At 62.9% G+C, this 55,427-nt stretch carries 61 protein-coding genes, 4 tRNA genes, 1 rRNA gene and 1 other annotated feature (1 of these 67 running past the window's edge); of the genes, 61 read left to right on the forward strand and 5 right to left on the reverse strand.

What is annotated here, in order from left to right:
- Positions 1–499: a sequence feature (23S ribosomal RNA rRNA prediction is too short), on the forward strand.
- Positions 500–729: 230 nt separating this feature from the next.
- A 5S ribosomal RNA gene (gene rrf / locus WS64_RS00010) occupies positions 730–844 on the forward strand.
- Positions 845–997: 153 nt separating this feature from the next.
- Here the strand turns inward: rrf and WS64_RS32010 are convergent.
- The gene (locus WS64_RS32010) at positions 998–1,639 is read right to left on the reverse strand and encodes an integrase core domain-containing protein (RefSeq protein WP_155720377.1); all 642 of its coding nucleotides are present in this window, start codon (positions 1,637–1,639) and stop codon (positions 998–1,000) included.
- A gap of 203 nt (positions 1,640–1,842) precedes the next feature.
- Here WS64_RS32010 and WS64_RS34090 point away from each other — a divergent pair, with 203 nt between their 5' ends.
- The 50 genes from WS64_RS34090 to dsbD all read left to right on the forward strand — a co-directional run bounded on the left by WS64_RS34090 (position 1,843) and on the right by dsbD (position 40,640).
- Entirely contained in the window at positions 1,843–2,121 is a 279-nt protein-coding gene (locus WS64_RS34090) for a hypothetical protein (RefSeq protein WP_155720378.1), read from the forward strand.
- 447 nt (positions 2,122–2,568) lie between these two features.
- Positions 2,569–2,654 (forward strand) — tRNA-Tyr (locus WS64_RS00025).
- A gap of 43 nt (positions 2,655–2,697) precedes the next feature.
- Positions 2,698–2,771, forward strand: a tRNA-Gly gene (locus WS64_RS00030).
- A gap of 22 nt (positions 2,772–2,793) precedes the next feature.
- A tRNA-Thr gene (locus WS64_RS00035) sits at positions 2,794–2,868 on the forward strand.
- Positions 2,869–2,934: 66 nt separating this feature from the next.
- Positions 2,935–4,125 (forward strand): elongation factor Tu, encoded by a 1,191-nt coding sequence (tuf, locus tag WS64_RS00040; protein ID WP_034209732.1) that lies wholly within the window; start codon positions 2,935–2,937, stop codon positions 4,123–4,125.
- Between the two features lie 59 nt (positions 4,126–4,184).
- Positions 4,185–4,260 (forward strand) — tRNA-Trp (locus tag WS64_RS00045).
- Between the two features lie 42 nt (positions 4,261–4,302).
- Positions 4,303–4,683, forward strand: a complete 381-nt coding sequence (gene secE, locus WS64_RS00050; RefSeq protein ID WP_006482892.1) for a preprotein translocase subunit SecE — start codon at positions 4,303–4,305, stop codon at positions 4,681–4,683.
- A gap of 1 nt (position 4,684) precedes the next feature.
- Positions 4,685–5,242 carry a transcription termination/antitermination protein NusG gene (gene nusG / locus WS64_RS00055; protein ID WP_006400672.1) on the forward strand — a complete coding sequence of 186 codons (558 nt, stop codon included), beginning with the start codon at positions 4,685–4,687 and terminating at the stop codon, positions 5,240–5,242.
- Between the two features lie 141 nt (positions 5,243–5,383).
- On the forward strand, positions 5,384–5,815 hold the full coding sequence (rplK, locus tag WS64_RS00060) for a 50S ribosomal protein L11 (protein ID WP_006477201.1): 432 nt from the start codon (positions 5,384–5,386) through the stop codon (positions 5,813–5,815).
- Positions 5,816–6,514 carry a 50S ribosomal protein L1 gene (rplA, locus tag WS64_RS00065; protein ID WP_006482906.1) on the forward strand — a complete coding sequence of 233 codons (699 nt, stop codon included), beginning with the start codon at positions 5,816–5,818 and terminating at the stop codon, positions 6,512–6,514. It abuts the gene before it with no gap.
- Positions 6,515–6,822: 308 nt separating this feature from the next.
- Entirely contained in the window at positions 6,823–7,320 is a 498-nt protein-coding gene (rplJ, locus tag WS64_RS00070; RefSeq protein ID WP_006482916.1) for a 50S ribosomal protein L10, read from the forward strand.
- A 63-nt stretch (positions 7,321–7,383) separates the two neighbouring features.
- Positions 7,384–7,758 (forward strand): 50S ribosomal protein L7/L12, encoded by a 375-nt coding sequence (gene rplL / locus WS64_RS00075; RefSeq protein ID WP_006482911.1) that lies wholly within the window; start codon positions 7,384–7,386, stop codon positions 7,756–7,758.
- 381 nt (positions 7,759–8,139) lie between these two features.
- Complete coding sequence (gene rpoB / locus WS64_RS00080) at positions 8,140–12,246, forward strand: DNA-directed RNA polymerase subunit beta (RefSeq protein ID WP_034209726.1); 4,107 nt, start codon at positions 8,140–8,142, stop codon at positions 12,244–12,246.
- Between the two features lie 21 nt (positions 12,247–12,267).
- Entirely contained in the window at positions 12,268–16,509 is a 4,242-nt protein-coding gene (gene rpoC / locus WS64_RS00085) for a DNA-directed RNA polymerase subunit beta' (protein WP_006482896.1), read from the forward strand.
- A gap of 277 nt (positions 16,510–16,786) precedes the next feature.
- Positions 16,787–18,634, forward strand: coding sequence for a DNA helicase RecQ (gene recQ / locus WS64_RS00090; RefSeq protein WP_208606838.1), 1,848 nt, complete (start codon positions 16,787–16,789; stop codon positions 18,632–18,634).
- A gap of 225 nt (positions 18,635–18,859) precedes the next feature.
- Positions 18,860–19,240, forward strand: coding sequence for a 30S ribosomal protein S12 (rpsL, locus tag WS64_RS00095; protein WP_006400662.1), 381 nt, complete (start codon positions 18,860–18,862; stop codon positions 19,238–19,240).
- Between the two features lie 172 nt (positions 19,241–19,412).
- Positions 19,413–19,883, forward strand: a complete 471-nt coding sequence (gene rpsG, locus WS64_RS00100) for a 30S ribosomal protein S7 (RefSeq protein ID WP_006477195.1) — start codon at positions 19,413–19,415, stop codon at positions 19,881–19,883.
- A gap of 123 nt (positions 19,884–20,006) precedes the next feature.
- The gene (gene fusA, locus WS64_RS00105) at positions 20,007–22,109 is read left to right on the forward strand and encodes an elongation factor G (protein WP_060965476.1); all 2,103 of its coding nucleotides are present in this window, start codon (positions 20,007–20,009) and stop codon (positions 22,107–22,109) included.
- 42 nt (positions 22,110–22,151) lie between these two features.
- Positions 22,152–23,342: an elongation factor Tu gene (gene tuf, locus WS64_RS00110; RefSeq protein ID WP_034209732.1), complete on the forward strand. Its 1,191-nt coding sequence runs from the start codon at positions 22,152–22,154 to the stop codon at positions 23,340–23,342.
- A 287-nt stretch (positions 23,343–23,629) separates the two neighbouring features.
- Entirely contained in the window at positions 23,630–23,941 is a 312-nt protein-coding gene (rpsJ, locus tag WS64_RS00115; RefSeq protein WP_004199280.1) for a 30S ribosomal protein S10, read from the forward strand.
- Positions 23,942–24,119: 178 nt separating this feature from the next.
- On the forward strand, positions 24,120–24,770 hold the full coding sequence (gene rplC, locus WS64_RS00120; RefSeq protein WP_006482922.1) for a 50S ribosomal protein L3: 651 nt from the start codon (positions 24,120–24,122) through the stop codon (positions 24,768–24,770).
- Positions 24,770–25,390: a 50S ribosomal protein L4 gene (gene rplD / locus WS64_RS00125; RefSeq protein ID WP_006477192.1), complete on the forward strand. Its 621-nt coding sequence runs from the start codon at positions 24,770–24,772 to the stop codon at positions 25,388–25,390. Before rplC ends, rplD begins: the two co-directional genes overlap by 1 nt.
- Positions 25,387–25,701 carry a 50S ribosomal protein L23 gene (rplW, locus tag WS64_RS00130; protein WP_004199275.1) on the forward strand — a complete coding sequence of 105 codons (315 nt, stop codon included), beginning with the start codon at positions 25,387–25,389 and terminating at the stop codon, positions 25,699–25,701. The genes rplD and rplW overlap by 4 nt, the downstream gene beginning before the upstream one ends.
- Positions 25,702–25,703: 2 nt before the next feature.
- Positions 25,704–26,531, forward strand: coding sequence for a 50S ribosomal protein L2 (gene rplB / locus WS64_RS00135; RefSeq protein ID WP_034209733.1), 828 nt, complete (start codon positions 25,704–25,706; stop codon positions 26,529–26,531).
- Between the two features lie 10 nt (positions 26,532–26,541).
- Positions 26,542–26,817 (forward strand): 30S ribosomal protein S19, encoded by a 276-nt coding sequence (rpsS, locus tag WS64_RS00140; RefSeq protein WP_004199273.1) that lies wholly within the window; start codon positions 26,542–26,544, stop codon positions 26,815–26,817.
- 12 nt (positions 26,818–26,829) lie between these two features.
- Positions 26,830–27,159 carry a 50S ribosomal protein L22 gene (gene rplV, locus WS64_RS00145; protein ID WP_004199272.1) on the forward strand — a complete coding sequence of 110 codons (330 nt, stop codon included), beginning with the start codon at positions 26,830–26,832 and terminating at the stop codon, positions 27,157–27,159.
- An 11-nt stretch (positions 27,160–27,170) separates the two neighbouring features.
- On the forward strand, positions 27,171–27,971 hold the full coding sequence (gene rpsC, locus WS64_RS00150; protein ID WP_006482899.1) for a 30S ribosomal protein S3: 801 nt from the start codon (positions 27,171–27,173) through the stop codon (positions 27,969–27,971).
- Between the two features lie 2 nt (positions 27,972–27,973).
- The gene (gene rplP / locus WS64_RS00155; RefSeq protein WP_006482873.1) at positions 27,974–28,390 is read left to right on the forward strand and encodes a 50S ribosomal protein L16; all 417 of its coding nucleotides are present in this window, start codon (positions 27,974–27,976) and stop codon (positions 28,388–28,390) included.
- Between the two features lie 9 nt (positions 28,391–28,399).
- The gene (gene rpmC / locus WS64_RS00160; protein WP_006400652.1) at positions 28,400–28,594 is read left to right on the forward strand and encodes a 50S ribosomal protein L29; all 195 of its coding nucleotides are present in this window, start codon (positions 28,400–28,402) and stop codon (positions 28,592–28,594) included.
- The gene (gene rpsQ, locus WS64_RS00165; protein ID WP_006477189.1) at positions 28,591–28,863 is read left to right on the forward strand and encodes a 30S ribosomal protein S17; all 273 of its coding nucleotides are present in this window, start codon (positions 28,591–28,593) and stop codon (positions 28,861–28,863) included. Before rpmC ends, rpsQ begins: the two co-directional genes overlap by 4 nt.
- A gap of 309 nt (positions 28,864–29,172) precedes the next feature.
- Entirely contained in the window at positions 29,173–29,541 is a 369-nt protein-coding gene (gene rplN, locus WS64_RS00170; RefSeq protein ID WP_006482918.1) for a 50S ribosomal protein L14, read from the forward strand.
- A 9-nt stretch (positions 29,542–29,550) separates the two neighbouring features.
- Positions 29,551–29,859 (forward strand): 50S ribosomal protein L24, encoded by a 309-nt coding sequence (rplX, locus tag WS64_RS00175; RefSeq protein ID WP_006477187.1) that lies wholly within the window; start codon positions 29,551–29,553, stop codon positions 29,857–29,859.
- 16 nt (positions 29,860–29,875) lie between these two features.
- Positions 29,876–30,415 carry a 50S ribosomal protein L5 gene (rplE, locus tag WS64_RS00180; RefSeq protein WP_006482882.1) on the forward strand — a complete coding sequence of 180 codons (540 nt, stop codon included), beginning with the start codon at positions 29,876–29,878 and terminating at the stop codon, positions 30,413–30,415.
- A 7-nt stretch (positions 30,416–30,422) separates the two neighbouring features.
- A complete protein-coding gene (rpsN, locus tag WS64_RS00185; protein ID WP_006482884.1) occupies positions 30,423–30,728 on the forward strand; it encodes a 30S ribosomal protein S14 in 306 nt (101 codons plus the stop codon).
- Positions 30,729–30,742: 14 nt separating this feature from the next.
- Positions 30,743–31,138: a 30S ribosomal protein S8 gene (rpsH, locus tag WS64_RS00190; RefSeq protein WP_006477185.1), complete on the forward strand. Its 396-nt coding sequence runs from the start codon at positions 30,743–30,745 to the stop codon at positions 31,136–31,138.
- 18 nt (positions 31,139–31,156) lie between these two features.
- Positions 31,157–31,687 carry a 50S ribosomal protein L6 gene (gene rplF, locus WS64_RS00195; protein WP_006477184.1) on the forward strand — a complete coding sequence of 177 codons (531 nt, stop codon included), beginning with the start codon at positions 31,157–31,159 and terminating at the stop codon, positions 31,685–31,687.
- Positions 31,688–31,699: 12 nt separating this feature from the next.
- Complete coding sequence (gene rplR / locus WS64_RS00200) at positions 31,700–32,065, forward strand: 50S ribosomal protein L18 (RefSeq protein ID WP_006477183.1); 366 nt, start codon at positions 31,700–31,702, stop codon at positions 32,063–32,065.
- Positions 32,066–32,079: 14 nt separating this feature from the next.
- Entirely contained in the window at positions 32,080–32,598 is a 519-nt protein-coding gene (gene rpsE / locus WS64_RS00205) for a 30S ribosomal protein S5 (RefSeq protein ID WP_006482895.1), read from the forward strand.
- A 15-nt stretch (positions 32,599–32,613) separates the two neighbouring features.
- On the forward strand, positions 32,614–32,796 hold the full coding sequence (gene rpmD, locus WS64_RS00210) for a 50S ribosomal protein L30 (protein WP_006400644.1): 183 nt from the start codon (positions 32,614–32,616) through the stop codon (positions 32,794–32,796).
- 26 nt (positions 32,797–32,822) lie between these two features.
- On the forward strand, positions 32,823–33,257 hold the full coding sequence (gene rplO, locus WS64_RS00215) for a 50S ribosomal protein L15 (RefSeq protein WP_006482880.1): 435 nt from the start codon (positions 32,823–32,825) through the stop codon (positions 33,255–33,257).
- A gap of 42 nt (positions 33,258–33,299) precedes the next feature.
- Complete coding sequence (gene secY / locus WS64_RS00220) at positions 33,300–34,649, forward strand: preprotein translocase subunit SecY (protein WP_006482915.1); 1,350 nt, start codon at positions 33,300–33,302, stop codon at positions 34,647–34,649.
- Positions 34,650–34,656: 7 nt separating this feature from the next.
- On the forward strand, positions 34,657–34,875 hold the full coding sequence (gene infA, locus WS64_RS00225; protein ID WP_004521905.1) for a translation initiation factor IF-1: 219 nt from the start codon (positions 34,657–34,659) through the stop codon (positions 34,873–34,875).
- Positions 34,876–34,895: 20 nt separating this feature from the next.
- The gene (gene rpmJ, locus WS64_RS00230; RefSeq protein WP_004199844.1) at positions 34,896–35,012 is read left to right on the forward strand and encodes a 50S ribosomal protein L36; all 117 of its coding nucleotides are present in this window, start codon (positions 34,896–34,898) and stop codon (positions 35,010–35,012) included.
- Between the two features lie 38 nt (positions 35,013–35,050).
- Positions 35,051–35,416, forward strand: a complete 366-nt coding sequence (gene rpsM, locus WS64_RS00235; protein WP_006400641.1) for a 30S ribosomal protein S13 — start codon at positions 35,051–35,053, stop codon at positions 35,414–35,416.
- A 28-nt stretch (positions 35,417–35,444) separates the two neighbouring features.
- Positions 35,445–35,846, forward strand: coding sequence for a 30S ribosomal protein S11 (rpsK, locus tag WS64_RS00240; RefSeq protein WP_004197937.1), 402 nt, complete (start codon positions 35,445–35,447; stop codon positions 35,844–35,846).
- 154 nt (positions 35,847–36,000) lie between these two features.
- A complete protein-coding gene (gene rpsD / locus WS64_RS00245; protein ID WP_059577365.1) occupies positions 36,001–36,624 on the forward strand; it encodes a 30S ribosomal protein S4 in 624 nt (207 codons plus the stop codon).
- Between the two features lie 124 nt (positions 36,625–36,748).
- The gene (locus tag WS64_RS00250) at positions 36,749–37,726 is read left to right on the forward strand and encodes a DNA-directed RNA polymerase subunit alpha (RefSeq protein ID WP_006477176.1); all 978 of its coding nucleotides are present in this window, start codon (positions 36,749–36,751) and stop codon (positions 37,724–37,726) included.
- A 149-nt stretch (positions 37,727–37,875) separates the two neighbouring features.
- Positions 37,876–38,271 (forward strand): 50S ribosomal protein L17, encoded by a 396-nt coding sequence (gene rplQ / locus WS64_RS00255; RefSeq protein ID WP_006477175.1) that lies wholly within the window; start codon positions 37,876–37,878, stop codon positions 38,269–38,271.
- Positions 38,272–38,473: 202 nt separating this feature from the next.
- Positions 38,474–38,800 (forward strand): divalent-cation tolerance protein CutA, encoded by a 327-nt coding sequence (gene cutA / locus WS64_RS00260; RefSeq protein ID WP_059640232.1) that lies wholly within the window; start codon positions 38,474–38,476, stop codon positions 38,798–38,800.
- Positions 38,793–40,640, forward strand: a complete 1,848-nt coding sequence (gene dsbD, locus WS64_RS00265) for a protein-disulfide reductase DsbD (protein WP_060965477.1) — start codon at positions 38,793–38,795, stop codon at positions 40,638–40,640. The genes cutA and dsbD overlap by 8 nt, the downstream gene beginning before the upstream one ends.
- A 131-nt stretch (positions 40,641–40,771) precedes the next feature.
- Here dsbD and hemB read toward each other — a convergent pair whose 3' ends face one another.
- Both hemB and yihA read right to left on the reverse strand, forming a co-directional pair.
- Positions 40,772–41,770: a porphobilinogen synthase gene (gene hemB / locus WS64_RS00270; protein WP_059640228.1), complete on the reverse strand. Its 999-nt coding sequence runs from the start codon at positions 41,768–41,770 to the stop codon at positions 40,772–40,774.
- A 253-nt stretch (positions 41,771–42,023) separates the two neighbouring features.
- Positions 42,024–42,683 carry a ribosome biogenesis GTP-binding protein YihA/YsxC gene (yihA, locus tag WS64_RS00275; RefSeq protein ID WP_059640226.1) on the reverse strand — a complete coding sequence of 220 codons (660 nt, stop codon included), beginning with the start codon at positions 42,681–42,683 and terminating at the stop codon, positions 42,024–42,026.
- 214 nt (positions 42,684–42,897) lie between these two features.
- Between yihA and WS64_RS00280 the strand changes: the two genes are divergently transcribed.
- The 5 genes from WS64_RS00280 to msrQ all read left to right on the forward strand — a co-directional run bounded on the left by WS64_RS00280 (position 42,898) and on the right by msrQ (position 49,040).
- Positions 42,898–43,551 (forward strand): c-type cytochrome, encoded by a 654-nt coding sequence (locus WS64_RS00280; protein WP_059640224.1) that lies wholly within the window; start codon positions 42,898–42,900, stop codon positions 43,549–43,551.
- A 218-nt stretch (positions 43,552–43,769) separates the two neighbouring features.
- Positions 43,770–45,983 carry a cytochrome c biogenesis protein ResB gene (locus WS64_RS00285; protein ID WP_059577348.1) on the forward strand — a complete coding sequence of 738 codons (2,214 nt, stop codon included), beginning with the start codon at positions 43,770–43,772 and terminating at the stop codon, positions 45,981–45,983.
- Between the two features lie 4 nt (positions 45,984–45,987).
- Complete coding sequence (gene ccsB, locus WS64_RS00290) at positions 45,988–47,178, forward strand: c-type cytochrome biogenesis protein CcsB (RefSeq protein ID WP_060965478.1); 1,191 nt, start codon at positions 45,988–45,990, stop codon at positions 47,176–47,178.
- Positions 47,179–47,337: 159 nt separating this feature from the next.
- Positions 47,338–48,333, forward strand: coding sequence for a protein-methionine-sulfoxide reductase catalytic subunit MsrP (msrP, locus tag WS64_RS00295; protein WP_060966861.1), 996 nt, complete (start codon positions 47,338–47,340; stop codon positions 48,331–48,333).
- Positions 48,334–48,353: 20 nt separating this feature from the next.
- Positions 48,354–49,040 carry a protein-methionine-sulfoxide reductase heme-binding subunit MsrQ gene (gene msrQ / locus WS64_RS00300; RefSeq protein WP_060965479.1) on the forward strand — a complete coding sequence of 229 codons (687 nt, stop codon included), beginning with the start codon at positions 48,354–48,356 and terminating at the stop codon, positions 49,038–49,040.
- An 81-nt stretch (positions 49,041–49,121) separates the two neighbouring features.
- Here msrQ and lptM read toward each other — a convergent pair whose 3' ends face one another.
- A complete protein-coding gene (gene lptM / locus WS64_RS32020) occupies positions 49,122–49,400 on the reverse strand; it encodes an LPS translocon maturation chaperone LptM (RefSeq protein WP_081066463.1) in 279 nt (92 codons plus the stop codon).
- A 36-nt stretch (positions 49,401–49,436) separates the two neighbouring features.
- On the opposite strand from lptM, the gene cyaY reads away from it, so the two are divergent.
- Positions 49,437–49,763, forward strand: coding sequence for an iron donor protein CyaY (cyaY, locus tag WS64_RS00305; RefSeq protein WP_060965480.1), 327 nt, complete (start codon positions 49,437–49,439; stop codon positions 49,761–49,763).
- An 81-nt stretch (positions 49,764–49,844) separates the two neighbouring features.
- Here cyaY and WS64_RS00310 read toward each other — a convergent pair whose 3' ends face one another.
- A complete protein-coding gene (locus WS64_RS00310) occupies positions 49,845–52,232 on the reverse strand; it encodes a penicillin-binding protein 1A (RefSeq protein WP_099315995.1) in 2,388 nt (795 codons plus the stop codon).
- A gap of 226 nt (positions 52,233–52,458) precedes the next feature.
- On the opposite strand from WS64_RS00310, the gene WS64_RS00315 reads away from it, so the two are divergent.
- The 4 genes in view from WS64_RS00315 to WS64_RS00330 are tightly spaced (each overlapping or abutting the next) and all read left to right on the forward strand, a layout consistent with a single transcriptional unit that may run on beyond the window.
- Positions 52,459–53,382 carry a type IV pilus biogenesis protein PilM gene (locus tag WS64_RS00315; protein ID WP_060965481.1) on the forward strand — a complete coding sequence of 308 codons (924 nt, stop codon included), beginning with the start codon at positions 52,459–52,461 and terminating at the stop codon, positions 53,380–53,382.
- Positions 53,382–54,035, forward strand: a complete 654-nt coding sequence (locus tag WS64_RS00320) for a hypothetical protein (protein ID WP_060965482.1) — start codon at positions 53,382–53,384, stop codon at positions 54,033–54,035. The genes WS64_RS00315 and WS64_RS00320 overlap by 1 nt, the downstream gene beginning before the upstream one ends.
- A complete protein-coding gene (locus WS64_RS00325) occupies positions 54,032–54,898 on the forward strand; it encodes a hypothetical protein (protein WP_060965483.1) in 867 nt (288 codons plus the stop codon). Before WS64_RS00320 ends, WS64_RS00325 begins: the two co-directional genes overlap by 4 nt.
- Positions 54,895–55,427 carry the 5' end (the start) of a type IV pilus secretin PilQ gene (locus WS64_RS00330; protein WP_060965484.1) on the forward strand. Its footprint extends 1,093 nt past the window's final position, so 533 of the gene's 1,626 nt are visible here — the first part of the coding sequence; the start codon lies at positions 54,895–54,897; the stop codon falls past the right edge of the window. The genes WS64_RS00325 and WS64_RS00330 overlap by 4 nt, the downstream gene beginning before the upstream one ends.

Raw genomic sequence — 55,427 nt, forward strand, 5'->3', positions numbered from 1 at the left:
TATGGAAGGGCCATCGCTCAACGGATAAAAGGTACTCTGGGGATAACAGGCTGATACCGCCCAAGAGTTCATATCGACGGCGGTGTTTGGCACCTCGATGTCGGCTCATCTCATCCTGGGGCTGTAGCCGGTCCCAAGGGTATGGCTGTTCGCCATTTAAAGAGGTACGTGAGCTGGGTTTAAAACGTCGTGAGACAGTTTGGTCCCTATCTGCCGTGGGCGTTGGATATTTGAAGGGGGCTGCTCCTAGTACGAGAGGACCGGAGTGGACGAACCTCTGGTGTACCGGTTGTCACGCCAGTGGCATCGCCGGGTAGCTATGTTCGGAAGAGATAACCGCTGAAAGCATCTAAGCGGGAAACTCGCCTTAAGATGAGATATCCCTGGAGGCTTGACCTCCTTGAAGGGTCGTTCGAGACCAGGACGTTGATAGGTCGGGTGTGTAAGCGCAGTAATGCGTTCAGCTAACCGATACTAATTGCCCGTAAGGCTTGATCCTCATAACAAGTCTGCCTTGTGTCGATGATCGTTAGTGCTTCAGCACTTACGAGCATCCCACGCAGAGCGTCGAGCAGCGAAGCTGATCGATGCGGCGCGCCGGTTGAAGTGGCCGGTGACCTGCGTAGCAAGACGAGACATGTTGGATTCTCGTGTGTGATACACACAACCTAATTACTGCTTCTTCCAAGATTGGTTCTGTTGGCCACGCCAGCAGAACAACCCCCTTTGCCTGATGACCATAGCGAGTCGGTCCCACCCCTTCCCATCCCGAACAGGACCCGTGAAACGACTCCACGCCGATGATAGTGCGGATTCCCGTGTGGAAAGTAGGTAATCGTCAGGCTCCCTAAGCCAAGAACCCCCGCCCGAAAGGCGGGGTTTTTGCATTTCGGCATCCCGAAAGGCATGCTTCGGGCCGCACCCGTTCCATCTGCGCTCCTGCGCTCCTGCGCTCCTGCGCTCCTGCGCTCCTGCGCTCCTGCGGACCTGTCCGGTTTCAGTCCGGACTGCAGTTAGAGTCCGAGGTTAAAAACTGCTGCTTTTCGTCGTGCGCCCGGGCGAACTGCGCCGGCGTGAGATAGCCGAGCGAGCTATGAGCCAGCTCGGTGCTGTACTCGATACACAATTCCTCAATCAGCCGCTTGGCGTGGCGCATTGAGGCGAACCGGTGTTCGCTCAGGCATTCATTTCGGAACCGCCTGTTGAAGCTCTCGATGTCGGCATTCTCCACCGGCTTGCCAGGTCGAATGAACGACGGCGTAACGCCCGCTTCGTAGGCCCATGCACCCAGAACCTTATCAGCGGACTCCGGTCCGTTGTCGACCGTGGATGGGTGTGGGCACGCGTCGCATCTCCTTGGGCCGCTCGAGCACTTGCTGCGCTCGTAAGCCCGGGAGCAAAGTATCAACTTCGATGGCCAGGCACTCGCGCGTATAGTCGTCAACCACGTTCTGGCATCGAAACCGGGGCCATAGACCAGCCTGCCGGAAACGCGGTCCATCGACCAACTCTGATCCGGGCCTGTTGGTAACGGCAGCGGCGTGCGCTCGACGGCCGCAATACGCTTGCGTCGCCGCTTGCGCACGCCCAGTCCCGCCTTGCTGTACGGGCGCCGGATGGCTTGTGGCTGGCGAAGCACGCGTGCACGTTTATTCGCCTGAATCGCCGGACGTTGCGGCGGCCGGCCCCGCCACACCGACCAGCAAGTGCGGCAACGACAATGCGAACTGGCGCAGCAGCGGCCACGGTTTGGCTCGCCTCGCCCGCACGTCTTGCTGCGCCGAGAGGGTCTATCGCTTCGCCTGAAACGGCGAAAGAAGCGTCCGAGTCATTGGCGCGGTCATGCCGACACCCAATGGCATCGACAAAAGCCGGGCGGTGGACTTCGTTGCTGACGCGCTGGTGCGTGGTCGACGTATTCGAATGTTGGCCATTATCGATACGTGGAACCGGCGGTTTCCGCACATCGAGGTCGACTTCTCGCTGGTGGATGTTCACGTGGCGCGTCTGCTCGAGCAATTGCGACAACGAGGACGGCGCCCCAATCTGGTTCTGGTGGATGGCCGCGCACGAGCGGTTGCGATTTCGCGTAATACCGACGATTCGCAGCGGTCAGCATGACCAGATGCTGACGTTGGCCTGCTGCCTCCTAGAGGAGGCGAAAAGCTCTGTCCCACAGGCCGCCCCTGACGAGGAAGCCAGAGCGGCCCAAGGTCGCCTGTAAGTCCCTATTTTCCGCTGAACGCCCCTCCGGGCCTCCGCGAACAGCGGGCGACCGCGCCGGGTACCCCGCCCGGCACGAAATTTGCCGAAATTTTGTGCTTACCCGCTTGGCATTGTGCGAAAGAGGCCGTATGATGGCGGTCTTTCGTTTTTAGCGCAGATGCAGATCGGCGCTGAAGGCGGAGTCTGACGAAGATGTGGTGCCGGTCGGCAACATCTCGCGCTTGCCTTAGCCGGGCAAGGGCGGCGATCGGCGGGAAGCAGAGGTCGGGAAGAACGTGAAAATAATCTTCCGGATATGCTTGACAGGAGTGCGATGCACCCCCATAATCGTCAGTTCTCTACGGAGGGGTGCCCGAGTGGCTAAAGGGGGCAGACTGTAAATCTGTTGGCTTACGCCTACGTTGGTTCGAATCCAACCTCCTCCACCAAGATATCAGCGCAGTGAGCGGCAAGGAATCGTTAGTGGCCCGTGCGGGTGTAGCTCAATGGTAGAGCAGAAGCCTTCCAAGCTTACGACGAGGGTTCGATTCCCTTCACCCGCTCCAGACCGCTAAGTTGAAGCGTAGCGCCCATGTGGCTCAGTGGTAGAGCACTCCCTTGGTAAGGGAGAGGTCGGCAGTTCGATCCTGCCCATGGGCACCAGCAGTAAAAAGTCAGTGTCTTGTTTGCGCGCGGCGCAACCTGTGAAATTCCTTTTGGGAGTTGAAAATGGCCAAGGAAAAGTTTGAGCGGACCAAGCCGCACGTGAACGTTGGTACGATTGGTCACGTTGACCATGGCAAGACGACGCTGACGGCAGCGATCACGACGGTTCTGACGAAGAAGTTCGGCGGCGAAGCGAAGGCGTACGACCAGATCGACGCGGCACCGGAAGAAAAGGCGCGCGGCATCACGATCAACACGGCACACGTCGAGTACGAAACGGCTAACCGCCACTACGCACACGTCGACTGCCCGGGCCACGCTGACTACGTGAAGAACATGATCACGGGCGCGGCGCAGATGGACGGCGCGATCCTGGTTTGCTCGGCAGCAGACGGCCCGATGCCGCAAACGCGTGAGCACATCCTGCTGGCGCGTCAGGTTGGCGTTCCGTACATCATCGTGTTCCTGAACAAGTGCGACATGGTGGACGACGCGGAACTGCTCGAGCTGGTCGAAATGGAAGTTCGCGAACTGCTGTCGAAGTACGACTTCCCGGGCGACGACACGCCGATCGTGAAGGGTTCGGCGAAGCTGGCGCTGGAAGGCGACACGGGCGAGCTGGGCGAAGTGGCGATCATGAACCTGGCAGACGCACTGGACACGTACATCCCGACGCCGGAGCGTGCGGTTGACGGCGCGTTCCTGATGCCGGTGGAAGACGTGTTCTCGATCTCGGGCCGTGGTACGGTGGTGACGGGTCGTGTCGAGCGCGGCATCATCAAGGTCGGAGAGGAAATCGAAATCGTCGGTATCAAGCCGACGGTGAAGACGACCTGCACGGGCGTGGAAATGTTCCGCAAGCTGCTGGACCAAGGTCAGGCAGGCGACAACGTGGGTATCCTGCTGCGCGGCACGAAGCGTGAAGACGTGGAGCGTGGCCAGGTTCTGGCGAAGCCGGGTTCGATCACGCCGCACACGCACTTCACGGCTGAAGTGTACGTGCTGAGCAAGGACGAAGGCGGCCGTCACACGCCGTTCTTCAACAACTACCGTCCGCAGTTCTACTTCCGTACGACGGACGTGACGGGCTCGATCGAGCTGCCGAAGGACAAGGAAATGGTGATGCCGGGCGACAACGTGTCGATCACGGTGAAGCTGATCGCTCCGATCGCGATGGAAGAAGGTCTGCGCTTCGCGATCCGCGAAGGCGGCCGTACCGTCGGCGCCGGCGTCGTCGCCAAGATCATCGAGTAAGCCAGTTATTCGTTGATCGACAGTTTTGGGGCTGGCAGCAGCCGGCCCCAACATGGTTTAGGGGTATAGCTCAACTGGCAGAGCGTCGGTCTCCAAAACCGAAGGTTGGGGGTTCGATTCCCTCTGCCCCTGCCAAAAATCGCCACGTGTCCCACGTGGCATTTGTTTTAAGGTGTTATGGCGAATCCATCCGTCGAAACTGTAAATACCTCCGGCGATAAGCTGATGCTGGCCCTGGGCGTATTGCTGGTGTTGGCCGGATTCGTGGGCTTCTTCTGGCTGGCCAATCAGCAGTGGTATGTCCGCGGTGCCGCGTTGGCGGTAGGTATCATCGCCGGCGTGGCCGTCGGGCTGATGTCCGCCCCTGGCAAGAGCCTCATCGCGTTTGCCAAGGATTCGTACAAGGAAGTCCGGAAGGTCGTATGGCCCACCCGCAAGGAAGCAACGCAAACCACACTCGTCGTGTTCGGTTTCGTGCTCGTGATGGCGATTTTCCTCTGGTTGAGCGACAAATCGATCGAATGGGTGATTTTCTCGGCGATTCTGGGTTGGAAATGATATGAGCGATACTCCGGCATCCCCGAGCGGAAAGCGTTGGTACGTCGTGCACGCCTACTCCGGTATGGAGAAGAGCGTGCAACGCGCGCTTCAAGAGCGCATCGAACGTGCTGGCATGCAGGACAAATTCGGTCAGATCCTGGTTCCGACCGAAGAAGTGGTCGAAGTCAAAGGCGGCCACAAGGCTGTGACCGAACGTCGTTTCTTCCCTGGCTACGTGCTGGTGGAAATGGAAATGACGGACGAAACGTGGCACCTCGTGAAGAACACCGCGAAGGTCACTGGTTTCGTCGGCGGTGCGCGTAACCGCCCGACCCCGATTTCCCCGAAGGAAGTCGAGAAGATCATGTCGCAGATGCAGGAAGGCGTCGAAAAGCCGCGCCCGAAGACCCTGTTCGAAGTCGGCGAGATGGTGCGTGTCAAGGAAGGCCCGTTCACGGACTTCAACGGCACCGTCGAAGAAGTCAACTACGAGAAATCGCGCGTGCGTGTGTCGGTCACCATCTTTGGCCGCTCGACCCCCGTCGAACTCGAGTTCGGTCAGGTCGAAAAAGTTTGATCCCGATTCGGTGGGCAGCCTCGGCTGCCCACCTTCGCGCTTACGGCCCGCGTCATGGCCGTTGAGGAGCGTCAGTAGCCAGCGGCGAAAGCGCGTTATCACTCACCGAACGCCTTCTCCGGCGTTCCAATGAGGTTTCAAATGGCAAAGAAGATTATCGGCTTTATCAAGCTGCAGATCCCTGCAGGTAAAGCCAACCCGTCGCCGCCGGTTGGTCCGGCACTGGGCCAGCGCGGCCTGAACATCATGGAGTTCTGCAAGGCGTTCAACGCGCAGACTCAAGGCATGGAGCCGGGTCTGCCGGTGCCGGTGGTCATCACGGCATTCGCTGACAAGAGCTTCACGTTCGTGATGAAGACGCCGCCGGCGACCGTCCTGATCAAGAAGGCGGCGAAGGTGGACAAGGGCTCGAGCAAGCCGCACACCGACAAGGTCGGTTCGATCACGCGCGCTCAAGCCGAAGAAATCGCGAAGACCAAGATGCCGGACCTTACGGCAGCTGATCTGGACGCAGCCGTTCGCACCATCGCTGGTAGCGCACGCTCGATGGGTATCACTGTGGAGGGCGTGTAAATGGCTAAGATCTCCAAGCGCCGTCAGGCATTTGCCGCCAAGGTCGACCGTCAGAAGCTGTACGCGATCGAAGACGCGCTGAGCCTCGTGAAGGAATGCGCGAGCGCGAAGTTCGACGAGTCGATCGACGTCGCAGTCCAGCTCGGCATCGATGCGAAGAAGTCGGACCAGGTCGTTCGTGGTTCGGTCGTTCTCCCGGCAGGTACGGGCAAGTCGGTTCGCGTTGCCGTGTTCGCGCAAGGCGAAAAGGCCGAGCAAGCTCGTGCAGCTGGCGCGGAAATCGTCGGTATGGAAGACCTGGCCGAGCAGATCAAGGCTGGCCAGATGGACTTCGACATCGTGATCGCTTCGCCGGACACGATGCGTATCGTCGGTACGCTCGGCCAGATCCTCGGGCCGCGCGGCCTGATGCCGAACCCGAAGGTCGGTACGGTCACGCCGGACGTCGCAACCGCCGTCAAGAACGCGAAGGCTGGTCAGGTGCAATTCCGTGTCGACAAGGCCGGTATCATCCATGCGACCATCGGCCGTGCATCGTTCGAGCCGACCGCGCTGCGTTCGAACCTGTCGGCGCTGATCGAAGCGCTGCAGAAGGCAAAGCCGGCAACGAGCAAGGGCGTGTACCTGCGCAAGATCGCACTGTCGAGCACGATGGGCGTCGGCGTGCGCGTCGACCAGGCTACGCTGGCAGCACAGTAAGCAAGTATTCGGGCCGCTTCGCTCGCGAAGCGGTCCACATGGGCTTTGGGCGGTTGTTCGTGCAGCAGGGCGGGCAACCGGTTATCAAAGACCGTTGGTGGGGCGCAGCAGTCAGGTGATCCCCTTAATTCAAGCCAACGCAGATGGCGAACCCGAAAAAGTTTTGCAGTGGTGAAGCCGCAGGCCGCGAAGCGATTCGCGGCATGAGGTGGAAATACTCCTAACGAGGTCGGACGCCGTTGTTGAACGAGGTACGTGAGGTTTCGCCATACCGGCAAGGCCGAACGTATCGTTTCTGGAGGCTAACCGTGCCGCTTAATAGAGAAGACAAGCAAGCCGTCGTCGCTGAGGTTTCCGCGCAAGTCGCGAAGGCCCAGACCGTTGTGCTGGCTGAGTATCGTGGAATTGCGGTTGGCGATCTGACCAAGCTGCGCGCGCAAGCGCGTGAGCAAAAGGTTTACCTGCGCGTGTTGAAGAACACGCTGGCGCGTCGCGCTGTCGAAGGTACGCCGTTTGCTCCGCTGGCAGAGCAGATGACTGGTCCGCTGATCTACGGCATCTCGGAAGATGCAATTGCCGCTGCTAAGGTCGTCAACGACTTCAGCAAGAGCAATGACAAGTTGGTCATCAAGGCTGGTTCGTTCGATGGCAAGGTGATGGACAAGGCTGGCGTGCAAGCGCTGGCAAGCATCCCGAGCCGCGAAGAACTGCTCTCGAAGCTGCTGTTCGTTATGCAAGCGCCTGTTTCGGGCTTCGCGCGTGCTCTGGCCGCGCTGGCCGAGAAGAAGCAAGCGGAAGCTGCGTAAGCGAACGTGCATCAGCGTCATTGATCGCTGGCTGTATCCGAATTCAATTTAGGAGTATTTCAAATGGCAATCGCAAAAGAAGACATCCTGGCAGCAGTCGAAGGGATGACCGTTCTGGAACTGAACGAACTGGTCAAGGCATTCGAAGAGAAGTTTGGCGTGTCGGCAGCTGCAGTGGCAGTCGCTGGCCCGGCAGGCGGCGGCGCTGCTGCTGCTGCAGAAGAGAAGACCGAATTCACGGTCGTCCTGGCTGAAGCCGGCGCCAACAAGGTTTCGGTCATCAAGGCCGTTCGCGAACTGACGGGCCTGGGCCTGAAGGAAGCGAAGGACCTGGTTGACGGTGCACCGAAGCCCATCAAGGAAGGCGTCGACAAGGCTGCTGCTGAAGAAGCCAAGAAGAAGCTGGAAGAAGCTGGCGCGAAGGTCGAAGTCAAGTAAGTTTCGGCGCGCTGTGCGAAGGCTGGCGGTATTTTCACCGCCGGCCTTTTTGTGCTTTGTGGGGACGTTATTCTGGCACTCATTCGGGAGCCCGAATAATCGGCCCCAGAAGCCAAAGAAAACCGCCTGATCGTTGTGATGCATCACTTACGATTGGCGGTTCTCTTTGTCTTCTGAAGCGACTGCAGAAGGCAAGTTTGGTCGGGTAGCGGGCAACACAGGCATCCGCTGCCGTCAGCCAGCGGTTGGTAGCGGCCAACCACCAAGCTTCTCGGCTCGTTCAAGCCGTCGAACGGCCATCGGGTCTCAGTCGGTGAACACTCGGGTTTGAAACGTCCAGGTATTCCGCCTCGATAGCACCCGCCGTGATTCGGAGATCGTATGCAATATTCCTTCACCGAGAAGAAGCGCATTCGCAAGAGTTTCGCGAAGCGCCCCATCGTTCACCAAGTTCCGTTCTTGCTGGCTACTCAGCTTGAATCATTCAGCACGTTTCTGCAAGCCGATGTGCCCGCGACGCAACGTAAGCCCGAGGGTTTGCAGGCCGCGTTCACGTCGGTATTTCCCATTGTTTCGCACAACGGTTTCGCGCGCCTCGAGTTCGTGAGCTATGCGCTGTCGTCGCCGGCATTCAACATCAAGGAATGCCAGCAGCGCGGCCTGACGTACTGCTCCGCGCTGCGCGCGAAGGTCCGCCTCGTCATCCTCGACAAGGAATCGCCGAACAAGCCGGTCGTCAAGGAAGTGAAGGAGCAGGAAGTGTACATGGGCGAAATTCCGCTCATGACGCCGACGGGCTCGTTCGTCATCAACGGCACCGAGCGTGTCATCGTCTCGCAGCTGCACCGTTCGCCGGGCGTGTTCTTCGAACACGACAAGGGCAAGACGCACAGCTCGGGCAAGCTGCTGTTCTCGGCACGGATCATTCCGTACCGCGGCTCGTGGCTCGACTTCGAATTCGATCCGAAGGACATCCTGTACTTCCGCGTCGACCGTCGCCGCAAGATGCCGGTCACGATCCTGCTGAAGGCCATCGGTCTGACGCCGGAACAGATCCTCGCGAACTTCTTCGTGTTCGACAACTTCACGCTGATGGACGAAGGCGCGCAACTCGAGTTCGTGCCCGAGCGCCTGCGTGGCGAAGTCGCGCGCTTCGACATCACGGATCGCGACGGCAAGGTCATCGTCCAGAAGGACAAGCGGATCAACGCGAAGCACATTCGCGACCTCGAAGCCGCGAAGACCAAGTTCATCTCGGTACCGGAAGACTATCTGCTCGGCCGCGTGCTGGCGAAGAACGTCGTCGACGGCGACACCGGCGAAGTGATCGCGAGCGCGAACGACGAAGTCACGGAAAGCGTGCTCGAGAAGCTGCGCGAAGCGGGCATCAAGGACATCCAGACGCTCTACACGAACGATCTGGACCAAGGTCCGTACATCTCGTCGACGCTGCGTGTCGACGAAACGACCGACAAGACGGCCGCGCGCATCGCGATCTACCGCATGATGCGTCCGGGCGAGCCGCCGACCGAAGAAGCGGTCGAGGCGCTGTTCAACCGTCTGTTCTACAGCGAAGAAGCGTACGACCTGTCGAAGGTCGGCCGCATGAAGTTCAACCGCCGCGTCGGCCGCGACGAGATCGTCGGCCCGATGACGCTGCAGGACGACGACATCCTCGCGACGATCAAGATCCTCGTCGAGCTGCGTAACGGCAAGGGCGAAGTGGACGACATCGACCACCTCGGCAACCGTCGCGTGCGTTGCGTCGGCGAACTGGCGGAAAACCAGTTCCGCGCCGGTCTCGTGCGTGTCGAGCGCGCGGTCAAGGAACGCCTCGGCCAGGCCGAAAGCGAAAACCTGATGCCGCACGACCTGATCAACTCGAAGCCGATTTCGTCGGCGATCCGCGAGTTCTTCGGTTCGTCGCAGCTGTCGCAGTTCATGGACCAGACCAACCCGCTGTCGGAAATCACGCACAAGCGCCGTGTTTCCGCACTGGGCCCGGGCGGTCTGACGCGCGAGCGCGCAGGCTTCGAAGTCCGTGACGTGCACCCGACCCACTACGGCCGCGTGTGCCCGATCGAGACGCCGGAAGGTCCGAACATCGGCCTGATCAACTCGCTCGCACTGTATGCGCACCTGAACGAGTACGGCTTCCTCGAGACGCCGTACCGCAAGGTCGTGGACGGCAAGGTGACCGATCAGATCGACTACCTGTCGGCGATCGAGGAAGGTCGCTACATGATCGCCCAGGCGAACGCCGCGATCGACGAAGACGGCCGACTGATCGACGAACTCGTGTCGTCGCGCGAAGCCGGCGAAACGATGATGGTCACGCCGGACCGGATCCAGTACATGGACGTCGCGCCGTCGCAGATCGTGTCGGTGGCAGCGTCGCTGATCCCGTTCCTCGAGCACGATGACGCGAACCGCGCACTGATGGGTTCGAACATGCAGCGTCAGGCCGTGCCGTGTCTGCGTCCGGAAAAGCCGGTCGTCGGTACCGGCATCGAGCGCACCTGCGCGGTCGACTCGGGTACGACGGTTCAGGCGTTCCGCGGCGGTGTGGTCGACTACGTCGACGCAGGCCGTATCGTGATTCGCGTGAATGACGACGAAGCGGTCGCGGGTGAAGTCGGTGTCGACATCTACAACCTGATCAAGTACACGCGTTCGAACCAGAACACGAACATCAACCAGCGTCCGATCGTGAAGATGGGCGACAAGGTCTCGCGCGGCGACGTGCTGGCCGACGGCGCCTCGACGGACCTGGGCGAGCTCGCGCTCGGCCAGAACATGCTGATCGCGTTCATGCCGTGGAACGGCTACAACTTCGAGGATTCGATCCTGATCTCGGAGAAGGTCGTCGCGGACGATCGCTACACGTCGATCCACATCGAAGAGTTGAACGTCGTTGCACGCGACACGAAGCTCGGGCCGGAAGAAATCACGCGCGACATCTCGAACCTGGCGGAAGTCCAGCTCGGCCGTCTCGACGAATCGGGCATCGTGTACATCGGTGCGGAAGTCGAAGCAGGCGACGTGCTGGTCGGCAAGGTCACGCCGAAGGGCGAGACCCAGCTGACGCCGGAAGAGAAGCTGCTGCGCGCGATCTTCGGCGAGAAGGCTTCGGACGTGAAGGATACGTCGCTGCGCGTGCCGTCGGGCATGAGCGGTACGGTGATCGACGTCCAGGTGTTCACGCGTGAAGGCATCCAGCGCGACAAGCGTGCGCAACAGATCATCGACGACGAACTGAAGCGCTACCGTCTCGACCTGAACGACCAGCTGCGCATCGTGGAAGGCGACGCGTTCCAGCGTCTCGCGCGCATGCTCGTGGGCAAGGTCGCGAACGGCGGTCCGAAGAAGCTCGCGAAGGGCACGAAGATCGACCAGGCTTACCTGGAAGACCTCGACCATTACCACTGGTTCGACATCCGCCTCGCGGACGACGAAGCGGCGGCGCAGCTCGAAGCGATCAAGAACTCGATCGAAGAGAAGCGTCACCAGTTCGACCTCGCGTTCGAAGAGAAGCGCAAGAAGCTCACGCAAGGCGACGAACTGCCGCCGGGCGTGCTGAAGATGGTCAAGGTGTACCTCGCGGTGAAGCGCCGCCTGCAGCCTGGCGACAAGATGGCGGGCCGTCACGGTAACAAGGGTGTCGTGTCGAAGATCGTTCCGATCGAAGACATGCCGTACATGGCCGACGGCCGTCCGGCAGACGTCGTGCTGAACCCGCTCGGCGTGCCGTCGCGGATGAACGTGGGTCAGGTTCTGGAAGTGCACCTCGGCTGGGCCGCGAAGGGCCTCGGCTGGCGTATCGGCGAAATGCTGCAGCGTCAGGCGAAGATCGAGGAGCTGCGCGCGTTCCTGACGAAGATCTACAACGAGTCGGGCCGCCAGGAAGATCTGGAAAGCTTCACCGACGACGAGATCCTCGAACTCGCGAAGAACCTGCGCGAAGGCGTGCCGTTCGCGACGCCGGTGTTCGACGGTGCGACCGAGGAAGAAATGGGCAAGATGCTCGACCTCGCGTTCCCGGACGACATCGCCGAACAGCTGGGCATGAACCCGTCGAAGAACCAGGTCCGCCTGTACGACGGCCGCACGGGTGAAATGTTCGAACGTCGCGTGACGCTCGGCTACATGCACTACCTGAAGCTGCACCACCTGGTCGACGACAAGATGCACGCGCGTTCGACCGGCCCGTACTCGCTCGTCACGCAGCAGCCGCTGGGTGGTAAGGCGCAGTTCGGTGGTCAGCGTTTCGGTGAAATGGAAGTGTGGGCACTCGAAGCGTACGGCGCGTCCTACGTGCTGCAGGAAATGCTGACGGTGAAGTCGGACGACGTGACCGGCCGGACGAAGGTGTACGAAAACCTCGTCAAGGGCGATCACGTGATCGATGCAGGCATGCCGGAATCCTTCAACGTGCTCGTGAAGGAAATCCGCTCGCTCGGTATCGATATCGATCTCGACCGCAATTAATCGGACTACGGAGAGAAAGCAATGAAAGCTCTGCTCGATCTATTCAAGCAAGTCCAACAGGAAGAAGTTTTCGACGCGATCAAGATCGGTCTGGCCTCGCCCGACAAGATCCGTTCGTGGTCGTTCGGCGAAGTGAAGAAGCCGGAGACCATCAACTACCGTACGTTCAAGCCGGAACGCGATGGTCTGTTCTGCGCGAAGATCTTCGGGCCGATCAAGGACTACGAGTGCCTGTGCGGCAAGTACAAGCGTCTGAAGCACCGCGGCGTGATCTGCGAGAAGTGCGGCGTCGAAGTGACGCTGGCGAAGGTGCGTCGCGAACGGATGGGCCACATCGAGCTGGCCTCGCCGGTCGCGCACATCTGGTTCCTGAAGTCGCTGCCGTCGCGTCTGGGCATGGTGCTCGACATGACGCTGCGCGACATCGAACGCGTGCTGTACTTCGAAGCCTATGTGGTCATCGAACCGGGCATGACGCCGCTGAAGGCGCGGCAGATCATGACCGAAGAGGATTACTACAACAAGGTCGAGGAATACGGCGACGAATTCCGTGCCGAAATGGGCGCGGAAGGCGTGCGTGAACTGCTGCGCGCGATCAACATCGACGAGCAGGTCGAGACGCTGCGCACCGAGCTGAAGAACACCGGCTCGGAAGCGAAGATCAAGAAGTACGCGAAGCGCCTGAAGGTCCTCGAGGCATTCCAGCGCTCGGGCATCAAGCCCGAGTGGATGATCCTCGAAGTGCTGCCGGTGCTGCCGCCGGAACTGCGTCCGCTCGTGCCGCTGGACGGCGGCCGTTTCGCGACGTCGGACCTGAACGACCTGTATCGCCGCGTGATCAACCGGAACAACCGGTTGAAGCGTCTGCTCGAGCTGAAGGCGCCTGAAATCATCGTCCGCAACGAAAAGCGGATGCTGCAGGAAGCCGTCGACTCGCTGCTCGACAACGGTCGTCGCGGCAAGGCGATGACGGGCGCGAACAAGCGTCCGCTGAAGTCGCTCGCCGACATGATCAAGGGCAAGGGCGGCCGTTTCCGTCAGAACCTGCTGGGCAAGCGCGTCGACTACTCGGGCCGTTCGGTCATCGTGGTCGGCCCGACGCTGAAGCTGCACCAGTGCGGTCTGCCGAAGCTGATGGCGCTCGAGCTGTTCAAGCCGTTCATCTTCAACAAGCTGGAAGTGATGGGCGTCGCCACGACCATCAAGGCCGCGAAGAAGGAAGTCGAGAACCAGACGCCGGTGGTGTGGGACATCCTCGAAGAGGTGATCCGCGAGCACCCGGTGATGCTGAACCGTGCGCCGACGCTGCACCGTCTCGGTATCCAGGCGTTCGAGCCGGTGCTGATCGAAGGCAAGGCGATCCAGCTGCACCCGCTCGTCTGCGCGGCGTTCAACGCCGACTTCGACGGTGACCAGATGGCCGTTCACGTGCCGCTGTCGCTCGAAGCGCAGATGGAAGCGCGCACGCTGATGCTCGCGTCGAACAACGTGCTGTTCCCGGCCAACGGCGATCCGTCGATCGTGCCGTCGCAGGATATCGTGCTGGGTCTGTACTACGCGACCCGCGAAGCGATCAACGGCAAGGGCGAAGGCCTGTCGTTTACCGGCGTGTCGGAAGTGATCCGCGCGTACGAGAACAAGGAAGTCGAGCTGGCCTCGCGCGTCAACGTCCGGATCACCGAAATGGTCCGCAACGAGGACACGTCGGAAGGCGCGCCGGAATTCGTGCCGAAGATCACGCTGTACGCGACGACCGTCGGTCGCGCGATCCTGTCGGAGATCCTGCCGCACGGCCTGCCGTTCTCGGTGCTGAACAAGCCGCTGAAGAAGAAGGAAATCTCGCGCCTGATCAACACGGCGTTCCGCAAGTGCGGTCTGCGTGCGACGGTCGTGTTCGCCGACCAGCTGATGCAGTCGGGTTTCCGTCTCGCGACGCGTGCCGGCATCTCGATCTGCGTGGACGACATGCTCGTGCCGCCGCAGAAGGAAACGATCGTCGGCGACGCCGCGAAGAAGGTGAAGGAGTACGACCGCCAGTACATGTCGGGTCTCGTCACCGCGCAGGAACGCTACAACAACGTGGTCGACATCTGGTCGGCAACGTCGGAAGCGGTCGGCAAGGCGATGATGGAGCAGCTGTCGACGGAGCCGGTGATCGATCGCGACGGCAACGAGACGCGCCAGGAGTCGTTCAACTCGATCTACATGATGGCCGACTCGGGCGCCCGGGGTTCGGCGGTTCAGATTCGTCAGCTGGCCGGTATGCGTGGCCTGATGGCGAAGCCGGACGGCTCGATTATCGAGACGCCGATTACCGCGAACTTCCGCGAAGGTCTGAACGTGTTGCAGTACTTCATCTCGACCCACGGTGCACGTAAGGGTCTGGCTGATACGGCACTGAAGACCGCGAACTCGGGTTACCTGACGCGTCGTCTCGTCGACGTCACGCAGGATCTGGTCGTGGTGGAAGACGATTGCGGCACGTCGAACGGCGTGGCGATGAAGGCGCTCGTCGAAGGCGGTGAAGTCGTCGAAGCGCTGCGCGACCGTATCCTCGGCCGCGTCGCGGTCGCGGACGTCGTGAACCCGGAAACGCAGGAAACGCTGTACGAATCGGGCACGCTGCTCGACGAAACGGCGGTCGAGGAAATCGAACGCCTCGGCATCGACGAAGTGCGCGTGCGCACGCCGCTGACCTGCGAAACGCGTTACGGCCTGTGCGCAGCCTGCTACGGCCGCGACCTTGGCCGCGGCTCGCTCGTGAACGTCGGCGAAGCGGTCGGCGTGATCGCCGCGCAGTCGATCGGCGAGCCGGGCACGCAGCTGACGATGCGTACGTTCCACATCGGTGGCGCGGCGTCGCGTGCGGCAGTGGCTTCGTCGGTCGAAGCGAAGAGCAACGGTATCGTCCGCTTCACGGCGACGATGCGCTACGTCACGAACGCGAAGGGCGAGCAGATCGTCATTTCCCGTTCGGGCGAGGCGATGATCACCGACGACTTCGGTCGCGAGCGCGAGCGTCACAAAGTGCCGTACGGCGCGACGCTGCTGCAGCTCGACGGCGCGACCATCAAGGCCGGCACGCAGCTCGCCACGTGGGATCCGCTGACGCGCCCGATCATCACCGAGTACGGTGGTACGGTGAAGTTCGAGAACGTCGAGGAAGGCGTGACCGTCGCGAAGCAGATCGACGACGTGACGGGCCTGTCGACGCTGGTCGTGATCGACGTGAAGCGCCGCGGTTCGCAGGCTTCGAAGAGCGTGCGTCCGCAGGTGAAGCTGCTCGACGCGAACGGCGAGGAAGTGAAGATTCCGGGCACGGAGCACGCGGTGCAGATCGGCTTCCAGGTCGGCGCACTGATCACCGTGAAGGATGGCCAGCAGGTGCAGGTCGGTGAAGTGCTCGCACGTATCCCGACGGAAGCGCAGAAGACGCGTGACATTACCGGCGGTCTGCCGCGGGTGGCGGAACTGTTCGAAGCGCGTTCGCCGAAGGATGCCGGCATTCTCGCGGAAGTCACCGGTACGACGTCGTTCGGCAAGGACACGAAGGGCAAGCAGCGTCTCGTCATCACGGACCTCGAGGGCAATCAGCACGAGTTCCTGATCGCGAAGGAAAAGCAGGTTCTGGTTCACGATGCCCAGGTCGTCAACAAGGGCGAAATGATCGTGGACGGTCCGGCCGATCCGCACGACATCCTGCGTCTGCAGGGTATCGAGGCGCTGTCGCGCTACATCGTCGACGAAGTGCAGGACGTGTACCGTCTGCAGGGCGTGAAGATCAACGACAAGCACATCGAGGTGATCGTTCGCCAGATGCTGCGTCGTGTGCAGATCACCGACAACGGCGATACGCGCTTCATCCCGGGCGAACAGGTCGAGCGTTCCGACATGCTGGACGAGAACGATCGCATGATCGCCGAGGGCAAGCGCCCGGCTTCGTACGACAACGTGCTGCTCGGTATCACGAAGGCTTCGCTGTCGACCGACTCGTTCATCTCCGCGGCATCGTTCCAGGAAACGACCCGCGTGCTGACCGAAGCGGCGATCATGGGCAAGCGCGACGATCTGCGCGGCCTGAAGGAAAACGTGATCGTCGGCCGTCTGATTCCGGCCGGTACGGGTCTCGCGTTCCACAAGGCACGCAAGGCGAAGGAATCGTCGGATCGCGAGCGTTTCGACCAGATCGCCGCGGAAGAGGCATTCGACTTCGGCACGCCGAGCGCGCCGGCGGAAGAGCCGCAACACCCGGCAGCCGAGTAAGCGCGGGGCGGCGCAAGCCGCGTTGCCTTGCTATCATCGCTGTCACCGAAACCGCCCGGTTCTGCCGGGCGGTTTTTTTTGTCCTTCGTTCACGCGCATGACGCGCCTGTGCCGCGCCGGCGCATGCTCCGCGATCGCCTTCGGCATGGCGGCGACAGGCATCGTGATGCACGCGAAAGAACCCTGACCGAATGGCCAACATCCTGCGATTCGCCACGCGTCGCGCGAGCGGGTTGTTAAAATTGCGGTCATCGCTCAGCCGTCCCTGGTCTCATTCATGTCCCGCGCCCTCGAAATACTCGACGAAGTCTTTGGTTATTCCGCCTTTCGCGGCCAGCAGGGCGAGATCGTCGAGCACGTCGCCGGCGGCGGCGATTGCCTCGTGCTGATGCCCACGGGCGGCGGCAAGTCGCTGTGCTACCAGATTCCCGCGCTGCTGCGCCGCGAGGCCGGGCAGGGCGCCGGCATCGTCGTGTCGCCGCTGATCGCGCTGATGCAGGATCAGGTCGCCGCATTGAGCGAAGTCGGCGTGCGCGCGGCCTACCTGAATTCGACACTGTCGGGCGCCGAGGCGGCGGCCACCGAGCGCGCGCTGCGCGAAGGTGAAATCGACCTGCTGTACGTCGCGCCGGAGCGGTTGATGACGGGGCGCTTCCTCGACCTGCTCGAGCGCGCGAAGATCGGGCTGTTCGCGATCGACGAAGCGCACTGCGTGTCGCAATGGGGGCACGATTTCCGTCCGGAATACATCCTGCTGTCGGTGCTGCACGAGCGCTTCCCGTCGGTGCCGCGCATCGCGCTGACCGCCACGGCCGACGCGATCACGCGCGACGAGATCATCCATCGGCTCGCGCTCGACGACGCACGCGTGTTCGTGTCGAGCTTCGACCGCCCGAACATCCGCTACCGGATCGTCGAAAAGGACAACGCGCGCTCGCAACTGCTCGACTTCATCCGCGCCGAACACACGAATGCCGACGGCACGACGGATGCGGGCGTCGTCTACTGCCTGTCGCGCCGCAAGGTCGAGGAAACGGCCGAATGGCTGAAGGCGCAGGGCGTGCGCGCGCTGCCGTATCACGCGGGGATGGAGTTCGAGGTGCGGCAGAAGCACCAGGAAATGTTCCAGCGCGAGGAAGGCATCGTGATGTGCGCGACGATCGCGTTCGGCATGGGTATCGACAAGCCCGACGTGCGCTTCGTTGCCCACCTCGATTTGCCGAAGAGCGTCGAAGGCTACTATCAGGAGACCGGCCGCGCGGGCCGCGACGGGATGCCCGCGAACGCGTGGATGGCGTATGGCCTCGGCGACGTCGTCCAGCAGCGCAAGATGATCGACGAGTCGGATGCGGACGACGCCCACAAGCGCGTGCAGACGTCGAAGCTCGACGCGCTGCTCGGATTGTGCGAGACGATCTCGTGCCGCCGCGTGCGGCTGCTGAACTACTTCGGCGAGGCGAGCCAGCCGTGCGGCAACTGCGACACGTGCCTGGAGCCGCCCGATTCATGGGACGCGACGCGCGAGGCGCAGATGGCGCTGTCGTGCGTGTTCCGCGCGCAGCGCGCGAGCGGCTTCAACTTCGGCGCGAGCCATCTGATCGAGATCCTGCGCGGCGGCCGCACCGAGAAGGTGCTGCAGCGCGGCCATGACCAGTTGAGCACGTTCGGTATCGGCGCGTCGCTGTCCGAGCCCGAGTGGCGCGCGATTTTCCGGCAACTGGTCGCGTACGGCTACCTGGCGGTCGACCATGGCGGCTTCGGCGCGCTGGTGCTCACCGAGGCCGCGAAGCCGGTGCTGAAGAACGAGGAAAAGGTCACGCTGCGCCGCTACGTGAAGCCGCAGCGCACGCGCCAGTCGTCGAGCCGCAGCGGCACGCGGGTCGACCCGACGGCCGGCATGGGCGCTCGCGAGCGCGCACGCTGGGACGCGCTGCGTGCGTGGCGCGCGGAAACCGCGAAGACGGACGGCGTGCCCGCCTACGTGATCTTCCACGACGCGACGCTCGCCGAAATCGCGCGCAACGCGCCGGAGACGATCGACGACCTGCGTCACATTCCTGGCATGGGCGTGCGCAAGCTCGAGCGCTTCGGCGACGAGATCATCGACGTCGTCGAATCGGCGTGACACAGGGTTCTGACCCCTTGCATAGGCCGCGCGGTCGGCCGGCAAATCACGCAAGCCGTTGACTTAGTTGGTATTTCCGGAATATCATGTTGGGTTCCGGTATTCGGAGGCCGCGTCGCGTTCGAAAGTTCGCGCCCGATCCGCCGGTTCGGAAGTCAACTGTGCGTCGATTCTCGCTTTGCCCGAAATCGATGTGCAGATTTTGTTCAATTTCAGGAATAAACAATGCCAACCATCAACCAACTGGTTCGCAAAGGCCGTCAGTCGGAAACGACGAAGAGCAAGAGCCCGGCCCTGCAGGACTGCCCCCAGCGTCGCGGCGTGTGCACCCGTGTGTACACGACGACGCCGAAGAAGCCGAACTCGGCACTCCGTAAGGTCGCCAAGGTTCGTCTGACGAACGGCTTCGAAGTGATTTCGTACATCGGCGGTGAAGGCCACAACCTGCAGGAACACTCGGTTGTGCTGATCCGCGGCGGCCGTGTGAAGGACTTGCCGGGTGTGCGTTACCACATGGTTCGCGGCTCGCTGGATACCCAGGGCGTCAAGGACCGTAAGCAAGCGCGCTCGAAGTACGGCGCGAAGCGTGCAAAGGCTGCCAAGTAAGCAGTTTTTGATCAGGGATCGCCGCAGGGCGGTCGAGGCGGGAGTGCCGGATTGCCGGTGCTGTCGAGTAAGTGGTCACCCGGCCAAGCTGGTTAGTCGTGAAGATGTGATCGGGTTTGTTGGTGGCCGCGGAGCTGAATCCAGCTCCAACTGAACAAGTAAAGGAAGAATCATGCCGCGTCGTCGCGAAGTCCCCAAGCGGGAAGTGTTGCCGGATCCGAAGTTCGGCAACGTTGATGTTGCCAAGTTCATGAACATGCTGATGCTGTCCGGCAAGAAGTCGGTCGCAGAGCGCATCGTTTATGGCGCATTCGAACAAATCCAGACCAAGGGTGGCAAGGACCCGCTGGAAGTGTTCACGGTTGCGCTCAACAACGTGAAGCCGGTGGTCGAAGTGAAGAGCCGTCGCGTTGGTGGTGCCAACTATCAAGTTCCGGTCGAAGTGCGCCCGTCGCGTCGTATGGCATTGGCGATGCGCTGGCTGCGTGAGGCTGCGAAGAAGCGCAGCGAGAAGTCGATGGCCCTGCGCCTGGCAGGTGAACTCTCCGAAGCGGCCGAAGGCCGTGGCGGCGCGATGAAGAAGCGCGACGAAGTTCACCGCATGGCAGAAGCCAACCGCGCGTTCTCGCATTTCCGTTTCTAAGCGCCTGGCTGGGCTGTTTGCGGAAATAAATTCCGGGCGGGTGCGCTTTTCAGGCGCCTCGCCCGTTTGTGTTGAGGCGTGATGCGGCAAGGCTGCATCACGTCATCCCAGTAGAGGATCAAAGTGGCTCGCAAGACTCCTATCGAGCGCTACCGCAATATCGGTATTAGCGCTCACATCGACGCCGGCAAGACGACGACGACCGAGCGCATTCTGTTTTACACCGGTGTGAACCACAAGATCGGTGAAGTCCACGACGGCGCAGCCACGATGGACTGGATGGAGCAGGAACAGGAACGTGGCATCACGATCACGTCCGCTGCTACCACGGCCTTCTGGAAGGGCATGGGCGGCAACTATCCGGAACACCGCATCAACATCATCGACACCCCGGGCCACGTCGACTTCACGATCGAAGTGGAGCGTTCGATGCGCGTGCTCGACGGCGCGTGCATGGTGTACTGCGCAGTGGGCGGCGTGCAGCCGCAGTCGGAAACGGTGTGGCGTCAGGCGAACAAGTACAAGGTGCCGCGTCTCGCGTTCGTCAACAAGATGGACCGTACCGGCGCGAACTTCTTCAAGGTCTACGACCAGCTCCGTCTGCGCCTGAAGGCGAACCCGGTTCCGGTCGTGGTGCCGATCGGCTCGGAAGAAAACTTCAAGGGCGTGGTCGACCTGATCAAGATGAAGGCGATCATTTGGGACGAGGCGTCGCAAGGCACGAAGTTCGACTACGTCGAGATCCCGGCCGAACTCGCCGAGACCTGCAAGGAATGGCGCGAAAAGATGGTCGAAGTGGCTGCCGAAGCCAGCGAAGACCTGATGAACAAGTACCTGGAAGAAGGCGATCTGCCGGAAGCCGACATCGTCAAGGCGCTGCGTGATCGTACGATCGCATGCGAAATCCAGCCGATGCTGTGCGGTACCGCGTTCAAGAACAAGGGCGTGCAGCGTATGCTCGACGCCGTGATCGACTTCCTGCCGTCGCCGGTCGACATCCCGCCGGTCAAGGGCGAACTCGAGAACGGTGAAGAAGCAGAGCGCAAGGCGTCGGACGACGAGAAGTTCTCGTCGCTCGCGTTCAAGATCATGACCGACCCGTTCGTCGGCCAGCTGATCTTCTTCCGTGTGTACTCGGGCGTCGTCAACTCGGGCGACACACTGCTGAACTCGACCAAGGGCAAGAAGGAACGCCTCGGCCGTATTCTGCAGATGCACGCGAACCAGCGTGAAGAAATCAAGGAAGTCCGCGCAGGCGACATCGCCGCAGCGGTCGGCCTGAAGGAAGCCACCACGGGCGACACGCTGTGCGACCCGGCGAACCCGATCGTTCTCGAACGCATGGTGTTCCCGGAGCCGGTGATTTCGCAGGCGGTCGAGCCGAAGACCAAGGCCGACCAGGAAAAGATGGGCCTCGCACTGAACCGTCTGGCTCAGGAAGACCCGTCGTTCCGCGTGCAGACCGACGAAGAGTCGGGCCAGACCATCATTTCGGGCATGGGCGAGCTCCACCTCGAAATTCTGGTCGACCGGATGAAGCGTGAATTCGGCGTGGAAGCGACCGTCGGCAAGCCGCAGGTTGCGTACCGCGAAACGATCCGTTCGACGGCGAAGGATGTCGACGGCAAGTTCGTCAAGCAGTCGGGTGGTCGCGGTCAGTACGGTCACGCAGTCATCACGCTCGAGCCGAACGAACAAGGCAAGGGCTACGAGTTCTTCGACGAGATCAAGGGTGGTGTGATTCCGCGTGAATACATCCCGGCGGTCGACAAGGGTATCCAGGACACGCTGAAGTCGGGCGTGCTGGCCGGCTTCCCGGTCGTCGACGTGAAGGTTCACCTGACGTTCGGTTCGTACCACGACGTTGACTCGAACGAAAACGCGTTCCGCATGGCCGGTTCGATGGCGTTCAAGGAAGCGATGCGCAAGGCGAACCCGGTGGTCCTCGAGCCGATGATGGCTGTCGAAGTCGAGACGCCGGAAGACTACATGGGCAACGTGATGGGCGACCTGTCGGGCCGTCGCGGTATCGTCCAGGGCATGGAAGACATGGTTGGCGGCGGCAAGATCGTGCGCGCCGAAGTGCCGCTGTCGGAAATGTTCGGCTATTCGACGTCGCTGCGCTCGCTGACGCAAGGTCGTGCAACGTACACGATGGAGTTCAAGCACTACGCTGAAGCTCCGCGCAACGTTGCCGAAGCGATCATCAGCGCGAAGTCGAAGTAAATCTGTAGCTCTCAATCGATTATTTTTTGAAAGAAGAGAATCATGGCAAAAGAAAAGTTTGAGCGGACCAAGCCGCACGTGAACGTTGGTACGATTGGTCACGTTGACCATGGCAAGACGACGCTGACGGCAGCGATCACGACGGTTCTGACGAAGAAGTTCGGCGGCGAAGCGAAGGCGTACGACCAGATCGACGCGGCACCGGAAGAAAAGGCGCGCGGCATCACGATCAACACGGCACACGTCGAGTACGAAACGGCTAACCGCCACTACGCACACGTCGACTGCCCGGGCCACGCTGACTACGTGAAGAACATGATCACGGGCGCGGCGCAGATGGACGGCGCGATCCTGGTTTGCTCGGCAGCAGACGGCCCGATGCCGCAAACGCGTGAGCACATCCTGCTGGCGCGTCAGGTTGGCGTTCCGTACATCATCGTGTTCCTGAACAAGTGCGACATGGTGGACGACGCGGAACTGCTCGAGCTGGTCGAAATGGAAGTTCGCGAACTGCTGTCGAAGTACGACTTCCCGGGCGACGACACGCCGATCGTGAAGGGTTCGGCGAAGCTGGCGCTGGAAGGCGACACGGGCGAGCTGGGCGAAGTGGCGATCATGAACCTGGCAGACGCACTGGACACGTACATCCCGACGCCGGAGCGTGCGGTTGACGGCGCGTTCCTGATGCCGGTGGAAGACGTGTTCTCGATCTCGGGCCGTGGTACGGTGGTGACGGGTCGTGTCGAGCGCGGCATCATCAAGGTCGGAGAGGAAATCGAAATCGTCGGTATCAAGCCGACGGTGAAGACGACCTGCACGGGCGTGGAAATGTTCCGCAAGCTGCTGGACCAAGGTCAGGCAGGCGACAACGTGGGTATCCTGCTGCGCGGCACGAAGCGTGAAGACGTGGAGCGTGGCCAGGTTCTGGCGAAGCCGGGTTCGATCACGCCGCACACGCACTTCACGGCTGAAGTGTACGTGCTGAGCAAGGACGAAGGCGGCCGTCACACGCCGTTCTTCAACAACTACCGTCCGCAGTTCTACTTCCGTACGACGGACGTGACGGGCTCGATCGAGCTGCCGAAGGACAAGGAAATGGTGATGCCGGGCGACAACGTGTCGATCACGGTGAAGCTGATCGCTCCGATCGCGATGGAAGAAGGTCTGCGCTTCGCGATCCGCGAAGGCGGCCGTACCGTCGGCGCCGGCGTCGTCGCCAAGATCATCGAGTAATATCGACGATCCGCGGATCCCTCCGGGGTCCGCGATTCCGCGGTAAGCAGCTGCGTACCGTCGAAACCGGGTGTCCAGTTCGATCTGGCACCCGGTTTTTCCTTGTGGCGTACGAAGCGCTGCATTGACAAACGCGCACCACCACCGCGAATTTTCGTGTAGAATCGCGGGCTTAGCAGTGGAAGTACCGTCCGGAACCTGATGCTTCGCTCCCCGCTGGCGTCATGTTTCACGTTCTTTTAGTGTCCGGCGATGCAACATCGCCTCGCTCTTTTCAAGGAATTGTCATGCAGCAACAGAAAATCCGCATTCGCCTGAAGGCTTTCGACTATCGTCTGATCGATCAATCGGCCGCCGAAATCGTCGATACCGCGAAGCGGACTGGCGCAATCGTCCGTGGCCCGGTGCCGCTGCCGACGCGCATTCAGCGTTTTGACATCCTGCGTTCGCCGCACGTCAACAAGACGTCGCGCGATCAGCTCGAAATCCGTACCCACCAGCGCCTGATGGACATCGTCGATCCGACGGACAAGACCGTCGATGCGCTGATGAAGCTCGATCTGCCGGCTGGCGTCGACGTGGAAATCAAGCTGCAGTAAGGCTTCCAGCGCCGCCCGGCGTGCCGGGCGGCGCTAAGTCTTTGTATTGCTTGCGGAAATCGCAGAGTCGGGCTATACTGCTTGGCTTTTCGCGTATTCGCGTAAAAAAGCTGGGCCTTGCGTGCCCGGCATTTTGTAAATCAGCCCCGACCAATCGCAGTCGGGAATGGAGAAAATGATGAGCCTTGGACTCGTAGGTCGCAAGGTTGGCATGACCCGTATCTTCACGGCGGAAGGGGATTCGATTCCCGTCACCGTGCTGGACGTGTCGGACAACCGCGTGACGCAGATCAAGACTGTTGAAACCGACGGCTACACGGCCGTGCAGGTTGCATTCGGCTCCCGCCGCGCATCGCGCGTGACGAAGCCGCTGGCAGGTCATCTCGCCAAAGCCGGTGTCGAAGCCGGTGAAATCCTCAAGGAATTCCGCATTGACGCGGCCAAGGCAGCCGAGCTGTCGAATGGCGCCGTGGTCGGTGCAGATCTTTTCGAAGTGGGCCAGAAGGTCGACGTGCAAGGCGTGTCGATCGGTAAGGGCTACGCCGGTACGATCAAGCGTTACAACTTCTCCTCCGGCCGTGCCACGCACGGTAACTCGCGCTCGCACAACGTGCCGGGCTCGATCGGTATGGCGCAGGATCCGGGTCGTGTTTTCCCGGGTAAACGCATGACGGGTCACATGGGTGACGTGACGGTGACGGTGCAGAACCTCGAAATCGCTCGTATCGACGCAGAGCGCAAGCTGCTGCTCGTGAAGGGTGCGATTCCGGGCGCGAAGGGCGGCAAGGTCTTCGTGACGCCGGCCGTCAAGACCAAGGGGGCGAAATAATGGAACTCAAGCTCCTGAACGAAAATGGTCAGGAAGGTGCAGTGGTCAACGCATCGGACGTCGTGTTCGGTCGTGACTACAACGAAGCGCTGATCCACCAGGTCGTCGTCGCTTACCAGGCGAATGCTCGCCAGGGTAACCGCGCACAGAAGGACCGTGAGCAAGTCAAGCACACGACCAAGAAGCCGTGGCGCCAGAAGGGTACGGGCCGCGCTCGTGCCGGTATGTCGTCGAGCCCGCTGTGGCGTGGCGGTGGTCGTATCTTCCCGAATTCGCCGGAAGAAAACTTCTCGCACAAGGTCAACAAGAAGATGCATCGCGCAGGTCTCTGCTCGATCTTCTCGCAGCTGGCCCGTGAAGGCCGTCTGTCGGTCGTCGAGGACATCATCCTCGAAGCGCCGAAGACCAAGCTGCTGGCCGACAAATTCAAGACCATGGGTCTCGACTCCGTTCTGATCATCACGGACACGGTCGACGAGAACCTGTACCTGGCTTCGCGCAACCTGCCGCACGTGGCGATTGTCGAGCCGCGCTACGCTGACCCGCTGTCGCTGATCTACTTCAAGAAAGTGCTGGTCACGAAGGCTGCGGTCGCCCAGATCGAGGAGTTGCTGTCATGAGCGAGATTCGCAAGAACGATCATCGTTTGATGCAGGTCCTGCTCGCACCGGTGATCTCGGAAAAGGCGACGCTGGTTGCCGACAAGAACGAGCAAGTCGTGTTCGAAGTCGCACCGGATGCCACGAAGCAGGAAGTGAAGGCGGCTGTCGAGCTGCTGTTCAAGGTTGAAGTTGATTCGGTCAACGTGCTGGTGCAGAAGGGCAAGCAAAAGCGCTTCGGCCGTTCGATGGGCCGCCGCAAGGACGTGAAGAAGGCGTACGTTTGCCTGAAGCCCGGCCAGGAAATCAACTTTGAAGCGGAGGCCAAGTAATCATGGCAATCGTGAAAGTTAAGCCGACATCGCCGGGTCGCCGCGCGATGGTCAAGGTGGTCAACAAGAACCTGCACCAGGGCAAGCCGTACGCGGCACTGCTCGACTCGCAGAGCTCGACCGCCGGCCGTAACAACAACGGTCGTATCACCACGCGTCACAAGGGTGGTGGTCACAAGCAGCACTACCGTATCGTCGATTTCCGTCGCACGAAGGATGGCATCCCGGCAAAGGTCGAGCGTCTCGAGTACGACCCGAACCGTAGCGCGAACATCGCGCTGGTGCTCTACGCAGACGGCGAACGTCGCTACATCATCGCCCCGAAGGGCCTGACCGTCGGCCAACAGCTGATGTCGGGTTCGGAAGCGCCGATCCGTGCAGGCAACACGCTGCCGATCCGCAACATTCCGGTCGGTACGACGATCCACTGCATCGAGATGCTGCCGGGCAAGGGCGCGCAAATGGCGCGTTCGGCTGGCACGTCGGCCATGCTGCTGGCACGTGAAGGCGTCTACGCGCAGGTTCGTCTGCGTTCGGGCGAAATCCGCCGCGTGCACATCGAGTGCCGTGCAACGATCGGTGAAGTCGGCAACGAAGAGCATAGCCTGCGCCAGATCGGCAAGGCTGGCGCGAACCGCTGGCGCGGTATCCGCCCGACGGTGCGTGGCGTTGCGATGAACCCGGTCGATCACCCGCACGGTGGTGGTGAGGGCAAGACGGCTGCAGGTCGCGACCCGGTGAGCCCGTGGGGTACGCCGGCTAAGGGTTACCGCACCCGCAGCAACAAGCGCACGACGACGATGATCGTCCAGCGCCGTCACAAGCGTTAAGGAGTAGGCAATGGCACGTTCTGTAAAAAAAGGTCCGTTCTGCGACGCCCATTTGCTGAAGAAAGTTGAGGCGGCTGCAGCTTCGCGCGACAAAAAGCCGATCAAGACCTGGTCGCGTCGCTCGACGATTCTGCCGGATTTCATCGGCCTGACGATCGCTGTTCACAACGGCCGTCAACACGTTCCGGTGTACATCTCGGAAAACATGGTCGGCCACAAGCTTGGCGAGTTCGCACTGACCCGTACGTTCAAGGGTCACGCGGCCGACAAGAAGGCCAAGAAATAAGGGGCAATCAAGATGGAAGTGAAAGCAATTCATCGCGGTGCCCGCATCTCGGCGCAGAAAACGCGCCTTGTGGCTGACCAGATCCGCGGTTTGCCGGTCGACAAGGCGCTGAACGTCCTGACGTTCTCGCCGAAGAAGGCGGCTGGCATCGTGAAGAAGGTTGTGCTGTCGGCAATCGCGAATGCGGAGCACAACGAAGGCGCTGATATCGACGAGCTCAAGATCAAGAGCATCTACGTCGACAAGGCTGCATCGCTCAAGCGTTTCACCGCGCGCGCCAAGGGCCGCGGTAACCGCATCGAGAAGCAATCCTGTCACATCACTGTGACGGTCGGGAATTAAGGAGCCATACGATGGGACAGAAAATTCATCCGACTGGCTTCCGCCTGGCTGTCAGCCGCAATTGGGCTTCGCGTTGGTACGCGAACAACAACAATTTCGCGGCGATGCTGCAGGAAGACATCGGTGTTCGTGAATACCTGAAGAAGAAGCTGAAGAACGCTTCGGTCGGTCGGGTCGTCATCGAGCGTCCGGCGAAGAACGCGCGCATCACGATTTACAGCTCGCGTCCGGGCGTGGTCATCGGCAAGAAGGGCGAGGATATCGAACAGCTGAAGACGGAACTGCAACGCCGCATGGGCGTGCCGGTTCACGTCAACATCGAGGAAATCCGCAAGCCGGAAACCGATGCTCAGCTGATCGCCGACTCGATCACGCAACAGCTCGAGCGCCGGATCATGTTCCGTCGCGCGATGAAGCGTGCGATGCAGAACGCGATGCGTCTGGGTGCCCAAGGCATCAAGATCATGAGCGCAGGCCGTCTGAACGGTATCGAAATCGCTCGTACGGAGTGGTATCGCGAAGGTCGCGTGCCGCTTCACACGCTGCGTGCTGATATCGACTACGCGACTTCGGAAGCGAAGACGACTTACGGGATCATCGGCGTCAAGGTGTGGGTCTACAAGGGCGATACGCTCGGCCGCAACGACGCACCGGTGGTGGAAGAAGTAGCCGAAGACAAGCGTCCGCGTCGCAATGCGCGTCCGGGCGACCGTCGTCCGCGCCGTGACGGCGAAGGCGGCGCTCCGGGTGCTCGTCGTGGCGCACCGCGCCGTGGCGCCGGCAAGCCCGAAGACGGCAAGACTGGAGAATAACGATGCTGCAACCGAAACGCAGAAAGTATCGTAAAGAGCAGAAGGGTCGTAACACCGGCAAGGCGACGCGCGGCAACGCAGTGTCGTTCGGTGAATTCGGCCTGAAGGCGATCGGTCGCGGTCGTTTGACCGCACGTCAGATTGAAGCGGCGCGTCGTGCAATGACGCGTCACATCAAGCGTGGCGGCCGCATCTGGATCCGGATCTTCCCGGACAAGCCGATTTCGCAGAAGCCGGCCGAAGTGCGTATGGGTAACGGTAAGGGTAACCCGGAGTACTACGTCGCCGAGATTCAGCCGGGCAAGATGCTCTATGAAATGGACGGCGTAACCGAAGAACTGGCACGCGAAGCGTTCCGTCTGGCTGCAGCCAAGCTGCCGCTGAAGACGGCATTCATCGTGCGCCAGCTCGGCGCCTAAGGAGAAAACATGAAGGCTTCCGAACTTCTCCAGAAAGACCAGGCCGCGCTCAACAAGGAGCTGGCGGACCTGCTGAAGGCGCAATTCGGCCTGCGCATGCAACTCGCGACCCAGCAGCTCACGAACACGAGCCAGCTGAAGAAGGTTCGTCGCGACATCGCACGTGTGCGGACCGTCATGACTCAGAAGGCGAACCAGAAATGAACGATAGCGTGAAAACCTCGCTGAAGCGGACGCTGGTCGGTCGGGTCGTCAGCAACAAGATGGACAAGACCGTCACCGTGCTGATCGAGCACCGCGTCAAGCACCCGATCTACGGCAAGTATGTCGTGCGTTCGAAGAAGTACCACGCGCACGATGAAGCGAACACCTACAACGAAGGCGATCTCGTCGAAATCCAGGAAACGCGTCCTGTTTCGAAGACGAAGGCCTGGACGGTGTCGCGCCTCGTCGAAGCCGCTCGTGTCATCTAAGCGGGCAGCGCAGTAGGCAGTAACGGGCACTTCGTCACGAAGTGCTTGAAATCGCAAAGTTTTTGCTTGCGTGACCGGGATTATTTGTTATAATCCCGGTCTTCCCTCTTTATGGGAGCCCCGTCGCGGGCGAAGTTGGTGGGGGAAGCGGACTGGCGCCTGCCTGTCCGAAAGATTCACCGAATTGCGATGGCGGGTTTCGTTTGCCGTCGCTGCTGTTCCAACCCAAGCAGCCGATTGGCTGACGGGACCAAGACTGACCGAATGCATCATGGTGGTGCATCCGGATTAAGTTGGGAAAGACAAACCATGATCCAGACCGAATCTCGGCTCGAAGTAGCCGACAACACGGGTGCACGTGAAGTCCTGTGCATCAAGGTGCTCGGCGGCTCGAAGCGTCGTTATGCCGGCATTGGCGACATCATCAAGGTGAGCGTCAAAGAGGCAACGCCGCGCGGGCGCGTGAAGAAAGGCGAAATTTACAACGCCGTGGTGGTCCGCACCGCCAAGGGCGTGCGCCGTCAAGACGGCTCGCTGATCAAGTTCGACGGCAACGCCGCTGTGCTTTTGAATAACAAGCTCGAGCCGATCGGCACCCGTATCTTCGGGCCGGTGACGCGTGAGCTGCGTAGCGAACGATTCATGAAGATCGTTTCGCTGGCGCCGGAAGTGCTGTAAGGAGTCGCGATGAACAAGATTCGCAAAGGTGACGAAGTCATCGTCGTCACTGGCAAGGACAAGGGCAAGCGCGGCGTCGTGCTGGCTGTCGGTGCTGAACATGTGACGGTTGAAGGTATCAACCTCGTCAAGAAGCATGTGAAGCCGAACCCGATGAAGGGTACGACGGGCGGCGTGGAAGCGAAGACGATGCCCCTGCATATTTCGAACGTCGCACTGGTCGACGCGAATGGCAAGGCGTCGCGTGTTGGCATCAAGGTCGAGGAAGGCAAGAAGGTTCGCTTCCTGAAGACGACCGGTGCCGTACTGAGCGCCTGACGCAGCGGAGTAAAAAATGGCTCGTTTTCAAGAGTTTTACAAAGAAAAGGTTGTGCCCGGCCTGATCGAGAAGTTCGGTTACAAGTCGGTCATGGAAGTGCCGCGCATCACCAAGATCACGCTGAACATGGGTCTTGGCGAAGCGATCGCTGACAAGAAGATCATCGAGAACGCCGTTGGCGACCTCACGAAGATCGCCGGCCAGAAGCCGGTCGTCACGAAGGCCCGCAAGGCAATCGCTGGCTTCAAGATCCGCCAGGGTTACCCGATCGGCGCGATGGTGACGCTGCGTGGCCGCGCGATGTACGAATTCCTCGACCGTTTCGTGACGGTTGCCCTGCCCCGCGTGCGTGACTTCCGCGGTGTGTCGGGTCGTGCTTTCGATGGCCGTGGCAACTACAACATCGGTGTGAAAGAGCAGATCATTTTCCCCGAAATCGATTACGACAAGATCGACGCACTGCGTGGGCTGAACATCAGCATCACGACGACTGCGAAGACCGACGACGAAGCAAAGGCTCTGCTCGCCAGCTTCAAGTTCCCGTTCAGAAACTGAGGTTACCGTGGCTAAACTGGCACTGATCGAACGTGAAAAGAAGCGCGCCCGCCTGGTCGCGAAGTTCGCAGCAAAGCGCGAAGCGCTGAAGGCGATCGTCGAAGACCAAAGCAAGTCGGAAGAAGAGCGCTACGAAGCACGCCTGGAGCTGCAGCAACTGCCCCGCAACGCAAACCCGACCCGCCAGCGCAACCGCTGCGCGATCACGGGCCGTCCGCGTGGCACGTTCCGTAAATTCGGCCTCGCGCGTAACAAGATTCGTGAAATCGCATTCCGTGGCGAGATTCCTGGCCTGACCAAGGCGAGCTGGTAATAGGAGAAACGTAAATGAGCATGAGTGATCCTATCGCCGATATGCTGACTCGCATCCGCAACGCGCAGATGGTCGAGAAGGTATCGGTCGCGATGCCCTCGTCGAAGGTCAAGGTTGCAATCGCGCAAGTCCTGAAGGACGAAGGTTATATCGACGATTTCGCCGTGAAGGCGGAAGGTGCGAAGTCCGAGCTGAATATCGCGCTGAAGTACTACGCAGGTCGCCCGGTCATCGAACGCCTCGAGCGCGTGTCGAAGCCTGGTCTGCGCGTGTACCGCGGCCGTAACGACATTCCGCAGGTCATGAACGGCCTCGGTGTGGCAATCGTGTCGACGCCGAAGGGCGTGATGACCGACCGCAAGGCGCGCGCTACCGGCGTCGGCGGCGAAGTCATCTGCTACGTCGCTTAAAGCCGAGGAGAGAGAAACATGTCTCGAGTAGGTAAGAGCCCGATCGCGCTGCAAGGCGCGGAAGTCAAGCTGGCCGACGGTGCGATCACCGTCAAGGGCCCGCTGGGCACCATCACGCAAGCGATCAATCCGCTCGTGAACGTGGCGAACAACGACGGCACGCTGAATCTGTCGCCGGTCGACGAAAGCCGCGAAGCAAATGCACTGTCGGGCACGATGCGCGCGATCATCGCGAATGCCGTGCACGGCGTGACCAAGGGTTTCGAGCGCAAGCTGACGCTGGTTGGCGTCGGTTACCGTGCGCAAGCGCAAGGCGACAAGCTGAACCTGTCGCTGGGTTTCTCGCACCCGGTGGTGCACCAGATGCCGGAAGGCGTCAAGGCCGAAACCCCGACGCAAACCGAAATCGTGATCAAGGGGATCAACAAGCAACAAGTCGGTCAAGTGGCTGCGGAAGTCCGCGGTTACCGTCCGCCGGAGCCCTACAAGGGCAAGGGCGTGCGTTATGCCGACGAGGTTGTGATCCTCAAAGAAACGAAGAAGAAGTAAGGGTGCGCAATCATGGATAAGACTCAATCTCGCCTGCGCCGCGCTCGCCAGACGCGTATCAAGATCGCTGAGCTGCAGGTCGCGCGTCTCGCCGTGCATCGCACGAACACGCACATCTACGCTCAAGTGTTCTCGCCCTGCGGCACCAAGGTGCTCGCCAGCGCGTCGACGCTCGAAGCTGAAGTGCGCGCTGAACTGGCCGACAAGTCGGGCAAGGGCGGCAACGTGAATGCCGCGACGCTGATCGGCAAGCGTATTGCCGAGAAGGCAAAGGCTGCCGGCATCGAATCCGTCGCCTTCGATCGCTCGGGCTTCCGCTACCACGGCCGCGTCAAGGCGCTGGCTGAGGCAGCTCGCGAAGCTGGGCTCAAGTTCTAAGGAAGGAATTCGTCATGGCAAAGATGCAAGCGAAAGTTCAGGCTGACGAGCGCGACGACGGCCTTCGCGAAAAGATGATTTCGGTCAACCGCGTGACCAAGGTCGTGAAGGGTGGCCGTATTCTCGGCTTCGCCGCACTGACCGTGGTCGGCGACGGCGATGGCCGCATCGGTATGGGCAAGGGCAAGGCGAAGGAAGTGCCGGTCGCTGTCCAGAAGGCAATGGAACAAGCTCGCCGCAACATGTTCAAGGTGCCGCTCAAGAACGGCACGCTGCAACACGAAGTGCACGGCAAGCACGGCGCATCGGCCGTCCTCCTCGCTCCGGCGAAGGCAGGTACGGGCGTGATCGCCGGCGGCCCGATGCGCGCAGTGTTCGACGTGATGGGCGTTCAGAACGTCGTGGCGAAGAGCCACGGTTCGACGAACCCGTACAACCTCGTTCGCGCCACGCTGGACGGCCTGCGCAAGCAGTCGACCCCGGCAGACATCGCGGCGAAGCGCGGCAAGTCCGTCGAAGAAATTTTGGGCTAAGCCCGGGTGGTCACCATGTCTGAAAAAACTGTCAAGGTTCAGCTCGTCAAGAGCCTGATCGGGACCCGCGAATCGCACCGCGCGACCGTGCGTGGCCTGGGCCTGCGCCGACTCAACTCGGTTAGCGAGCTGCAGGACACGCCGGCGGTCCGCGGCATGATCAACAAGGTCTCGTACCTCGTTAAGGTCATCGCGTAAGCGGCCCTACGGATCAAGGAGTTGATATGGAATTGAATAACCTGAAGCCGGCCGCTGGCGCCAAGCACGCCAAGCGTCGCGTCGGTCGTGGCATCGGTTCGGGCCTCGGCAAGACGGCTGGCCGTGGTCACAAGGGTCAGAAATCGCGTTCGGGCGGCTTCCACAAAGTCGGTTTCGAAGGCGGTCAGATGCCGCTGCAACGTCGTCTGCCGAAGCGCGGCTTCACGTCGCTGACGAAGGAATTCGTCGGTGAAGTGCGCCTGGGCGACCTCGAGAAGCTGCCGGTCGACGAGATCGATCTGCTCGCACTGAAGCAAGCCGGCCTGGTCGGCGAGCTGACGAAGAGCGCAAAGATCATCGCGACGGGCGAACTGAAGCGCAAGATCGTCGTGAAGGGTCTCGGTGCCACCAAGGGTGCGCGCGCTGCGATCGAAGCGGCTGGCGGTTCGTTCGCCGAGTGACACGCGTAGCGCGTCGTCACTTGCATTCATCGGAGAAGGTACTTGGCTAACAGCCCGAGTCTTGCAAAACCCGGTCGAAGCACGGCGAAATTCGGCGATCTGCGCCGGCGAGCGATGTTCCTGCTCCTGGCGCTGATCGTCTATCGCATCGGCGCGCACATTCCCGTGCCGGGCATCGATCCGGATCAACTGGCCAAGCTGTTCCAGAGCCAGGCGGGCGGCATCCTGGGCATGTTCAACATGTTCTCGGGTGGCGCACTTTCCCGCTTCACGATCTTTGCGCTGGGGATCATGCCGTACATCTCGGCGTCGATCATCATGCAGTTGCTGGCGATCGTTTCGCCGCAGCTCGAGGCGCTGAAGAAGGAAGGGCAGGCAGGGCAACGGAAGATCACGCAGTACACGCGGTATTTCACCGTGGTGCTCGCGACCTTCCAGGCGTTCGGTATCGCGGCTGCGCTGGAAAATCAGCCGGGCCTCGTCACCGATCCCGGCATGCTGTTCCGTCTGACGACGGTCGTGACGCTGGTAACGGGCACGATGTTCCTGATGTGGCTCGGCGAGCAGATTACCGAGCGTGGTCTGGGCAACGGTATCTCGATCATCATCTTCGGCGGGATCGCAGCAGGGTTCCCGAATGCCGTGGGTGGGTTGTTCGAACTGGTGCGTACGGGTTCGATGAGCATCATTTCGGCGATCATCATCGTCGTTCTGATCGCCGCGGTGACTTACCTGGTCGTGTTCATCGAACGCGGTCAGCGCAAGATCCTCGTGAACTACGCGAAGCGCCAGGTCGGCAACAAGATCTACGGTGGGCAGTCGTCGCATCTGCCGCTGAAGCTGAACATGTCGGGCGTGATTCCGCCGATCTTCGCATCGTCGATCATTCTGTTCCCGGCAACGATTCTCGGCTGGTTCAGTACCGGTCAGCCGACGGGAAGCTGGATTTCCAATACGTTGCATAACGTTGCGGAAGCGCTGAAGCCGGGCCAGCCGGTCTATGTGCTGCTGTACACGCTGGCGATCGTGTTTTTCTGCTTCTTCTACACCGCACTGGTGTTCAACAGCAGGGAGACCGCGGACAACCTGAAGAAGAGCGGCGCGTTTGTTCCGGGCATCCGTCCGGGCGATCAGACCGCGCGATATATCGACCGCATCCTCACGCGTCTGACGCTGGCCGGTGCGATCTACATCGTCTTCGTGTGTCTGCTGCCGGAATTCCTGGTGCTGCGCTGGAACGTGCCGTTTTATTTTGGTGGAACGTCGCTGCTGATCATTGTCGTCGTCACGATGGACTTTATGGCGCAGGTGCAGTCGTACGTTATGTCGCAACAGTATGAGTCGCTGCTCAAGAAGGCAAACTTCAAGGGCGGCAACATCCCGATGCGTTGAAAGGACTATGGCCAAAGACGATGTAATCCAGATGCAGGGTGAGGTGATTGAAAACCTCCCGAATGCGACCTTCCGCGTGAAGCTGGAAAACGGCCATGTCGTGTTGGGGCATATTTCCGGGAAGATGCGGATGCACTACATCCGCATCCTGCCGGGCGACAAGGTGACGGTTGAATTGACGCCTTACGATCTGTCTCGTGCGCGGATCGTGTTCCGGGCGAAGTGATTTGAAAAAAGGGTATTATCATGAAAGTGATGGCATCGGTTAAGCGCATTTGCCGCAATTGCAAGATCATCAAGCGCAAAGGCGTCGTTCGCGTGATCTGCAGCTCGGATCCGCGCCACAAGCAGCGCCAAGGCTGACCGCGCGTTTGTTTGCGCTTTTTGTTTGAGGAAAAACAATGGCTCGTATCGCAGGGGTTAACATCCCGAATCACCAGCATACCGAGATCGGCCTGACGGCTATCTTCGGTATCGGCCGCACCCGTTCGCGCAGCATCTGCGTGGCAGCTGGCGTCGATTTTTCGAAGAAGGTCAAGGATCTGACCGACGCAGACCTGGAAAAGCTGCGTGAAGAAGTAGGCAAGTTTGTCGTCGAAGGCGATCTGCGCCGTGAAGTGACGATGAACATCAAGCGCCTGATGGACCTCGGTTGCTACCGCGGCGTCCGTCATCGCAAGGGCCTGCCGATGCGCGGTCAGCGTACGCGTACGAACGCACGTACCCGCAAGGGTCCGCGTCGTGCAGCGCAAGCGCTGAAGAAGTAAGCGGAACTGACAGTTACAGGAAAACGTAATGGCTAAGGCTTCGAACACCGCGGCGCAACGCGTTCGCAAGAAGGTTAAGAAGAACGTCGCTGAAGGCGTGGTTCACGTTCACGCGTCGTTCAACAACACGATCATCACGATCACCGATCGCCAAGGCAACGCTCTGGCATGGGCGACGTCGGGCGGTCAGGGCTTCAAGGGCTCGCGCAAATCGACGCCGTTCGCTGCTCAGGTCGCAGCCGAGTCGGCTGGCCGCGTCGCGATGGAATACGGCGTGAAGAATCTGGAAGTGCGGATCAAGGGCCCGGGCCCGGGTCGCGAGTCGGCAGTGCGCGCACTGCACGGCCTCGGCATCAAGATCACCGCGATTTCGGACGTCACCCCGATTCCGCACAACGGCTGCCGCCCGCCGAAGCGTCGTCGTATCTAAGGATGTGCTGGCACGCTCGTGCTAGCGCATTGCCTGTCGCCGCTCAGCGTCGACGGGCGTTGCTTTTTTGATTGACTAAGCCCACCGTTCGCCCCAAAGGGAGCGGACTAGCGCGGATTCCGATCCGCGTGACTGATTGATAAAGGAATGCAAAGTGGCACGTTATATCGGCCCCAAAGCCAAGCTGTCCCGCCGTGAAGGCACCGACCTGTTCCTGAAGAGCGCGCGCCGCTCGCTCGCCGACAAGTGCAAGCTCGACAGCAAGCCGGGTCAGCACGGCCGTACCTCGGGCGCACGTACGTCCGACTACGGTACGCAGTTGCGCGAAAAGCAGAAGGTCAAGCGTATCTACGGCGTGCTGGAACGTCAGTTCCGTCGTTACTTCGCTGAAGCCGATCGCCGCAAGGGCAACACGGGTGAAAACCTGCTGCAACTGCTCGAATCGCGCCTCGACAACGTCGTGTATCGCATGGGTTTCGGCTCAACCCGCGCTGAAGCGCGTCAGCTGGTGAGCCACAAGTCGATCACCGTGAACGGCGTCGTCGCAAACGTCCCGTCGCAGCAAGTGAAGGCGGGTGACGTCATCGCGATCCGCGAAAAGGCGAAGAAGCAGGCGCGTATCGTCGAAGCGCTGTCGCTGGCCGAGCAAGGCGGCATGCCGAGCTGGGTTGCAGTCGATGCGAAGAAGTTCGAAGGCACGTTCAAGCAAATGCCGGAACGCGCTGAAATCGCAGGCGACATCAACGAAAGCCTGATCGTCGAATTGTATTCGCGTTAATCCGATTGACGGCCGAGGTACCCCGATTGCGTTGCGCAAGGAGGGGCCTCGGCTGTTTATTTTCTGGTTGTTACCGGTCAGCCTTATCGGTGTAACGAGCCGAGGGTATTGAAAAGGAAAGCCCATGCAAACCAGTTTGCTGAAACCCAAGATCATCGCCGTGGAATCGCTGGGCGAGAACCACGCGAGGGTGGTCATGGAACCGTTTGAACGCGGTTACGGCCACACCTTGGGCAATGCGCTTCGCCGCGTGCTGCTGTCGTCGATGGTGGGCTACGCGCCGACCGAAGTCACGATCGCGGGCGTGGTGCACGAGTACTCGACGCTGGATGGCGTGCAGGAAGACGTCGTCAACCTGCTGCTGAACCTGAAGGGCGTGGTGTTCAAGCTGCATAACCGTGACGAAGTGACGGTTACGCTGCGCAAGGAAGGCGAAGGCGTCGTGACGGCCGGCGATATCGAGCTGGCTCACGATTGCGAAGTCATCAATCCGAATCACGTGATTGCGCACCTGTCGAAGGGTGGCAAGCTCGACGTTCAGATCAAGATCGAAAAGGGTCGCGGCTATGTGCCCGGCAACGTCCGTCGCTACGGCGAAGACACGGCCAAGATCATCGGTCGCATCGTCCTCGACGCATCGTTCTCGCCGGTTCGCCGCGTGAGCTACGCTGTCGAGAGCGCACGTGTCGAGCAGCGTACCGACCTCGACAAGCTCGTGATGAACATCGAGACGAGCGGCGTGATCACGCCGGAAGAAGCGATCCGCCAGTCGGCCCGCATCCTGGTCGACCAGTTGTCCGTGTTCGCGGCGCTGGAAGGCACGGAAACGGCAGCCGAAGCGCCGTCGCGTGCACCGCAGATCGATCCGATCCTGCTGCGTCCGGTGGACGATCTCGAGCTGACGGTTCGTTCGGCGAACTGCCTGAAGGCCGAGAACATCTACTACATCGGCGATCTGATCCAGCGCACGGAAAACGAGCTGCTGAAGACGCCGAACCTCGGTCGCAAGTCGCTCAACGAGATCAAGGAAGTGCTCGCTTCGCGCGGTCTCACGCTGGGCATGAAGCTCGAGAACTGGCCGCCGGCTGGTCTCGACAAGTAAGCCCGGTTGTAGCCTCGCTATAGCTGTAGTTGGCAAAGATGCGGATTTTCCTTTAAAATCCGCATCTTGCTTTTTTTCGTTACCGGCCCGTGCACCCTCCGAGGTGCGATAGAAGAGCTGGATCAAAACTTTGAATCAAGGAAACTGAAATGCGCCATCGTCATGGTCTGCGGAAACTGAACCGCACGAGCAGCCACCGTCTGGCTATGCTCCGTAACATGTCCAACTCGCTGATCGAGCACGAAGTCATCAAGACGACGCTGCCGAAGGCGAAGGAACTCCGTAAAGTCGTCGAGCCGCTGATCACGCTCGGCAAGAAGCCGTCGCTGGCAAACCGTCGCCTGGCGTTCAACCGCCTGCGCGATCGTGACTCGGTCGCGAAGCTGTTCGACGTGCTCGGCCCGCGTTTCGCGAACCGCCCGGGCGGCTACCTGCGCGTGCTGAAGTTCGGCTTCCGCGTGGGCGACAACGCACCGATGGCACTGGTCGAACTGCTCGACCGTCCGGAAGTCGACGAAACGGAAAACGTGCAAGAAGCTGAGTAAGCTTCCGGTACGCAGCAGTATCTGAAAGGGGCCGAGCAATTGCTTGGCCCTTTTTGTTTTTGAGATGCCGGCTGCGATCGATTGTCGCAGGCCGGTGCCGGCAGCGTCGCGCGGGCTGCGCTACGATACGGGCAACCGGCGCGGTTCCTGAACGGGTAACGGGGCGCGGGCAGGAGCCGGCAGACCAGCGAGGAGAGCGCGGATGATAGTGGTGCTGATGCTGACGACGGTCCCCGATGCGGCGACGGCCGCGGCGCTCGCCGACGGCGCGCTCGACGCGCGGCTTGCGGCGTGCGTGTCGGAGCTCGGCACGATCAAGTCGCGCTATCACTGGCAGGGCAAGGTCGAAACGGCCGACGAGATCCAGTTGCTGTTCAAGACGAGCCCCATCCGGGCGCTCGAACTGGAGCGATTTATTCTCGCGCATCATCCGTACGAGACGCCCGAAATCGTCTCGTGGCAGACGACGGCATCGGCCGCGTATGGCCAATGGGTGACCAGCGAAACTCAACGTCAATTTCATGTTTAACGGTATGGCGCTTTCGGTGCGCGTGCGCGCGCTGCGGTTTCTTGCGGTCCTGTTGTCGTTCGTGCTCGTGCTGGGCGGCCTGTCCGCCGCGCGCGCTGCCGACGATTTCCTCGATCCGTCGGTTGCGTTCAAGTTCAGCGCGAGCGAATCGCCGGGACAGGTCGACGTCCGCTTCAAGATCGCCAACGGCTACTACATGTACCGCGAGCGCTTCGCGTTCGCGGTGAAGCGCGGCCAGGCGACGCTCGGCGAGCCGCAGTACCCGGCCGGCCACGTGAAGTTCGACCAGACGTTCCAGAAGGACGTCGAGACCTATCGTGACGAAGTCGTCGTTCACGTGCCGGTGAAGCAGGCGGCCGGGCCGTTCGAGCTTGCGGTGACGTCGCAAGGGTGCGCGGACGAAGGGATCTGCTATCCGCCGGCCGAGCACGTGGTGAAGGTCGACGGCGCCGCGCTCGGCGCCGCATCGTCGTCCGGTGACACGGCTGCCGCGGGTAGCTGGTTCGACAAGGTCACGAGCGCCGATTTCGCGCAGTCGCTGCTCGAAGGCCACGGCTTCTTCACGATCGTCGCGCTCTACTTCGTCGCGGGTGTCGTGCTGAGCCTGCTGCCGTGTTCGTACCCGATGATTCCGATCGTGTCCGCAATCATCATCGGCCAGGGCACGCGCGCGACGCACGCACGCGGCTTCGCGCTGTCGCTGACCTACGTGATCGGCATGGCGCTGGTCTACACGGTACTCGGCATCGCCGCCGCGCTGATCGGCCAGAGCCTCGGCGCGTGGTTGCAGAACCCGTGGGTGCTCGGCGCGTTCGGCGTGCTGCTGACCGCGTTCGCGGTGTCGCTGATCTCGGGCAGGGACATCGCGCTGCCGGCGCGCTGGCAGAACGGCGCGGCCGACGCATCGAGCGCGCGGCAGGGCGGCCACTTCGTCGCGGTCGCGGCGATGGGTGCGTTGTCGGCGCTGGTCGTCGGCGCGTGCATGACGGCGCCGCTGTTCGCCGTGCTCGCGTTCATCGCGCACACGGGCAATGCGTTGCTCGGCGGTGCCGCGCTATTCGCGATGGGGCTGGGGCTCGGCGTGCCGCTGCTGGTCGTCGGCGTCGGGGCCGGCACGGTGCTGCCGCGCGCGGGCGCGTGGATGGACGGCGTGAAGGTGTTCTTCGGCATCGTGTTGCTCGCTGCCGCGCTGTGGATCGTATGGCCGGTGTTGGCGGGCGGGCTGAAGATGGTGCTCGCGGCGTTGTGGCTGCTGATCGCGGCCGCGGCGCTCGGACTGTTCACGCCGAATGCCGGCGCTGCGTCGATCTGGCGCCGCCTGGGCCGCGGCGTGGGGGCCGCGCTCGCGATCTGGGCCGCGACGCTGCTCGTCGGCCTGGCCGCGGGCTCGACCGATCCCGTCAAGCCGCTGGCCGTGCTGGCGGCGCGTACGGTGGCGTCCGGCGGCGCGGCGACGGCCGGCGCGGCTGCCGCGCAGGATGGCCCCGTGTTCGCGCCGGTGCGCTCCATTGGCGAACTCGATGCGCTGCTCAAGACATCGGGCCAGCCCGTGATGCTCGACTTCTACGCCGACTGGTGCGTGAGCTGCAAGGAGATGGAACATCTGACGTTCACCGACGCGCGCGTGCAGGCGCGGCTCGCGCGGCTTCACCTCGTGCGCGCGGACGTCACCGCGAACAACGCGGACGATCAGGCGCTCCTCAAGCGCTTCAACCTGTTCGGGCCGCCGGGCATCATCTTCTTCGATCGCAACGGCAACGAGATCGGCCGCGTGGTCGGCTATCAGGCGGCCGACACCTTCTTGCGCAGCCTCGACCGGGCAGCCGTTCCGACGGTATGACGATGGCCCGCCGGAGGCGAATCGCGGAAGAGAAGACTCGGGCCGGCTGACAACCGCGATCGACGGTAAACAAAAAACGGCGGAACACCAAGGTGTTCCGCCGTTTTTTGCAGGTGCGTGCCGGTGCGCGATCAGCGTTGCGCTTTCAGCAGACGCGCGGCATCGAGCGCGAAGTACGTGAGCACGCCGTCGGCGCCCGCGCGCTTGAACGCGAGCAGCGATTCGAGCACGACCTTGTCGTGGTCGAGCCAGCCGTTCATCGCGGCCGCCTTCAGCATCGCGTACTCGCCGCTCACCTGGTACACGTAGGTCGGGAAGCGGAATTCGTCCTTCACGCGGCGCACGATGTCGAGATACGGCATGCCGGGCTTGACCATCACCATGTCGGCGCCTTCGTCGATGTCGAGGCGGACTTCGCGCAGCGCTTCGTCGCTGTTCGCCGGGTCCATCTGGTAGGTCATCTTGTTGCCCTTGCCCAGATTGGACGCCGAACCGACCGCGTCGCGGAACGGGCCGTAGAACGCCGACGCGAACTTCGCCGAGTAGGCCATGATCCGCGTATGGATATGGCCGTCGCTTTCCAGCATCTCGCGGATCGCGCCGATGCGGCCGTCCATCATGTCCGACGGCGCGACGATGTCGACGCCGGCTTCAGCCTGCGCGCGAGCCTGGTCGACCAGGATCTCGATCGTGTCGTCGTTGATCACGTAGGCGTTCTCGTCGAGCACACCGTCCTGGCCGTGGCTCGTGTACGGATCGAGCGCGACGTCGGTCAGCACGCCGAGTTCGGGGAAGTGCTTCTTCAGCTCGCGCACCGCACGCGGGATCAGGCCTTCCGGATTGGCCGCCTCGCGGCCGTCCGGCGTCTTCAGCGACGGCTCGATGGCCGGGAACAGCGACAGCACGGGCACGCCGAGTTCGACGCATTGCTCGGCGACGTGCATCAGCAGATCGACCGACACGCGTTCGACGCCGGGCATCGACGGGACGGGCTGGCGTTCGTTGGTGCCTTCGACGACGAACACCGGGTAGATCAGGTCGTCGGTGGTCAGGCGGTTTTCGCGCATCAGGCGGCGGGAGAAGTCGTCGCGGCGCATCCGGCGCGGACGATGAAGCGGATGGAAGCTCATGGCGATTTGGCAGAAATCAGGGCAAGAAGAACCTTACGGAACCCTTAGGTCATTTTCGAGATCGTTGGTATATGATAGCGATCGAGCGGCGCGCGTTGCGTGCAGCTCCCCGCTTCTCCTCCCTGAGCGGGTGCCTGTCGTTTTTCGATTAGGCTGTTTGACCCGCCGTTCAACGGCGGGTTTTTTTATGAGCCGGCCGAATCCGCAGGTGCCGTCAGGTGCGCGCAGCCGATCCCAGCCGCGCGTTGCCCGCTCATTGTGCTACAGGCTCGCCTTTTTCGTCGGCGACGGACGGCCGCAGCCAGCTCTCGATCAGTTCATGAGCCTCGTCGAGCCCCGTGCGCTTCAGCGCCGAGAACAGCTGGACCGTCAGCTTGCCCTTCACGCCCTGGTCGCGATACGCGTCGAGCCCCTTTTGCGTGTTGCGCAGCGCGTTGATGCTTTCCTGGCGCGTCAATTTGTCGCACTTCGTCAGCAGCGTGTGGATCGGCTTGCCGGTCGGCGCGAACCACTCGATCATCCGGCGATCGAGCTCGGTGAGCGGGCGGCGCGAATCCATCATCAGGATCAGGCCGCAGAGCTGCGAGCGCGTCGCGAGATAGGACGACAGCAGCATCTCCCAGTGCGCCTTCGCGGCGCCGGGCACTTCCGCATAGCCGTAGCCGGGCAGGTCGACGAGATTCGCGACGGGCTCGGCGGCCGGGCCGACGGAGAAGTAGTTGATATGCTGCGTGCGGCCGGGCGTCTTCGACGCGAAGGCCAGCCGCTTCTGGTTGCACAGCACGTTGATCGCCGTCGACTTGCCGGCATTCGAGCGGCCCGCGAACGCGATTTCCGGCTGGACCGTCGGCGGCAGGTCGCGCAGATGGTTGACGGTCGTGTAGAAGCGGGCTTGATGGAGCAGAAAGGCCATGGGAACCGGAAGGACGGGCGGCGCGAGCCGCTTGGTGGAGGCGGGGTAGCCCCGATAGGCGCGGGAGCTTTCAGCGCGATATTGTACAATACGGCGGTTTTACCGAAGGCCACCGGGCGCCTGCCTCGCGCTTTTATGTGGCTTCTGCGGTAGACTGAACGCCGTCGTTTTTTGCAGAACCTCAAATTCCCACAAGACGAAACAGGGTGTGCGAATGAATCGACTGTGCAAGTCTCTGATGGTGCTTCAGGTTGCAGCAGGGTTCGTAGGTTTCGTAGCGGAGGCAAACGCGGCAGATGCGGCCAAACCGGATCTGGACCGCGGCAAGGCGATTGCCGGGCAGGTTTGCGCGTCGTGTCACGGCGCCGACGGCAACAGCGCGTCGGGCAGTTTCCCGAAGCTTGCCGGCCAGCATCCCGAATATCTGGTCAAGCAGTTGAACGACTTCAAGACGCAGCCGGGCGCGAAGGGGCCGGCGCGTAACAACGCGGTGATGGTCGGATTCGCGAGCGCGTTGAGCGCGGACGACATGCGCAATGTCGCCGCGTACTACGGGTCGCAGACGACGAAGCTCGGTACCGCGCGCGATGCGGCGACCGTGCCGATCGGCCAGAAGATCTATCGCGGCGGCATCGCGGAAAAGGGTGTCCCCGCCTGCGCGAGCTGCCACGGGCCGACGGGGCAGGGAATTCCGGTCCAGTACCCGCGTCTGTCGGGGCAATGGGCCGATTACACGGTCGCGCAGTTGACCGCGTTCCAGCAGGGTGCCGGCGCGCGCAACAACAACGAGGCGATGCATCAGATCGCGTCGCGGCTGTCGGATACCGAGATCAAGGCCGTCGCGGATTACATCGCGGGCCTGCGTTGAGCGGTCCGCCGCGAATGGAATGACCGGGCGCCCGAAGGGCGGCCGGAGTCAGAACAAGAAAAGGGTGGGGCGCCGCGTCGTTGCGGTGGCCTCGCCCTTCTTTTTTGTCGGCACTCGCCGGGCCGAGCCGGAATGGAAGGGCATGCAGGCGATCGGGGCTGCGCCCCGGAAGCGAACAGAGTAAGCGTGGGGGCCGTGTCCCCTTAGTCGGAGTTTGAATGAGCGTTACCACGTCGGGGTTGCAGTCGAAGTCGAGTCACGGTGCGTCGAAACGCGCGGTCGAGCTGCTGAGCTCGATGCGCTTCGCGATCGCGCTGCTGGTGGTGTTGTCGATTGCGAGCATCATCGGCACGGTCCTGACCCAGGACGATCCGTATCCGAACTACGTGAACCAGTTCGGGCCGTTCTGGGCGGACATCTTCCGCTCGCTCGGCCTGTACAACGTGTACAGCGCGTGGTGGTTCATGCTGATCCTGATCTTCCTCGTCGTGTCGATCTCGCTGTGCGTGATCCGCAACGCGCCGAAGATGCTCGCCGACGCGAAGAGCTGGAAGGACAAGGTCCGCGAAGGCAGCCTGCGCGCATTCCACCACAAGGCCGAGTACACGGCGTCCGGCACGCGCGCGAGCGTCGCGGCGACGCTCGCCACGTTCGTCGCGAAGGCCGGCTACAAGCACGTCGTGCGTGAAACCGACGGCGCGACGCTGATCTCCGCGAAGCGCGGCGCGATGACCAAATGGGGCTACATCTCCGCGCACCTCGCGATCGTCGTGATCTGTATCGGCGGCCTGCTCGACAGCAACCTGCCGATCAAATTCCAGATGCTGATGTTCGGCAAGAGCCCGGTCAACACGAGCGCGACGATCAGCGAGATCTCGCCCGACCATCGGCTGTCCGCGTCGAACCCGACGTTCCGCGGCTATGCGTGGGTGCCGGAGGGCCAGTTCGTGTCGACCGCGATCCTGAACCAGCCGAGCGGCTCGCTGATCCAGGACCTGCCGTTCTCGATCCAGCTCGACAAGTTCATCGTCGATTACTACACGACGGGCATGCCGAAGCTGTTCGCGAGCGACATCGTCGTGATCGATCGCGAGACGGGCCGGAAGATCCCGGCGCGGGTCGAGGTCAACAAGCCGTTTACGTACAAGGGCGTGTCGATCTACCAGTCGAGCTTCCAGGATGGCGGCTCGCAGATGCAGATGACGGCCTATCCGATGACGGGCAGCCGTGCGGCGACCGTCCCCGTGAAGGGCACGATCGGCAGTTCGGCGCCGCTGCAGGTCCCGGGCGCCGACGGCGAGACGATCGAGTTCTCCGACTTCCGCGCGATCAACGTCGAGAACATGGCCGACGCGAACGGCAAGCCGGACGTACGCGGCGTCGCGACGACCAGCTCGCTGAAGGAAGTGTTCGACGAGCGGCTCGGCTCGGGCGCGAAGACGTCGAAGCCGACGCAGCTTCACAACATCGGCCCGTCGGTGCAGTACAAGATCCGCGGCAAGGACGGCCAGGCGCGCGAATTCAACAACTACATGCTGCCCGTCGACATGAACGGCGAGCGCGTGTTCCTCGCCGGCGTGCGCGCGAGCCCGAACGATCCGTTCCGCTACATGCGGATCCCGGCCGACAGCCAGGACTCGATCGGCGAATGGATGCGCCTGCGCGCCGCGCTCGAGGATCCGGCCGTGCGCACCGAAGCCGCCGCGCGCTTCGCGCAGCGCTCGCTGCCGGGCGATGCGTCGCTGCGCGGCCGTCTGCAGGACAGCGCATCGAAGGTGCTGACCCTTTTTGCGGCGAGCGACGACAGCGTCGGCCGCGGGGCGGACGGCCAGCCGGTCGGCGGCTTCCAGGCGGTGGCGACGTTCATCGACCGCTCGGTGCCGAAGGGCGAGCAGGAGAAGGCCGCGAGCCTGCTGCTGCGGATGCTCGAGGGCTCGATGTGGGAGGTGTGGCAGATCGCGCGCGAGCGTGCCGGCGAGCCGGCCGCGCAGCAGGGCACCGACACGATCCGTTTCGTGCAGAACGCGATCAACGCGCTATCCGACAGCTTCCTGTATGGATCGCCGGTCTATTTGCAGCTCGACTCGTTCAAGCAGGTGCAAGCTTCGGTATTTCAGTTGACGCGCGCGCCCGGCAAGAATCTGGTGTATCTTGGCAGCCTGCTGCTGGTCGCCGGCATCTTCTCGATGTTCTACGTACGCGAGCGGCGACTCTGGTTCTGGCTGAAGGACGCCGGTTCGGGCGTCGATGTGGTGATGGCAATGTCCACGGCCCGCAAGACCTTCGATTTCGAGAAAGAATTCGTGCAGACGCGCGACGCGGCCGGCGCCGCCTTGCGCGCCGCACCTCGCGACGCCGCGCCCGCCGGTGCGGCTTCGACGGCCCGCCCGCCTGCCGGCGGCGGTTCCGATTCCGAGAATTCCACCCGGTAACATCATGGATCTCACGCAAGTTTCCTCTTCCCGTACGGCGTCGGCTCCGGCGCCGGCATCGTCGCCGCTGTTCGACGACCGTCCGTTCCTCGCGCGCCTGTCGCTGTTCGACTGGCTGTTCGCCCTGGCGCTGGTGGCGGGCGCGGGCTATGCGCTCGTGCACTACAACGCGCACATGGATTACTACGACAAGGCGGTGATGATCGGCACCGTGCCGGCGCTTGTCGCGCTCGGCTGGCGCTGGAAGCCCGCGCGGCTGATGATGGCGTCGATCGCCGTGCTGTCGCTGCTGTCGATCCAGATCTACCAGGGCGATCTCGCGCGCGCCGATTCGGCGTTCTTCCTCAAGTACTTCCTGTCGAGCCAGTCGGCGATCCTGTGGATGAGCGCGCTGTTCGTGCTCGCGACGATCTTCTACTGGATCGGCCTGCTCGCGCGCTCGGAAACGGGCGCCGCGATCGGCCAGAAGCTCACGTGGGTCGCCGTGCTGATGGGCTTCACGGGGCTGATGGTGCGCTGGTACGAGTCCTACCTGATCGGAGCGGACGTCGGGCATATCCCCGTGTCGAACCTGTATGAAGTGTTCGTCCTGTTCAGCCTGATCACCGCGCTGCTTTATCTGTATTACGAAGGCCACTACGGCACCCGTTCGCTCGGCGCGTTCGTGCTGCTGGTCATCAGCGCGGCGGTCGGCTTCCTGATGTGGTACTCGGTCGCGCGCGATGCGCAGCAGATCCAGCCGCTCGTGCCGGCACTGCAAAGCTGGTGGATGAAGATCCACGTGCCGGCGAACTTCATCGGCTACGGCAGCTTCGCGCTGTCGGCGATGGTGTCGGTCGCGTACCTGATGAAAGAGCGCGGGGTCCTCGCCGATCGCCTGCCGACGCTGGAAGTGCTCGACGACGTGATGTACAAGTCGATCGCGGTCGGTTTCGCGTTTTTCACGATCGCGACGATCCTCGGCGCGCTGTGGGCGGCCGAAGCGTGGGGCGGCTACTGGAGCTGGGACCCGAAGGAAACCTGGGCGCTGATCGTGTGGCTGAACTACGCGGCGTGGCTGCACATGCGGCTGATGAAAGGCCTGCGCGGCGCGGTGGCCGCGTGGTGGGCGCTCACGGGCCTGCTGGTCACGACGTTCGCGTTCCTCGGCGTCAACATGTTCCTGTCTGGCCTGCACAGCTACGGCAAGCTGTAAGATTTTCGCCGTTCGTCCGACTATCAAACCGCCGGTGCACCGCGTGCCCGGCGGTTTTCTTTTGTAACGAGCGGGCGATCGAGGCGTCGAACGGCGCGCGATGGGCCGGGTCGAACGCTGATGAAGCATGCGCGCCGCGCATGCGGGAGGAACTGGACGATGTGGATCAAACGCCCTTTGCGTAACGTACTGACCGGCGCGGACATCGCGTCGAGCGAGATCACGCCGCGCGCGGTATTCGAGAACCGGCGGCGCGTATTGCAGGCGGCCGGATTCGCGGCCGCCGGCGGCCTGTTCGGCGCGAGCGGCGCGGCGCTTGCCGCGTATGCGTCCCCCGACGCGCGGGCGGCGAGGCTCGCGGCAAAAACGAACCCGAAATTCGTCGCGATCGACAAGGTCACGCCGTTCAAGGACATCACGTCCTATAACAACTTCTACGAATTCGGCACCGACAAGAGCGACCCGGCGCAGAACGCGGGCACGCTGCGGCCGCGTCCGTGGCGTGTGAGTGTCGAGGGCGAGGTGCAGCATCCGAAGGTATTCGATCTCGACGAGCTGTTGAAGCTCGCGCCGCTCGAGGAGCGCGTGTACCGGCTGCGCTGCGTCGAGGGCTGGTCGATGGTGATCCCGTGGATCGGCGTGCCGCTGTCCGAGCTGATCCGGCGCGTGCAGCCGACCGGCAACGCGAAATACGTGCAGTTCGTCACGCTGGCCGATCCGTCGCAGATGCCGGGCCTGTCGACGCCCGTGCTCGACTGGCCGTACTCGGAAGGGCTGCGCATGGACGAGGCGATGAATCCGCTGACGCTGCTGACGATGGGCGTCTACGGGCAGGTGCTGCCGAACCAGAACGGTGCGCCGGTGCGAATCGTCGTGCCGTGGAAGTACGGGTTCAAGAGCGCGAAATCGCTCGTGAAGATCCGCTTCGTCGACAAGCAGCCGAAGACGAGCTGGAACACGTATGCCGCGAACGAGTACGGCTTTTATTCGAACGTGAACCCGAACGTCGATCATCCGCGCTGGAGCCAGGCGACCGAGCGGCGCATCGGCGAGGACGGTTTCTTCACGCCGAAGCGCAAGACGTTGATGTTCAACGGCTACGGCGACCTGGTCGCGTCGATGTATCAGGGCATGGACCTGAAGAAGAACTTCTGAGCGCGACGGTGAGAAACGACATGCCTCCTTCGACGCTCACGCCCGCGCGCGCGGCAAGCGCCGGGCCCGATGCACGCACGGCGCGGGCCGGCGCGGTCCGTCCCGCCGCGCCGCGCTGGCTCGCACCGGCCAAGGTGCTGGGGTTCGCGGCCGGCCTCTATCCGCTCGCGCGCCTCGTGCTGCTCGGGCTGACCGACCGGCTCGGCGCGAACCCGCTCGAGTTCATCACGCGCTCGACGGGCTTGTGGACGCTCGTCCTGTTGTGCATCACGCTTGCCGTCACGCCGCTGAGGCGCATGACGGGCTTCGCACCGCTGCTGCGCTTTCGCCGGATGATCGGGCTGTTCGCGTTCTTTTACGCGACGCTGCATTTCACGACCTACCTGTGGTTCGACAAGTGGTTCGACGTCGTCGAGATCCTCAAGGACGTCGGCAAGCGCCCGTTCATCACGGTCGGCTTCGCGGCGTTCGTGCTGCTGATTCCGCTCGCCGCGACGTCGCCCCGCGCGATGGTGCGCCGGCTCGGTCGCCATTGGGCGACGCTGCACAAAGCGATCTACGCGATCGCGCTGTTCGGCGTGCTGCATTTCTGGTGGATGCGGGCCGGCAAGCACGATCTCGCGCAGCCGAAGCTCTACGCGGCGATCGTCGCCGTGCTGCTCGGCTGGCGGCTGGTTGCGTGGGGATGGCGGCGCGTGCGTGCGTGATGGTGCGGCCCGGAAAAACAAAAGGCGATGACCGGGAAGTCATCGCCTCGTTTCGAGCGCCGCGCGGGCGGCATCGCGTCGTTACTTCGTGGCGGCCGGGCCCGATGCCGGGGCTGGCATGGTCGATGCGCTGCTCGACAACTCGGGCGACAGCGTGAGCGGCGAGCCGGACGTATCGGGCGTCTCGTCGGACGACGCGTTTTCGTCGGTCGGTTTCACATCCGACGGCGGCGTGTTCTGCTGCTGGATCGGCTTGGGCATCGGAGGCACGGTGGGCAGATAGAGCGCGCCGCTTTGACCGCAGCCGGCAAGAATCGCCAAAGCCGCTACAATCGCGCTCATCCGGAAAACGACTCGCATGATCGTCCCTGAACAATTTAACCGATAGAGTTTAGCATGTCCGATACTGAATACCTGGCCCGTGCCGAGGCCGTGCTGGCGGCCGTCGAGCGTACCGTGGACGTCGCGAACGACGGCGATCACGGCATCGATCTGGAGCGCAACGGCAGCGTGCTGACGCTGACGTTCGAGAACGGCTCGAAGATCATCGTCAACCTGCAGCCGCCGATGAAGGAAGTGTGGATCGCGGCGAAGGCGGGCGGGTTTCACTACCGTTTCGTCGACGGCGCGTGGCGCGATACGCGCACGGGCACCGAGTTCTTCTCGGCGCTCACCGAATACGCGACCCAACAGGCCGGCCTGCCGATCACGTTCAGCGCGTGACGGCCGGGGCGCTGCGCTCCGAACGCCGTACCAAAAGAAAAAGCGCCCGCAGGGCGCTTTTTTCATGGCCGTGGCTGCGCGTCAGTGGCCGCGGAACAGGTTCATGATGTCCTGCTTTTCCTGTTCGTCGACGTGCGGCACCGCTTCGTCGACGTCCTGCGCGGCCGGCGCCTGCGGCACGCCGACCGTCGACACGAAGCCGTGACCGGGCGTGAACTCGGTGAAGTACAGTTCGCCGCCGAGCGACTCGACGCCTTCAGGCACCGTCGGCTTGAACTCCGGCACGCCCTTCAGCGCCGCACCCATGTAGTCGATCCAGACCGGCAGCGACAGGCCGCCGCCGGTTTCGCGATCGCCGAGGCTGCGCGGATTGTCGTAGCCGATCCATGCGATCGCGGCGAGCGTGTGCTGGTAGCCGGCGAACCACGCGTCGTGCGAGTCGTTCGTCGTGCCGGTCTTGCCCGCGAGATCGGTGCGCTTCAGCACGTTGGTCCGCGCGCCCGTGCCGCGCTGCGCGACGCTCTGCAGCAGGCTGTTCATCACGTAGGCGTTGCGCGCATCGATCGCGCGCGGCGCATTCTGCTCGGCGACGAGCGGCTGCGCGCGCGCGACGATCGCGCCGTTCGGATCGGTGACTTCGGCGATCAGGTACGGATTGACGCGGTAGCCGCCGTTCGCGAAGACCGAGTACGCGCCGGCCATCTGCAGCGGCGTGACCTGGCCGGCGCCGAGCGCCATCGGCAGGTAGGCCGGATGGCGCTCGGCGTCGAAGCCGAAGCGCGTGATGTATTGCTGCGCGTATTTCGTGCCGATGTGGTTCAGGATCCGGATCGACACGAGGTTGCGCGAACGCTGCAGCGCGGTGCGCATCGACATCGGGCCCTCGAAGCCGCCGCCGTAGTTCTTCGGCTCCCACGGCTGGCCGCCCGTTTCCGCGGCGCTGAAATACAGCGGGCCGTCGTTGATCACGGTGGCCGGCCCGAGGCCCTTGTCGAGCGACGCCGAGTAGATGAACGGCTTGAACGACGAACCGGGCTGCCGCCACGCCTGCGTGACGTGGTTGAACTTGTTCTTGTTGTAGTCGAAGCCGCCGACGAGCGAGCGGATCGCCCCGTCCTGCGGGACGATCGACAGGAACGCGCCTTCGACCTGCGGCAACTGCGTGATCGACCACTTGCCGGCATCGCTCTTCACCACGCGGACGATCGCGCCGGGGCGGATGCGGCGGTTCGGCTGCGCGTTGGCGGACAGCGCGCTCGACGCGAAGCGCAGGTTGTCGCCGTCGATCGTCGCATTGCTGCCGTCGATGAACGCGACCGTGATCTGGCGCGGGCTCGCGGCCGTCACGACCGCGGCGATCAGTTCGCCGTTGTCGGGGTGCTCGAGCAGCGCGTCGTCGATCGCCTGTTCACGATCGTCGGCACCGGCCGGCAGCTCGATGAAGCCCTCCGGCCCGCGATAGCCGTGGCGGCGCTCGTAATCCATGATGCCCTTGCGCAGCGCGGTGTATGCGACCTGCTGGTCCGCGGAATCGATCGTCGTGACGACGTTGAAGCCGCGCGTGTAGGTTTCCTCGCGATACTGCGCGTACATCATCTGTCTGACCATTTCGGCGACGTACTCGGCGTGCACGCTGAAATCGCGGCCCGGCCCCTTGACGACGAGCGGCTGCGCGGACGCTTCGTCGTACTGCTCTCGCGTGATGAAGTTCAGCTCGAGCATCCGCTGGAGGATGTATTCCTGGCGCACCTTCGCGCGTTTCGGGTTGACGACCGGGTTGTACGCGGACGGCGCCTTCGGCAGCCCCGCGAGCATCGCGGCTTCCGCGAGCGTGATGTCCTTCAGGTCCTTGCCGAAATAGACCCGCGCCGCGCTCGCGAAGCCGTACGCGCGCTGGCCGAGATAGATCTGATTCATGTAGACCTCGAGAATCTGATCCTTCGTCAGCGCGCGCTCGATCCGGTACGCGAGCAGCATCTCGTAGATCTTGCGCGTGTAGGTCTTCTCGCTCGACAGGAAGAAGTTGCGCGCGACCTGCATCGTGATCGTGCTCGCGCCCTGCGACGCGTGGCCGTTCGTCAGCGCGACGAAGCCGGCGCGGATGATGCCGGTGAGGTCGACGCCGCCGTGATCGTAGAAGCGCGCGTCCTCGATCGCGAGGATTGCCTTCTTCAGCGAGTCGGGCACGTCCTTGAAATGGACGACGTCGCGGCGCTCCTCGCCGAATTCGCCGATCAGCACGTGATCGGACGTATAGATGCGCAGCGGCACCTTCGGGCGGTAGTCGGTCAGCGCATCGAGCGACGGCATGTTCGGCCAGGCCACGACGAGCGCGTAGCCGAGCACGAGGCCGCCGGCCACGACGAGGGCCACGCACATCGCGGCGAAGCCGAGCAGGACTTTGAGCCACCAGGGCCGCTTCTTCGGCTCCGGAGCGGGAGGCGGGGACGTAGGAGTCGTGGATTGCATAGGCATACCGGAAAACAGTCCCGCGATTATAGCTGCCCGGTAAGACCGGCCCTGACGCGGGGGCCGCCCGTCGAAAAGCCGCGGATCGGCGTGCCGTCAGCATAGTCCGTGCACGGCCGCCGCGAACCGATTCTGGCCGTTTGGCCGACTGTCGGCCGCGCGCGCCGCTTTGCAGAATCAGGTCTCGGAAACGCGGCGTGGGCCGCGACGATCTCGGGAGGCTGGGATGGCAGGACGATGGGTGGCGCGGTTTGTACAGGGCAGGCATCGGTCGACGGGAATCGACGTCGGCGCGCACGAGGTGAGGGTCGCCGTGGTCAGCGGGCGCGGCCGGGGCACGGAGGTGTGCGTCGAGGGGCTCGAGCGGGAACCGGTCGGGCTGGCGGATGGGCCGGAAGACGCGCGCTGGGCAGCGGTCGCACGAGCGCTGGCGGCGGCCGTGTCGCGGCTGTCGGCGTCCGATGTGCGGTGCGACGCGCGCGGCGTGATGGCGCTGCACGATGACGAGATGCGCACCGCGACGCTCGATCTGGCCGGGCGCGGCGACATCGCGGACGCCGCGCGGCAGGCCGCCGAACGCCTCTCGGGGCTGGCGCCGGACAGTCTCGCGTTCGACTGGCGGCACTACGGCGGCGTGCGGTCCGGCGAGATCGCGGTGGCGGTGGCGCCGCTGGCGCTGCTCGAGCGGCGGATCGACGTGGCTGCGCAGGCCGGTATCGACCTGACGGTGATCGACGGCGAGTCGGCCGCCGTGCTGCGTGCGTTGCGCTATGCCGCGCAGTTCGAACCCGATGCGCAGCGCGCCTATGCCGTGCTGTGGTTCTGCGACGCAGGGGTGCGCGGCTGGCGGATCGAGGGCCCGTCGGCCATCCCGGTGCTGACGCTGTCCGGCACGTTGCCGGAAGCGCTTCCCGACGCGTTGCGCCGGCGCTCGTTCGGGGCCGTCCATTGCGTACTCGTCGCCGGGGACGAGCGATGTATCGCCCGATTCGATACATCCGTCGCAGAGATTGGCGATGTGCTCGGCACGGCGGCGGTTCCGTTCGACTGCACGGGTTGGGACGGGCAGCCGTGCGTGCGCGCCGGCGTGCGGGGCGGCCCGGCGTTTGCCGTCGCGTTCGGGCTGGCGTTGCGCGGGGTGTGGGAATGATGGCCGGTCACGTGGCGGCAAACGAGGGCGCGGCGAGTGCGGCCGGGCAGGCGGTACAGGCGGTACTCGGCGACTTCAATCTGCTGCCGTACCGCGAGCGGTTGGCGCAGGCGTTGCGGCGACGCCGGGCCGCGCAGTTCAGTGTGGCGGTGCTGCTCGGCGTGCTCGGCGCCGGGCTGTGGACGGGCGCTGCCGTGCTGTCGCGGTGGCGGGTGGACGCCGAGCGCGCCGGCGCGGAGGCACGGCTGCGGCAGTTGCAGCCACAGGTGGCTGCCGCGACGCGCGCCGCCCATGCCGCCGCCGCCGTCGCGCGGCGCGACGCGCAGGCGGCGGCGCTGGCCGCGCCCTACCGGCGCGTGGCGGGGTTGCTGGCGACCCTGGAGCAGGTGCGCGTCGATCATGTCCGGCTCGACGCGCTGCGCATGACGTCCACCGGCGCCGTGCTCGATGCGCGCGCCGCGAGTTACCGGGCGGCTGCGCGATGGCTCGCCGCGATGGCGCGCGAGCAGCGCGACTGGCGGATCGATATAGACACGTTGAAGCCGGCGTCGGATGGGCCGGCTTCGACGGCCGGGATGCCTTTTCGGTTCTCCGTGCAGTTGCGCTGGCACGACGCGACGTCGTCGCGGAAGGTATCGGGAGGTGGCGCATGACGGCGCTCGTGCATTGGCCGGCGCCGCTCGAAGGCGCCGCGCCGGGCCGCATGTCGCGCGTGTCGCCGGCGGCCGTGCATGCCGCCGGTTGCGTGCTGGCATTCGCGGCCGTGCTGGCGGGCGGCATTCATCTGGTAAATGCGGCCGACTTGAGCGGGCTTGCCCATAGTCGCGCGTTGCTTGCCGCGGCGCAGGCGCGTGCGGCCGACGCGCAACGCATGCTTGCATCCGCCGCACAACGGCGCGACGGGCATCATGCGTCGACGCGCGACGATCGCTTGCCGCCGGCGCCGGAGTGGGCCGCGCTGATGCTGGAACTGGCCGATCTGGCCTCGTCCAGCGGGCTGCACGGCGTGTCGATCGAACCGCAGCGCGCCGATGGCGCGGCACCGGACGGCAGGCGCACCGTGCATATCGCCGCGGATGGCGGTTTCAGTGCGCTGCTGCATCTGGTTGGCGGGCTGGCGCGCTTTCCGGTGCTGGCCGTTCCGTCGGCGCTGCGTATCGAGCGTGGCGTGTCGGCGGAGCGGGTGGACATGTCCATCGACGTGTTTCCGGCGCTGCCGGCGATATCGGCCGCGGAGGGCAACACGCCGGTTCGCGCCGTTGCGCCCGGCGCCGATCCGTTCGGCGAGGCTGGCCTGGCCGAGGCGGCGGGGCACGCCGCGCGCCTTGCCGGCACGATTCGCGATGCGCGTGCCGGTCTCGCGTTGTTCGACGACGGCGACGGCACGTTCACGACCGTTGCACCGGGCGAGGTGTTGGGGGCCGCGCGCGTGGTGCGCATCGAGCGCGCGGCCGTGATGCTCGCGACGGTGGACGGATCGCAGCGGCTCGTCCTGGACGACGGAGGCCGGCCGTGACGAAGTACCGTTGTGGGGCGATTGCCATCTGGGCCGGCATGATGGCGGCCGGCGCAAGCGCGTCGTTGCCGCCGCTGCCGGCGGTGTGGCCTGCCGGATCCACGGATGTGCCGGTGCCGCGCTTGCCGCCGCAGGTGGCTGACGGCATGGACGGCGCGGTCGCGCAGGACGCCGGCCCGCCGCCGTTGGAACAGGCGGCGCGTGCGGCGCTGCGGACGGAAACCGCTGCACCGGGCCCCGCGCTGGAGGGACCGCCGATTCCGCTGGGGCCGCCGGCCCGGATGAGCGACGCCGCGGCCCGGCAACCGGGCGATGCGGACGACGCACGGCGGATCTCGCTGAATCTGCAGGGCGTCGGGCTCGCGGCTGCGTTCGACGCGATCGCGCGGTTCACGGGGCTCAACATCGTCGTCGGCGAACAGGTGCGGGGCACGGTGACGTTACGTCTGAACAATGTCGGCTGGCGCGACGCATTCGATACGCTGCTCGACACGCACGGGCTCGCGATGTCCCGGCGCGGCAACGTGAT

Origin of the sequence: Burkholderia anthina, from assembly GCF_001547525.1 — a bacterium.
Lineage (GTDB): Bacteria > Pseudomonadota > Gammaproteobacteria > Burkholderiales > Burkholderiaceae > Burkholderia > Burkholderia semiarida.

Coding starts and splice junctions, on each gene's coding strand:
- WS64_RS34090 (WP_155720378.1), top strand. CDS start 1,843: ATGCCGACACCCAATGGCATCGACAAAAGCCGGGCGGTGGACTTCGTT.
- tuf (WP_034209732.1), top strand. CDS start 2,935: ATGGCCAAGGAAAAGTTTGAGCGGACCAAGCCGCACGTGAACGTTGGT.
- secE (WP_006482892.1), top strand. CDS start 4,303: ATGGCGAATCCATCCGTCGAAACTGTAAATACCTCCGGCGATAAGCTG.
- nusG (WP_006400672.1), top strand. CDS start 4,685: ATGAGCGATACTCCGGCATCCCCGAGCGGAAAGCGTTGGTACGTCGTG.
- rplK (WP_006477201.1), top strand. CDS start 5,384: ATGGCAAAGAAGATTATCGGCTTTATCAAGCTGCAGATCCCTGCAGGT.
- rplA (WP_006482906.1), top strand. CDS start 5,816: ATGGCTAAGATCTCCAAGCGCCGTCAGGCATTTGCCGCCAAGGTCGAC.
- rplL (WP_006482911.1), top strand. CDS start 7,384: ATGGCAATCGCAAAAGAAGACATCCTGGCAGCAGTCGAAGGGATGACC.
- rpoB (WP_034209726.1), top strand. CDS start 8,140: ATGCAATATTCCTTCACCGAGAAGAAGCGCATTCGCAAGAGTTTCGCG.
- rpoC (WP_006482896.1), top strand. CDS start 12,268: ATGAAAGCTCTGCTCGATCTATTCAAGCAAGTCCAACAGGAAGAAGTT.
- recQ (WP_208606838.1), top strand. CDS start 16,787: ATGTCCCGCGCCCTCGAAATACTCGACGAAGTCTTTGGTTATTCCGCC.
- rpsL (WP_006400662.1), top strand. CDS start 18,860: ATGCCAACCATCAACCAACTGGTTCGCAAAGGCCGTCAGTCGGAAACG.
- rpsG (WP_006477195.1), top strand. CDS start 19,413: ATGCCGCGTCGTCGCGAAGTCCCCAAGCGGGAAGTGTTGCCGGATCCG.
- tuf (WP_034209732.1), top strand. CDS start 22,152: ATGGCAAAAGAAAAGTTTGAGCGGACCAAGCCGCACGTGAACGTTGGT.
- rpsJ (WP_004199280.1), top strand. CDS start 23,630: ATGCAGCAACAGAAAATCCGCATTCGCCTGAAGGCTTTCGACTATCGT.
- rplC (WP_006482922.1), top strand. CDS start 24,120: ATGAGCCTTGGACTCGTAGGTCGCAAGGTTGGCATGACCCGTATCTTC.
- rplD (WP_006477192.1), top strand. CDS start 24,770: ATGGAACTCAAGCTCCTGAACGAAAATGGTCAGGAAGGTGCAGTGGTC.
- rplW (WP_004199275.1), top strand. CDS start 25,387: ATGAGCGAGATTCGCAAGAACGATCATCGTTTGATGCAGGTCCTGCTC.
- rplB (WP_034209733.1), top strand. CDS start 25,704: ATGGCAATCGTGAAAGTTAAGCCGACATCGCCGGGTCGCCGCGCGATG.
- rpsS (WP_004199273.1), top strand. CDS start 26,542: ATGGCACGTTCTGTAAAAAAAGGTCCGTTCTGCGACGCCCATTTGCTG.
- rplV (WP_004199272.1), top strand. CDS start 26,830: ATGGAAGTGAAAGCAATTCATCGCGGTGCCCGCATCTCGGCGCAGAAA.
- rpsC (WP_006482899.1), top strand. CDS start 27,171: ATGGGACAGAAAATTCATCCGACTGGCTTCCGCCTGGCTGTCAGCCGC.
- rplP (WP_006482873.1), top strand. CDS start 27,974: ATGCTGCAACCGAAACGCAGAAAGTATCGTAAAGAGCAGAAGGGTCGT.
- rpmC (WP_006400652.1), top strand. CDS start 28,400: ATGAAGGCTTCCGAACTTCTCCAGAAAGACCAGGCCGCGCTCAACAAG.
- rpsQ (WP_006477189.1), top strand. CDS start 28,591: ATGAACGATAGCGTGAAAACCTCGCTGAAGCGGACGCTGGTCGGTCGG.
- rplN (WP_006482918.1), top strand. CDS start 29,173: ATGATCCAGACCGAATCTCGGCTCGAAGTAGCCGACAACACGGGTGCA.
- rplX (WP_006477187.1), top strand. CDS start 29,551: ATGAACAAGATTCGCAAAGGTGACGAAGTCATCGTCGTCACTGGCAAG.
- rplE (WP_006482882.1), top strand. CDS start 29,876: ATGGCTCGTTTTCAAGAGTTTTACAAAGAAAAGGTTGTGCCCGGCCTG.
- rpsH (WP_006477185.1), top strand. CDS start 30,743: ATGAGCATGAGTGATCCTATCGCCGATATGCTGACTCGCATCCGCAAC.
- rplF (WP_006477184.1), top strand. CDS start 31,157: ATGTCTCGAGTAGGTAAGAGCCCGATCGCGCTGCAAGGCGCGGAAGTC.
- rplR (WP_006477183.1), top strand. CDS start 31,700: ATGGATAAGACTCAATCTCGCCTGCGCCGCGCTCGCCAGACGCGTATC.
- rpsE (WP_006482895.1), top strand. CDS start 32,080: ATGGCAAAGATGCAAGCGAAAGTTCAGGCTGACGAGCGCGACGACGGC.
- rpmD (WP_006400644.1), top strand. CDS start 32,614: ATGTCTGAAAAAACTGTCAAGGTTCAGCTCGTCAAGAGCCTGATCGGG.
- rplO (WP_006482880.1), top strand. CDS start 32,823: ATGGAATTGAATAACCTGAAGCCGGCCGCTGGCGCCAAGCACGCCAAG.
- infA (WP_004521905.1), top strand. CDS start 34,657: ATGGCCAAAGACGATGTAATCCAGATGCAGGGTGAGGTGATTGAAAAC.
- rpmJ (WP_004199844.1), top strand. CDS start 34,896: ATGAAAGTGATGGCATCGGTTAAGCGCATTTGCCGCAATTGCAAGATC.
- rpsM (WP_006400641.1), top strand. CDS start 35,051: ATGGCTCGTATCGCAGGGGTTAACATCCCGAATCACCAGCATACCGAG.
- rpsK (WP_004197937.1), top strand. CDS start 35,445: ATGGCTAAGGCTTCGAACACCGCGGCGCAACGCGTTCGCAAGAAGGTT.
- WS64_RS00250 (WP_006477176.1), top strand. CDS start 36,749: ATGCAAACCAGTTTGCTGAAACCCAAGATCATCGCCGTGGAATCGCTG.
- rplQ (WP_006477175.1), top strand. CDS start 37,876: ATGCGCCATCGTCATGGTCTGCGGAAACTGAACCGCACGAGCAGCCAC.
- cutA (WP_059640232.1), top strand. CDS start 38,474: ATGATAGTGGTGCTGATGCTGACGACGGTCCCCGATGCGGCGACGGCC.
- dsbD (WP_060965477.1), top strand. CDS start 38,793: ATGTTTAACGGTATGGCGCTTTCGGTGCGCGTGCGCGCGCTGCGGTTT.
- hemB (WP_059640228.1), bottom strand. CDS start 41,770: ATGAGCTTCCATCCGCTTCATCGTCCGCGCCGGATGCGCCGCGACGAC.
- yihA (WP_059640226.1), bottom strand. CDS start 42,683: ATGGCCTTTCTGCTCCATCAAGCCCGCTTCTACACGACCGTCAACCAT.
- WS64_RS00280 (WP_059640224.1), top strand. CDS start 42,898: ATGAATCGACTGTGCAAGTCTCTGATGGTGCTTCAGGTTGCAGCAGGG.
- WS64_RS00285 (WP_059577348.1), top strand. CDS start 43,770: ATGAGCGTTACCACGTCGGGGTTGCAGTCGAAGTCGAGTCACGGTGCG.
- ccsB (WP_060965478.1), top strand. CDS start 45,988: ATGGATCTCACGCAAGTTTCCTCTTCCCGTACGGCGTCGGCTCCGGCG.
- msrP (WP_060966861.1), top strand. CDS start 47,338: ATGTGGATCAAACGCCCTTTGCGTAACGTACTGACCGGCGCGGACATC.
- msrQ (WP_060965479.1), top strand. CDS start 48,354: ATGCCTCCTTCGACGCTCACGCCCGCGCGCGCGGCAAGCGCCGGGCCC.
- lptM (WP_081066463.1), bottom strand. CDS start 49,400: ATGCGAGTCGTTTTCCGGATGAGCGCGATTGTAGCGGCTTTGGCGATT.
- cyaY (WP_060965480.1), top strand. CDS start 49,437: ATGTCCGATACTGAATACCTGGCCCGTGCCGAGGCCGTGCTGGCGGCC.
- WS64_RS00310 (WP_099315995.1), bottom strand. CDS start 52,232: ATGCAATCCACGACTCCTACGTCCCCGCCTCCCGCTCCGGAGCCGAAG.
- WS64_RS00315 (WP_060965481.1), top strand. CDS start 52,459: ATGGCAGGACGATGGGTGGCGCGGTTTGTACAGGGCAGGCATCGGTCG.
- WS64_RS00320 (WP_060965482.1), top strand. CDS start 53,382: ATGGCCGGTCACGTGGCGGCAAACGAGGGCGCGGCGAGTGCGGCCGGG.
- WS64_RS00325 (WP_060965483.1), top strand. CDS start 54,032: ATGACGGCGCTCGTGCATTGGCCGGCGCCGCTCGAAGGCGCCGCGCCG.